The organism is Parafannyhessea sp. LCP19S3_B1, from assembly GCF_052121955.1.
Classification (GTDB): Bacteria; Actinomycetota; Coriobacteriia; order Coriobacteriales; family Atopobiaceae; genus Parafannyhessea.
Genome location: NZ_JBQKDH010000004.1, coordinates 1 through 57,671, shown reverse-complemented (window position 1 = coordinate 57,671; position 57,671 = coordinate 1). Strand labels below are relative to the sequence as shown.

At 61.0% G+C, this 57,671-nt stretch carries 41 protein-coding genes (1 of these 41 running past the window's edge); 6 read left to right on the top strand and 35 right to left on the bottom strand.

Translation table 11 applies throughout. From position 1 onward, the window contains the following. The 6 genes from ACTQWE_RS02705 to ACTQWE_RS02680 form a co-directional block, all read right to left on the bottom strand. Positions 1-592: the beginning of a MurT ligase domain-containing protein gene (locus tag ACTQWE_RS02705; RefSeq protein ID WP_441856664.1), read on the bottom strand. 695 nt of this gene lie to the left of the window's left edge; only the first 592 of its 1,287 coding nucleotides appear in the window; the start codon lies at positions 590-592; its stop codon lies off the left edge, out of view. A 65-nt stretch (positions 593-657) separates the two neighbouring features. Then, entirely contained in the window at positions 658-1,341 is a 684-nt protein-coding gene (locus tag ACTQWE_RS02700; RefSeq protein ID WP_441856665.1) for an Asp23/Gls24 family envelope stress response protein, read from the bottom strand. A 64-nt stretch (positions 1,342-1,405) separates the two neighbouring features. Then, positions 1,406-1,765, bottom strand: coding sequence for a DUF2273 domain-containing protein (locus tag ACTQWE_RS02695; RefSeq protein ID WP_090861415.1), 360 nt, complete (start codon positions 1,763-1,765; stop codon positions 1,406-1,408). Positions 1,766-1,768: 3 nt separating this feature from the next. Then, positions 1,769-2,647, bottom strand: coding sequence for an alkaline shock response membrane anchor protein AmaP (amaP, locus tag ACTQWE_RS02690; protein ID WP_441921243.1), 879 nt, complete (start codon positions 2,645-2,647; stop codon positions 1,769-1,771). A 123-nt stretch (positions 2,648-2,770) separates the two neighbouring features. Continuing rightward, positions 2,771-3,838: an acyltransferase family protein gene (locus tag ACTQWE_RS02685; protein ID WP_441856667.1), complete on the bottom strand. Its 1,068-nt coding sequence runs from the start codon at positions 3,836-3,838 to the stop codon at positions 2,771-2,773. A gap of 40 nt (positions 3,839-3,878) precedes the next feature. Further along, the gene (locus ACTQWE_RS02680; protein ID WP_441856668.1) at positions 3,879-4,742 is read right to left on the bottom strand and encodes a LicD family protein; all 864 of its coding nucleotides are present in this window, start codon (positions 4,740-4,742) and stop codon (positions 3,879-3,881) included. Between the two features lie 232 nt (positions 4,743-4,974). On the opposite strand from ACTQWE_RS02680, the gene ACTQWE_RS02675 reads away from it, so the two are divergent. After that, positions 4,975-5,916 (top strand): glycosyltransferase, encoded by a 942-nt coding sequence (locus ACTQWE_RS02675; protein WP_441856669.1) that lies wholly within the window; start codon positions 4,975-4,977, stop codon positions 5,914-5,916. Between the two features lie 86 nt (positions 5,917-6,002). On the opposite strand, the gene ACTQWE_RS02670 is transcribed toward ACTQWE_RS02675, so the two are convergent. The 6 genes from ACTQWE_RS02670 to ACTQWE_RS02645 form a co-directional block, all read right to left on the bottom strand. Beyond that, positions 6,003-7,061, bottom strand: a complete 1,059-nt coding sequence (locus ACTQWE_RS02670; RefSeq protein WP_441856670.1) for an NAD-dependent epimerase/dehydratase family protein — start codon at positions 7,059-7,061, stop codon at positions 6,003-6,005. Next, positions 7,061-7,804: an IspD/TarI family cytidylyltransferase gene (locus ACTQWE_RS02665; protein WP_441856671.1), complete on the bottom strand. Its 744-nt coding sequence runs from the start codon at positions 7,802-7,804 to the stop codon at positions 7,061-7,063. Before ACTQWE_RS02665 ends, ACTQWE_RS02670 begins: the two co-directional genes overlap by 1 nt. A 120-nt stretch (positions 7,805-7,924) precedes the next feature. Next, entirely contained in the window at positions 7,925-10,711 is a 2,787-nt protein-coding gene (locus tag ACTQWE_RS02660; RefSeq protein ID WP_441856672.1) for a GH25 family lysozyme, read from the bottom strand. A gap of 60 nt (positions 10,712-10,771) precedes the next feature. After that, positions 10,772-12,121, bottom strand: coding sequence for a hypothetical protein (locus ACTQWE_RS02655; RefSeq protein WP_441856673.1), 1,350 nt, complete (start codon positions 12,119-12,121; stop codon positions 10,772-10,774). Between the two features lie 11 nt (positions 12,122-12,132). Further along, positions 12,133-14,391 carry a C39 family peptidase gene (locus tag ACTQWE_RS02650; protein ID WP_441856674.1) on the bottom strand — a complete coding sequence of 753 codons (2,259 nt, stop codon included), beginning with the start codon at positions 14,389-14,391 and terminating at the stop codon, positions 12,133-12,135. A 75-nt stretch (positions 14,392-14,466) separates the two neighbouring features. Continuing rightward, complete coding sequence (locus tag ACTQWE_RS02645) at positions 14,467-16,491, bottom strand: L,D-transpeptidase family protein (RefSeq protein ID WP_441856675.1); 2,025 nt, start codon at positions 16,489-16,491, stop codon at positions 14,467-14,469. Positions 16,492-17,361: 870 nt separating this feature from the next. On the opposite strand from ACTQWE_RS02645, the gene ACTQWE_RS02640 reads away from it, so the two are divergent. From ACTQWE_RS02640 to ACTQWE_RS02625, 4 genes are all read left to right on the top strand, one after another. Next, positions 17,362-19,167 carry a hypothetical protein gene (locus ACTQWE_RS02640; protein ID WP_441856676.1) on the top strand — a complete coding sequence of 602 codons (1,806 nt, stop codon included), beginning with the start codon at positions 17,362-17,364 and terminating at the stop codon, positions 19,165-19,167. A 69-nt stretch (positions 19,168-19,236) separates the two neighbouring features. Beyond that, on the top strand, positions 19,237-22,251 hold the full coding sequence (locus ACTQWE_RS02635; RefSeq protein ID WP_441856677.1) for a CotH kinase family protein: 3,015 nt from the start codon (positions 19,237-19,239) through the stop codon (positions 22,249-22,251). Positions 22,252-22,356: 105 nt separating this feature from the next. Further along, positions 22,357-23,049, top strand: a complete 693-nt coding sequence (locus ACTQWE_RS02630) for a glycosyltransferase family 2 protein (RefSeq protein ID WP_441856678.1) — start codon at positions 22,357-22,359, stop codon at positions 23,047-23,049. Beyond that, positions 23,049-23,396, top strand: coding sequence for a DUF2304 domain-containing protein (locus ACTQWE_RS02625; protein WP_441856679.1), 348 nt, complete (start codon positions 23,049-23,051; stop codon positions 23,394-23,396). Before ACTQWE_RS02630 ends, ACTQWE_RS02625 begins: the two co-directional genes overlap by 1 nt. Before the next feature lie 97 nt (positions 23,397-23,493). On the opposite strand, the gene ACTQWE_RS02620 is transcribed toward ACTQWE_RS02625, so the two are convergent. From ACTQWE_RS02620 to ACTQWE_RS02510, 23 genes are all read right to left on the bottom strand, one after another. Next, positions 23,494-24,897: a hypothetical protein gene (locus ACTQWE_RS02620; RefSeq protein ID WP_441856680.1), complete on the bottom strand. Its 1,404-nt coding sequence runs from the start codon at positions 24,895-24,897 to the stop codon at positions 23,494-23,496. Positions 24,898-24,939: 42 nt separating this feature from the next. Beyond that, entirely contained in the window at positions 24,940-25,695 is a 756-nt protein-coding gene (locus ACTQWE_RS02615; protein WP_441856681.1) for a glycosyltransferase, read from the bottom strand. Between the two features lie 60 nt (positions 25,696-25,755). Further along, positions 25,756-26,676: a glycosyltransferase gene (locus ACTQWE_RS02610; protein WP_441921256.1), complete on the bottom strand. Its 921-nt coding sequence runs from the start codon at positions 26,674-26,676 to the stop codon at positions 25,756-25,758. A gap of 185 nt (positions 26,677-26,861) precedes the next feature. Further along, positions 26,862-27,884: a dTDP-glucose 4,6-dehydratase gene (gene rfbB, locus ACTQWE_RS02605; protein ID WP_441856683.1), complete on the bottom strand. Its 1,023-nt coding sequence runs from the start codon at positions 27,882-27,884 to the stop codon at positions 26,862-26,864. 30 nt (positions 27,885-27,914) lie between these two features. Continuing rightward, on the bottom strand, positions 27,915-29,390 hold the full coding sequence (locus tag ACTQWE_RS02600; RefSeq protein WP_441856684.1) for a sugar nucleotide-binding protein: 1,476 nt from the start codon (positions 29,388-29,390) through the stop codon (positions 27,915-27,917). 18 nt (positions 29,391-29,408) lie between these two features. Beyond that, a complete protein-coding gene (rfbA, locus tag ACTQWE_RS02595; RefSeq protein ID WP_441856685.1) occupies positions 29,409-30,311 on the bottom strand; it encodes a glucose-1-phosphate thymidylyltransferase RfbA in 903 nt (300 codons plus the stop codon). Positions 30,312-30,349: 38 nt separating this feature from the next. Then, entirely contained in the window at positions 30,350-31,399 is a 1,050-nt protein-coding gene (locus ACTQWE_RS02590) for a glycosyltransferase family 2 protein (RefSeq protein WP_441856686.1), read from the bottom strand. A gap of 2 nt (positions 31,400-31,401) precedes the next feature. Beyond that, complete coding sequence (locus ACTQWE_RS02585; RefSeq protein ID WP_441856687.1) at positions 31,402-32,556, bottom strand: glycosyltransferase; 1,155 nt, start codon at positions 32,554-32,556, stop codon at positions 31,402-31,404. A gap of 101 nt (positions 32,557-32,657) precedes the next feature. Then, on the bottom strand, positions 32,658-34,706 hold the full coding sequence (locus ACTQWE_RS02580; RefSeq protein ID WP_441856688.1) for a DUF6541 family protein: 2,049 nt from the start codon (positions 34,704-34,706) through the stop codon (positions 32,658-32,660). Between the two features lie 69 nt (positions 34,707-34,775). Then, a complete protein-coding gene (locus tag ACTQWE_RS02575) occupies positions 34,776-35,030 on the bottom strand; it encodes an acyl carrier protein (RefSeq protein ID WP_441856689.1) in 255 nt (84 codons plus the stop codon). Positions 35,031-35,129: 99 nt separating this feature from the next. After that, entirely contained in the window at positions 35,130-36,650 is a 1,521-nt protein-coding gene (locus tag ACTQWE_RS02570; RefSeq protein WP_441921241.1) for an amino acid adenylation domain-containing protein, read from the bottom strand. After that, entirely contained in the window at positions 36,647-38,149 is a 1,503-nt protein-coding gene (locus ACTQWE_RS02565; protein WP_441856691.1) for a hypothetical protein, read from the bottom strand. Before ACTQWE_RS02565 ends, ACTQWE_RS02570 begins: the two co-directional genes overlap by 4 nt. After that, entirely contained in the window at positions 38,136-39,725 is a 1,590-nt protein-coding gene (locus tag ACTQWE_RS02560) for an MBOAT family O-acyltransferase (protein WP_441856692.1), read from the bottom strand. Before ACTQWE_RS02560 ends, ACTQWE_RS02565 begins: the two co-directional genes overlap by 14 nt. A gap of 69 nt (positions 39,726-39,794) precedes the next feature. Continuing rightward, positions 39,795-40,913, bottom strand: coding sequence for a glycosyltransferase (locus tag ACTQWE_RS02555; RefSeq protein WP_441856693.1), 1,119 nt, complete (start codon positions 40,911-40,913; stop codon positions 39,795-39,797). Positions 40,914-41,083: 170 nt separating this feature from the next. Beyond that, positions 41,084-42,124, bottom strand: a complete 1,041-nt coding sequence (locus ACTQWE_RS02550; RefSeq protein WP_441856694.1) for a J domain-containing protein — start codon at positions 42,122-42,124, stop codon at positions 41,084-41,086. 103 nt (positions 42,125-42,227) lie between these two features. Further along, on the bottom strand, positions 42,228-43,025 hold the full coding sequence (locus ACTQWE_RS02545; RefSeq protein WP_090861396.1) for a YebC/PmpR family DNA-binding transcriptional regulator: 798 nt from the start codon (positions 43,023-43,025) through the stop codon (positions 42,228-42,230). A 191-nt stretch (positions 43,026-43,216) separates the two neighbouring features. Further along, complete coding sequence (locus ACTQWE_RS02540) at positions 43,217-45,529, bottom strand: C39 family peptidase (RefSeq protein ID WP_441856695.1); 2,313 nt, start codon at positions 45,527-45,529, stop codon at positions 43,217-43,219. 156 nt (positions 45,530-45,685) lie between these two features. Further along, positions 45,686-46,687, bottom strand: a complete 1,002-nt coding sequence (locus ACTQWE_RS02535) for an SGNH/GDSL hydrolase family protein (protein ID WP_441856696.1) — start codon at positions 46,685-46,687, stop codon at positions 45,686-45,688. Between the two features lie 94 nt (positions 46,688-46,781). Next, the gene (locus ACTQWE_RS02530; protein ID WP_441856697.1) at positions 46,782-47,456 is read right to left on the bottom strand and encodes an ECF transporter S component; all 675 of its coding nucleotides are present in this window, start codon (positions 47,454-47,456) and stop codon (positions 46,782-46,784) included. Positions 47,457-47,491: 35 nt separating this feature from the next. Further along, positions 47,492-49,060, bottom strand: a complete 1,569-nt coding sequence (locus tag ACTQWE_RS02525) for an ATP-binding cassette domain-containing protein (protein ID WP_441921239.1) — start codon at positions 49,058-49,060, stop codon at positions 47,492-47,494. Continuing rightward, positions 49,057-50,028: an energy-coupling factor transporter transmembrane component T gene (locus ACTQWE_RS02520; RefSeq protein ID WP_441921237.1), complete on the bottom strand. Its 972-nt coding sequence runs from the start codon at positions 50,026-50,028 to the stop codon at positions 49,057-49,059. Before ACTQWE_RS02520 ends, ACTQWE_RS02525 begins: the two co-directional genes overlap by 4 nt. Position 50,029: 1 nt before the next feature. After that, the gene (locus ACTQWE_RS02515; protein ID WP_441857213.1) at positions 50,030-51,271 is read right to left on the bottom strand and encodes a DUF4430 domain-containing protein; all 1,242 of its coding nucleotides are present in this window, start codon (positions 51,269-51,271) and stop codon (positions 50,030-50,032) included. Beyond that, positions 51,271-56,430 (bottom strand): DUF4430 domain-containing protein, encoded by a 5,160-nt coding sequence (locus ACTQWE_RS02510; protein WP_441857215.1) that lies wholly within the window; start codon positions 56,428-56,430, stop codon positions 51,271-51,273. Before ACTQWE_RS02510 ends, ACTQWE_RS02515 begins: the two co-directional genes overlap by 1 nt. Before the next feature lie 790 nt (positions 56,431-57,220). Between ACTQWE_RS02510 and ACTQWE_RS02505 the strand changes: the two genes are divergently transcribed. Then, the coding region (locus ACTQWE_RS02505; protein ID WP_441921235.1) for a hypothetical protein at positions 57,221-57,671 on the top strand (451 nt) is incomplete at its 3' end.

The window sequence follows — 57,671 nt, the reverse complement described above, 5'->3', positions numbered from 1 at the left end:
ACTCGTACTCAAGCTCGGCGCCGCACACCTGGCAGAAGCGCGCCTCCGGCACGCGGTCCGCCGGCAGGTGCAGGTCCTCGTCCACGCCAAACGTGAGCACCTTGGTGCCCGCCTGCGCCGCGCGCCGCGCCACGCCCATGCTCAGCGGGTCGTCGCCGCACACAAGCAGCGTCGTCTCCGGGGACGACCCCAGCGCCCGCACGATCGTGTCCTGCACGTGGTCGATCTCTCCCGCACGGTCCAGCTGGTCGCGAAACAGGTTCAGCAGCACCAGGTAGCGCGGGCGCAGGTTCGGCAGTATGTGCACCGTGGAAAGCTCGTCCGCCTCCATCACGGCCCAGTCCGCACGCTTCCCGGGGAGAAGTGCAGACGTCACACCAGCGGCCATGTTCGCGCCCGCGCGGTTGCACAGCACGGTGCTGCCGGCAGCCTCGATGGAGGACGCCAGCACGTTGTTCGTGGTGGTCTTGCCGTTCGTACCGCATACCACGATGGCGCCCTTGCGCAGCTTGTGCGAGAGCTCGCCCATCAGGCTGGGGTCGATGCCCAGGGCTATGCGTCCCGGCAGCTGCGACGCGCTGCGATGCAGCACGCTGCTCAACCCCCAGTGGACCAGTCGTCCCGCACCTACCGCAATGGCCGACCTTGCCCCCACGGCTACTCCGCCGTCCCGTCGCCGGCCTCGGTCGCGGCCTCGGCGGCCTCCGCCAGGGCCTTGTCCTCGGCGACCTTCTCGGCCTTGTTGCGATCGGCAACCTCGTCGGCCGTCAGCACGTCCTCGATGCGCAGGTTCACGCCCGCGACGGAAAGCCCCGTCATGCCCGTGACGTTCTTCACGACGGCCTTCTTCACGTCCTCGAACACCTGCGGGGCATACGCGCCGTACTCAATAAGCACGCTGATGTTCACGCGCACGGACGCGTCCGGCGTCACCTCGACGCTCACGCCCTTGCGCGAGTCGCTCACGCCAATCACATCCTGCACGCGGTTGAGCCAGCCACCCTTCATGCCAATGACGCCCGGCACGTCGTGCATCGCGATGGCCACGATCTTCTCGATCACGCCGTTGCTGAACGTGAGCGAGTCCTCGCCGTCCAGGTCCTCCTCCGCGGCGGCCTCCGCCTGCTCCTGGGCGGCGTCCTGGCTCGCCTCCACGCTCGCCACGATGGTCTCGGGCCCCTCGCCGGCATCCGGTGCCGCCGCAGAGCCGTCGTCTGAGGCCGTGGCGTCCGCGGCCACAGCGTCCGCAGTCGCGTCGTCGATCGTCTCGTAGTCGGCCACGGCGGCGTCCTCCGCGGACTTCGCCTCGCCAAACTTCCTGGAATTCCTCTTGTTGGACATTGCCCTCTCCTCTTGGACGGGTCGTTCCGTATCGGTCGCCGGCGCGCGCCGGCCATGGTCTTCGCTACTCGCCGCCGTTGCCAAAGAACTTGCGGACGGCCTTCACCACGGTCGGGTTACCGTCCAGGTACTGCCCAATGGCCACGCCCACAAGCACGCACAGCAGCACGAAGAGCGTCCGCAGGAAGCCGATGGCAAACACCAGCACCGCAACGATCAGGCCGCAGATGCCGCCAAACACGGCGTTCTCGTGGCCGGGAAAGTTGCCCGAAAGCCATGCCGCGGTCGCCTCGCGCGCATGCGAGAAGGGATTGCCCCCCTTGCCGCTGGCCCCGCCGTTGGCGGCACCGGCGTCCGCTGCCGCCCCCTTGGAACGCTCGTCCTTCTCGCCCTCTATCGTGAGCCTTGGCTTGGTGTCCGTCATGCCCTACTCCTCCCCCGTGGTCTCGCTGTCCTTGCCGGCATAGCGGGCCATGGGAACCGTTATCTCGGATCCCTCGACTTCTGGCGCGTCGTCGTTGGGTTTCGCATCATCCGCGACGGGGGCCGATGCCGTCGGTGCCTCGTCGGACGCCGTATCCGCGTCATCGCCCTCGGTCGTCGGATCCTTGGCTTTCGCGTCTTCCGCCGGCACATCCGCCGCGGCCGTCGCGACCGTCGCAGCCTCGGCATAGTCGTCATCGCTCGAATCGGCCGCCGTGGTCACGACCGGGCGGTCCTCGATGCTCGAGGGGCCGGCAGCAAGGTCTCTCGCAGAGAACGCATAGTCATCGGCATGAGTCGGGGTCGGGGCATACTCCGCGGCGTTAAGGAACTCTAGGTCGACGCTGTCCACGTTGTCGCCGCACACGGTCGTGAGCCCCGCGACCAGACGGTCGTGCAGGTCCCTGCCCGCCGCCACGGTGTCCACCGTCATCTGCGGCTGCACGCGTGCGGCCACCCGCACGTGCCCGCGCTTCTTGGCCCAGACGCTCACGCGCTTGGCCGCGTAGGCGCCGTCCTCCTCGATCACGTGCGTTGCCTGCGACGCTATGGCGTCACGCGTCACGGTGATCTGGTCGCCGCCCTCCTTCGCCACGATGACGGTCTTGCGGTTGCGCTTGAAGATGGACCTCAGCAGGCAGACCAGGCAGCCCAGGGCCGTCACCAGCACCAGCGCCTCGACGGCGATGTAGTACTCATCCACTCCCAAGAGCGCCGTGGCCTCGCTGGTCCACGGGCCAAACCATGGCAGGACCAGAGCCGTCAGGGCCAGAAGTCCGGCCAGGCCAAACACAAACAGGCAGAGCCGCTTGAAGAATCCCATAAGACACCTTCCGCACGTACGCCACCCGGCCAATCGAGTCGCTTCCTAGTAGGATACCCCAATGCGACGCGCGCAAGCCAACGGCATGGCCGCATGATGGGTGTCGCAAACCTCAAGCGTCAATCACGCGATCTTTGAAAGCAGCCTAAAAATCATCCTCTCCGCAATCTTTACGACATAGGACATCGCAAATGCCAACGCAAGTGAGGACGCAACGATGAACAGGTGGCTATGGTTGGGGAATGCGAAGTAGCAAAACCATATGCACAGCTGGTGCACCATATAGAATTCGAGCTCGATCTTAGATAGATGTAAGAACGGTGAGGCCGAGAAGAACGAGCTCAAACCGCCGCGGCAAAACACGAAAACGAGGACAACCACAACGGAGCAAAGCATTCCGAAAGTCCTGTTGACGACCAGTCCCGTAGTGAATAAGACCTGGGCAGCGTACAGAAGGATTGCGACAACCTCCACCAACGTCTGCAATGCTTTCCCGCCCATCGAGACGCAATCGCCTTCTCTCTCGTTCCAATCAAGTGCCAAGCAACCACACACATATGCGATGAAGTAGTCGAGTAGCCTGACAGGTGGGAAGGTGTGGGTGGAGATGGTGAGTGCGGCATGCCCAACCGCAATATCAATAGCTAATCTCAATAGCACGCAAAGCACAAGAAGAACTAAGGTGCCACGACTGCTACCTTGCACCTTCCCTTTAGCTCTCTCTACAACGTATGACATAAGGGGCGTGAACGCATAGCAAATAAGGAGGTCGCATAAGAACCACGACGCACCATTAAATGCAAACATCGTACGCGCATCCCATACTTGGAGCATGAAGAGCGAGAAAACCGCAACGAGCTTATATTTTGCTGCGCTCCAAGCAGAGGCACCAAGCTGGCCAAGCAAAAGAGCAAGAACAAAGGTTACGAGATACACGGGGTACATCTTCTTAAACTTCCTTACGAAGTTCTCGAAAGACTCCTCGAGCGTATACTCGTAATTGCCAAAGTGTCTGACCGCCTCAAGAACGCCCGAGCAGGCAAAAAAGAACTCGCACATACGACTGCCAAGGTCCGGAGCTGTAAAGAAGCCGAAGTGCCATATGAAAATCATGGCGAGGGCAACTATCTTGAGCCCCACAAGCGAATTCACTCTTGCGTGACGAATATCTTCCTTCTCTTGAGCCAACATGGGCATCCTCCGCATGATGAGCCAAATACGAGCTTTCCAGCTATTCAGCAACCTGGTCCATTACGTTTACGCCATCACCAAAGTCGAGAACGACCGGTAGGTGCGTATAGCGTTCATCCTCAGGAGGCAGCGACATATAGTCGCCGTAAAGATTCTTGAGGTACGCATCACAATCGTGCGGAGCCTTGAGAGTGAGCCCATCGAAGTCAATGTCACGGACTGGGAACAGAACGTCAGTCTTATACTTCACCCTCGTCGCATAGCATGCATCGACCCACTCGTCCCCCGGATGCGACGTGTCGAGCGCACGGTCAAAGTATTTGTGCATCATCTGTGGCGTCCACAGCTGAGCTACAGTCCTGTGAACAAGCCTGCAACCCTGTACGAACAGCTCGCGCAGCGGTGTTCCTTTGGGTATCTTCGGATACTCAAGATAGTGCAAATACAACATGCGCTCCCAAAGGGACGCCTCTTTACGTTTTGACTCCGAGATCTTCGGGTTCTCATCCAACACGCGATAGGGGAAGATATCAACAAAGATGCACTGGTCAAGATCAGCTTGCTGAGCGAGTTCGTCAACGAACCTCGTCCCATCCCGATAGATCTTTGGCCAAAAAGAATAGTATCCGGGGGTGTTCTTCCAATCGTGGTAGGAGTATCCCTCTGGAAGCTCGCTTGGCGCAACCTCGCAGAACTTCTTGAAATCTTCGTAGGGCATCCCAACGTCGGCGTCATCGTCCCAGGGAATGAAACCGCCGTGTCTCACGGCACCAAGAGTCGTGCCGGCATCGATGAAGTAGGTCAGATCATTCTTTCTGCAAATTCCATCGATAACGGCAAGAATCTTACGCTCTTCATCCTGGAGCCTCTCTAGAGCACCACTTGGATAAGGTCTACCGGGCATCGCATCTCCTTCGGAGTCTATGGAAACGCCTTGTCAAACATGAGATTAGAATAGACGCGCAGCACTTATATGCTTTCCACGCCATTACACTCCCAATAGAATTCGCACGAGCAGCCAAGGTTGGCTATCCCCGTAAGAAACGAAAACGATCTCAGCCCTATTTGACAGCGCATATAGATTTATCTGCGTTTATAGTTCTGTTAGCAACGATGTGAGCGAGAAGGAGATACATATGGAGACTGAGCCCGAGGTATGTGTAGTGCTTCCCGTCTATCACGAGCCGATTCCGCTTATTAAGCGCGCCGCTGATTCAATACTTGCGCAAACATATGGTAACTACAGGGTTCTGCTTGTATTAGATGACCCACAAAACGAGGAAGCCGAATCGTTCCTGTCAGAATACTGCGCCAAGCACAGGTATTTTACACTGCGGGTCAATCCTAAAAATATGGGTCTAGCAAAATCCCTCAATCATGCAATATCCACCATTGAGAGCGAGCTCATATGTCGCATGGATGCCGACGATGTGTCGCACCCCGATCGAATTGAGAGACAAGTCAGCTACCTGCTGGAACACAATCTCGACCTAGTCGGATCGTATATGAATGTGGTAAACGAAGACGGGACCTTTCTTTACAAGGTTGACCGTCTTCCGACAAGTCCGAAAGCGGTCGCGAAAGCGCTTGGTTACAACAATTGCGTAATGCATCCTTCATGGCTTGGTAAAGCCTCACTATTTATGCAAGGCTACCGCCAGATGCCCCTCTCTGAGGACTATGACTTTCTTCTACGAGCGGTCGCTTCCAGCGCAGCAATAGGCAACTGCCCCGAAATACTGCTCGATTACACTCTTTCGGCTAACAGCATCTCCAGGACGAATCTTTACCGCCAATTCCTTTTCCAAAAGGTGCTCACAAGCCGTTATAAAATCAAAAAAACAATCAGCGTGGAAGAAGCGGTGTCCATAGTTGATTCGGAGTGGAGTGCTGAAAAAGAAAATCGTTATTCAAACGCATATGCAATAGTTAATTCTTTTCTTGGCCATGAGAGTCCAGGCTCGCAATTGTCTCAGATTCTCACGCTCGGAGGCTCGCTATTAAAATCACCGGCTTATATCCGTAAGCTATATCGCCTTGTCGCCACACAAGCTATTGGTCGCAAAGACTCAAAATAGAGCTTAATCGCAACATCGTTTTGCATAAGACGAGGGGGCGACATCAATCCACATGCTGTCGTCCCCCAAAAAATTATCCTAGCCGTTTAGTCAGTTTTCCATTGCTCGATCATGTCGTTATACATTTCCATCAGGCCGACTTTTGGCGCCCAGCCGAGCTCGCGCACGGCAGAGGTGTCGAGTCTAAGCAGATCTCCCTTACGGAAACGCTTGGCAGCCTCTGCGTCAACCTTCACTTCCACCTGAGTGCGACCGTTGCCAAAGCGCGCGGCGACCTCTTCCGCCATTTCCCTGATGGTGCAAATGGTGTCGTCGTTTGCAACGTTGTAGGCACGACCGGCTTCGCCCTTAACGAGCACTGTAAGCAGGCCCGTTGCGGCATCGCGCGTGGATAGGTACATGTTTCTCTTCTGACCCGTAGTGAGCAGAGTGATATTCCTGCCCTCCACGCAGCTGCGAGCAAAATCCGCAAAAACCCTTCGGTCGTCGTAGGAAACGCCAGGGCCAAAGGTCTGTGCGAGACGCGCCACCGTGGCAGACACCGAGAATTCGGATGCGTACGCCGCAGACAGCGCCTCGTCCAGCCTCTTCGCCTCTGGATAGGAGTTCCTTACGTTCATTGCGTCGAGGAATCCGCCCTGGTCCTCAGATATAGGATCCTCGGAATCGTATTGGCCATACACCTCCATGGTGGAAAGCACCAATATACGAGCATTGCTTTGCCTACCGTATTCAAGCATGGAGCGCGCACCAGCGGTAGTGGTTTCGATAACCTCGACAGGTCGCTCGATAAACGATGCACTGTCCGTCATATTGGCGCAGTGGACGACGTAATCCGCCTTTGGAAATCCTTCGGTCGACGGGTTCGACGCATCCCAATGCAAAATGTCAACAGAGCCCTCGTCGCCAAGTATCGACTGGGCCTTGGTCACATTCCGAACGAGCGCAAGAACCCTTGTCTGCCTGCTCTTCTCCCCCACCTGATTGTTGTGGGCGATAATCGAAAGCGCGAGGGTCTTGCCGATGAGCCCAGTGGCGCCCGTGATTGCAACGGTCTTTCCCTCGAGATCCCCCCACGGCACGTCCTTTTGTGACGCCACCCAGGATGCCCCAAGCCAAAGGGGCGAGTTGGTTGCGACTGACATTACTTCCTACCTTCCCACAGCATGCGCATATCACGCTCGTCGACGAAAGACTTGAAAGCAAAGTAGTCCGTCGGAGTCGTGACCTTGATGTTTTCCGCCGGACCAAGGACCGTGAAGATGTCGTATCCGTAGTAGGACATCAGACTGACGGAATCCACGAAGTCGCGCTTCTCATCACGCGCGCGCAGATGTGCCCGGTAGAGCTCGTTTGTGAAGAAGCCCTGTGGCGCGCGCGCCAGGAAGCACCTCGACCGGTCCTCGACCTTGACGACCTTGCCGTCCTCATCCTGAACGATGACGGTTTCAACACAAGGGGCCGTAGTGGCGACGCAGTGATGCTCTATGGTCGCATCGATGCAGTCCGAGATTGTATCTGCGTTGATGAGCGGCCGAACGCCGTCGTGTACCAAGACTATGGCGCCTTCGTCCTCGGGATGGTGCGAGTGTATTTCCTCGAGCGCGTTGAGACGACTTTCAAAGCCCGTCTTTCCGCCTGGGACGATGGTAATGGGCGTCCTGTATCCCTGCCGGCGGACGATTTCCTCCAGATAGTCAATCCAATCAGGCAGACAGGCCACCGTGATGCCTGTCACCCTTGCGCACTGCTCGAAGTGATCGAGCGTATAGGCAATAATTGGCTTCCCGCCCAACTCTAGGAACTGTTTAGGGCGTGAACCTGCACCCATGCGTCGGCCGACTCCGCCGGCGAATATGAGCGCGTCCACAGTCCTCTCGTCTGCCATGTAGAATCCTCCGCAACAAAGTCGAATGATCACCGCGTCTAGCCTAACACGAATGTCTCTAATGCACTCCTCATGCACGACGCACATTGCTGGCGGTGCAACCCATGTGCCAGAACCCCACTATTGGAGAGCGACCCAAGAGTTCCGGGAACCATAGAATAGATCTAGATCGAGGTCCCCGCTGTATCCGTTAACCCTTCCGGCGGCGGAGTACTGGAAGATGAGGGGCTTTGACCAGGCACCAAACGAATAGCTGTCCGTCCACGGATTCGACTGATACCCCGTGGTATTGTTGCTTGCATACTGAGCAACCCATAACGGATAGCTAGCGGCAACGGAACTCCAATCGTACGTTCGCGTGGTGCTCTTGCTCAGGTATATGAGGGGTTTCGCTTCCATAAGCTCGGCAATCCTGTCCAAGAACCTCTTGCACCACTGCACGTCAAAGCCAGTGCCGAAGAGCTTGTTGTCCTGTTCCTCCCAGTCGAGGGCAACCACGGCCCTTCCCTTGTAGGCTTTGATGGCATCGTAGAGGTACTCGGCCTCCTTCACTGGGTCCCCGCCCTCGGCGTAGTGATAGAAGCCGAGGAGCTTCCCACTTGCAAGTATCTTGTCTGCCCAAGCGGCGTAATCGTATCCCTTCGAGGGAAGCTGGTTCTTATACCAAGTTCCCTGCGTCGCCTTGACGAATACGAAGTCCGCCGATACGCCAGCTACATCAATTCCGGCTTGGTGAGAAGCGATATCGATTCCATTCAAGAGATCCTGGTAGGCAAAGGGCTTGACCGTAGAACCCGGTGCTGACGAGCTCTTCAGCTTGACGACGACCTGAATCGCCTCTATGGAATCCGAGCTGATTTCCGTACCAGCATCGCAACCATTTCTTGTCCAGCCAAGCCATCCGATGTTGGAGACGTGCACGCGGTACCACACGTCGCAGTACTTTGCCGCAGCCCCCGTGAGCGAGAAGCGAACGGCCTTTAGTGCAGAGCCCGACGCGCCAGCATTGCCTCCATCCGATACGGCATTGGACCAGCTTGTACCATCCGTCGAGACCTGGTACTTGATGCCGCCATAGGCAGAGGGGGAGGAGAGCTGTGCACGGAGTCGGCCAATAGAGAGCGACTTGCCCGTCGTGCCAGAGACTTCAGCGTCCTTGACCGTGGCCTGCCAGTCACCTCCGACCACACTCGTCGCATAGGTGATTTCCGGCGCATAGATGGATGGGTAGGAAGCCTTCTCGCCTTCGCCAGACGGTGCAGGCGAGCCCTTCTTCACAAGCTTCATCTGGACCGCCTCGACGCGCCTTCTGAGCCCTACGGTACCAGCTGTCTCACCATTTTTGGCCCAAGCCATCCAGCCAATGTCCGAAACATGCACCCTGTAGTACACGTCGTAGCTCGAAGCGACATCTCCGGTAAGCCGGACTTCCAGTGCCTCCATCCTCAGGCCCTGGCCTTCCGTACCAGCAATGGCACCGTCGTTCTTCCAGCTCTGCCATCCTATGTTCTGGACATGCGCCCTGTATTGAATTCCCCCACTGATGCCCGCGACGCAAGCCCTCAGCGCCTCAAGCCTCAGGGACTGGCCTTGAGTCCCTGCCGTGTGTCCGTCATTGGTCTCTGCCTGCCAGCCAACGCTTTGGACATGGGCTTGGTAGCGAATGGTTGGCCTCGAATACGCAGTGTTGGCAAGCTTCGAATATGCAGTGCCATCCCCCGTGGGAATCGCCTGCCCGTGCTTAACCAGGAGAACCTGAACCGCCTCGACGCGAAGGCCCTTGCCGGTCGTTCCCGACGTCGCACCATTCTTCGACCAGGAGGTCCAGCCGACGTTCTGCACGTGGGTGCGGTAGTAGACGTCGTAGTTGGCTGACGCGGCACCCGTCAGCTCGATCTGCAACGCCTCTACGCGAAGCCCCCTGCCCGTCGTGCCGCAATATTCGCCGTCCGCATGCCAGCCCTGCCAGCCTATGTTCTGAACGTGAGCACGGTATCGTATGCCGCCGCTCACACCTGCCACCCCAAGCGAGAGCGCCTCAACCCTCAGCCCACGGCCGGTGGTACCTGCGGTCTCTCCGTCCGAGACGTATCGCTGCCAGCCTATATTCTGAACATGTGCGCGATAGCACACCGACGCCGTCGCTACGCTCGGTGCAGACGGCCTAGCGGCAGGCAGGCCCACACTCGTCGAAGAATCCTCAGAATCCGCCGCGTTCGCCCGGTTGGCCTCCGTTGCGCTTCCGGCATTTTCAGAACCAACGTAGGCCGCCTTCTCCTGCCCAGAGAGGAACGTGGCGAGCTCGTTCCCCTCTCCCCTCTTCACAAAGACGACCTCGAGGTCGTCTACCACCGCACCGTCCGTCTCGCACCCGGCGACTTCCCCGTCCGCGCACCACCCGAGCCATCCGCTGCCTGCAACGTGCACCCTATAGGCAATCGCATACTCGCTCATGTCATCCGAGACAAGCCTCAGGCGCACGCACCGCATCGGAGCTTTTCCGTCAGACACCTGCTCCTGCTCGGAGTCGCCCTTCGTCCAGTCGGACCAGTTCGAGTCTCCAGCCTTGACGCTTACTTCTATCTTGTCGCGATCTTCCCCGCCAAACTCAACGTACGAGAAGGGCGCACCATCTGACTCGGCGGCGTCGTCTCCAACCGCAGCCAGTTCCGAAGCGCTCGCTATGGTCGCAATCTTCCGCGACTCCGGTTCTTCGTTCGCCGCATCGGAAGCCGTCACGCACTTCCCCAACTTGAAGGTGATGTTCGCGGCGTCGTGCGCGGAAGCAGAAGGCGTCTCCTCGCCGTAGGCGTTAACGGCGCACAAAGCGCATGCAACCGCCAACAAGGTAGATACCAACGCCGCGATCGGAAGCGATTCAAGACGTCCTTTTGTCATGCTCCGCATGAAGCGTCCCCCTTCGCGTCAAGACGTCAATGCGGCCACACGCTCAAGCCATTGCGGACGTCAGTCGAGTTTTCCCACATGATACCGTGCCGCATCTTTGCCGTCAGTCTCCGGCACCATGACAACATCACCGTCCTCGGAAATCGCCGGTCTTGAATAGCCCTTCGCGGTCCCCAAGTACAGTGTCTTGCCGTCCGACCAGCGGTACGCGTACATCCCGGCGTTCTCACCCTGAGACCCGCTCCCCCACACAAACCACCTGTCGTTCATCGAGGCGACGACGCTTCCCGAGGGTATCGCGAGCCAGATGACCGGCTTCTCGAAGTCTCCGGACCAGAGTCCAACATACGTCTGGCCAGTCCCGCTCGCGGGCGAGAAGGACACGGCCCTATAGTTGCCAGACGCCCATACGCCCGTCACGCCCCACTGGTCAGAGCCACTCCGCACCGCGAGCCGCGTCTTCGCAGTCGTCAGCGAGTCGTTGCTTGCGCTGCACACTTTTGCATAATGGCCGTCAGCCAGCCTGGAAGTGGCAAACACGACGCCTCCAGAGACCGCGGCAGGGAAGCTTCCCTCCCCCAGCCTCTGAACGTCTCCCCCGTTCACGGGCATCGCAAGGACGTCACACTCCCATAAGGAATCGCCAGCCAGCACGTTGGACGCAAAGAATGCGTAGGCGTCGTTTGCCGTGGGGACGACCTCGCCAACGATGCTTGGAGTATCCTTGCGCCCGTTGACTCCCTCCGCGCTCGCGAGCACGCGAACCTCGCCGTCTTTCGCGCTCCAGCGACTAATCTGCCAGTCATCCATCCCAAACGCGTTCGAGTCGTTCACGCGTGCAGAGCGCCAGACAACCTGCTTGGAATTTCCCGTACCGTCTTGAGGCTCAAAGTATCCGTCCCCAGAGGCGGCGGAGGCACTACCCATTCTCTTGGCACTAGAAGGTCCAATCAACGCGGGTACGTAGGAAAGGAGGTTGTCCGGGTCGTCCGTAAACGAGCCAAACACGGCGGACCCATCTATCGGGAACGACCCAATCTCGCGGTAGTCGCCGCCGAACGTCCATTCGTCGGCAAGCGATGCCTTTGCCTCGCCCTCCTTCACCTTCACGATTGGTGCGTTCGAACTCACTCCCGTCAGGCTGAACGGAAGCCCATTTCCGGCAGGCTTCCCCGACGAGCCGCCCCCATCGGCTGCGGGGCTCACCGTCTCGACCTTGGCCTCGCCCTTGAAACCCGAGCCCTTCTTGCTCCCGTTCGTCCTTGACCATAGCACGACAGCCAACGAAACCAGAACCAGCAGAACCAGGCAGATCACGACGACAGCTTTTTTCGCGCCAGGATTCTCAGCTGACGAGGCTCCGTTCACAACACGGTCCGTCTTCGCCTCTCGCCTGAAGTGATTCGCCATGTTCTATCGCCTTACCTCGAGGTGTAGATGCCGATGTGCTGCCTGCCGTCGCGGATGTACTCCTGTACCAGGTAGGTGTTCGTGAACGTACGCAGGCTGGGATACCAGAAATGAGGTGACGCGCCTGCGTAGAGCGAGCAGGCCGGATCTGCGAAGTAGACCTGATCCGTTGCCTCGTTGTATCCATCGACCACCATGATGTGCGAGAAGGTCGTGTTTCCGTGCCCGTTGAAGTGAGGGCCGCCCCTACGCTCCTGCTCGTCCACGCACGTCGCATATCCCGTCGAATACGACTTCAAGACCGAGGACCTCACCGTGGCATAGCTTGGCGTGTGATATGTGGTGTACACATTCCTTCCAAGCCAGCCATTCATTCCCTTCTCGAACATGCGGTCGGCAAAGCTCGTATAGCCGTACGACCTCGTGCGCATGTACGAGGCGACGTTCTCTATGGATAGCTGCGTCCCAGATTTAGAACGCCATGCGCCAACGTTGCTGAGGACCATGTAGCCGGACGTCGGGCCGCAGAAGAAGCCGTTTGGTTGGCCCACGGCGTGTATGTTGTGGAAATGCACCCGCGACTTCGCCTTGGTGACATAGGGACTTCCGGTAGGTCCGGGAGCGGGAGCGCCCTTGGCAAGCACCTTGACCTCGAAGGCTTCGACTCTATATCCAATACCGGTCGAGCCTGCCACCGAGCCGTTCTTGGTCCAGCCAAGCCAGCCATAGTCCTGTACATATGCGCGATACCATATGTCGTAGTACGTTGCCATATCCCCCGTGAGCGAAAACTTGAAGGCCTCAACGCGCTTTCCCTGGCCGACGGTGCCGGCAACTCCGTTGTTGGAAACGGCTCTCATCCATCCCTTGTCCTGGACATGGGCGGAGTAGCTGATGTCTCCCGTAACGTTATCCGACTTCACCGACGCCTTGAACGCCTCGACGCGGAGGCTCCTGCCTGTCGTTCCTGACAGTTGCCCGTCGGCAGAGGGGTTCTTCTCCCACCCGATGTTCTGGACGTGGGCGGAATAGGTAACGTGCGCGCGCCCAAAGGAAGCCAGCGCCCATTTGCCGTTCGAAGTGGGCGCGACAGACCCCTTCGCACGAATCGACACTTGTATTGCCTCGACACGCTTGGAAAGCCCCGTCGTACCCGCAATCCCATCGTCCTTGGTCCAGGCAAGCCATCCGTAGTCTTGCACATGCGCCCTGTACCAAACGTCATACTTCTGGGCAATGGGTCCTGAAAGCTTGATCTTCACGGCCTCGATTCGTAGGCCCTTGCCCACCGTGCCCGCGTTCGCGCCATCGCTTTCGAACTTCTGCCAGCCAACGTTCTGGACATGGGCGCAATATTCGATGTGGCTATCGTCTCCTTCCGGACACATGACGCCATCGAGGCTAAGTGAGAATGCCTCGAGCCTCTTGCTCCTGCCCGTCACGCCAAGGGTCACCACATCGCCCCTCGCGGGAGAGGTCCAGCCCACGTCCTGCACGTGCGCGTGACCCATCACCGAGGCTTCCGGCTTCTCGACGAGCTGGACCTCCACCGCCTCGACCCTGAGAGACTTTCCCTCCGTACCGGCGACCTCGCCGTTGTAGCTCCATGCGGTCCAGCCTATGTTCTGCACGTGAACGCGATAACGCACGCTGTACTTCTTGGCAACGTCCCCGGTGAGGCGGATGCGAAGAGCCTCCACCCGGAGCGACTGTCCCGTTGTTCCAGAGATGGCCCCGTCCTTTACCCAGGGCTGCCATCTGAGGTTCTGGACATGCGCGCAGTACTCGATGGATCCCGAAAGGCCGTTTCCCAACCTGATCTGAAGAGCCTCGACCCGAAGCGCTCGCCCCGTCGTGCCCGACAGCGCAGCGTCCTTTGCCCAGTCCTGCCAACCTAGTGACTGAACGTGGGAACGATAATTCACAAGGCCAGTGAACTGTGCGTCGTCTTCCACAGCTTCGCCGTCAGAAGACGTTGGCGTACTGGCAGCGCCACTGGGTGCAGGGACCGTAGGGTCGGAGGCCTCCGCGGAGTTTTGCTCGTCCTTTTCGCCATCAGTCGTCTCGTCCGCGACGGAGCCCTCGACGACCTTGCCGTCATCCTCGGATCGGTTGCTTTCCGCGGTCTCGCTGACCTGCGCATCCGAGACTTCCTGCGAGTCATCGGAACCCGCGGCGAAAGCGGACGCGTGACCCAGACAGAGCACCAAAAGCGTTCCGCACAGGACGGAAAGCACGCGCTTCCTCATCTGACCGCCCTCCATCTTCATCTGACTACCCTCCACCATGTTTGAGGTCCTCAATGTAGTGAGGGGAGCATGCCATACGCATGCTCCCCGAGGTGGCTAGTTGTAGACGACAACCGTTGACCCAGTAGGGATGTTGTCGTGTATCCACTTCGCCTTGTTAATGTTCAGGCGGACACAGCCTTGGGAGATGTGCATTCCCAGCCGGCCATCCAGAATGGCGTTGGTCCCACGCCTGTACAGCACCGAATGGAACAGGTAGTTTCCGTAAAACTGCGTGTAGTAGTAGCACGTGTGGTCTCCGCCGCTGAACGAGTACCCCTTTGCCCCGACGCTGAAGACACCGTGGACGGTCGGAGTGCCGGGACCGCCGTCGGAGCACATGAAGTAGTCATACAGACGCCAGCCGCTTCCCGAGCGTGTGAAAACGCCGACCCTGCACGCGCCATAGTTCACCATGAGCAGCCAGTTCGTCCTGCTGCCATAGCGCTGCGCGCGATAGTACATGTTGGCATCCGCCATGAACAGCCCGGGGTCGTTGGTAAACGAGCGCCACGTGGGACCAGGCGCGGAAGACCCCTTCGGCCTCACTTGGATCTGCACCGCCTCGACGCGGGCAGAGCAGCCAGACGTCCCCGCATAGCCTCCGTTCCTGGTCCAACCCATCCAGCCGAGCTTCTCGACGTACACGCGGTACCAGATGTCGCAGGTCTGGGCCATGCTACCGGTCAGGCGCAGGCGGATTGCCTCGACACGCCTGCCCTGTCCCTCCGTGCCGGCGACGGCCCCCTCGGACCTCCAACCCTGCCAGCCGATTCCCTGCACGTGAGTGGACAGCTGGACCTCGCCAGTCTGACCCACGCCGGTGCCCGCAACCCGCTTCACGCGGAGCGCCTCGACCCTCAGGCCCCTTCCGGTCGTGCCGGCAACGGTGCCCTGATTGACCCAATGCTGCCAGCCGATGTTCTGGACGTGCGTTTGGTACGTAAGCGTCGGAGCCGACACATAGGGGCGGTTGGTGTCGCCAGGCGCCGCCGACCCCTTGGCAGTAAGGCTGAACTGTACGGCCTCGATGCGCAGGCCGAGTCCCGTGGTGCCCGCAATCACGCCATCGACGGACGAAGAGGTGCCCGCCTTCGCCCAGCCAAGCCAGCCAAGGTTCTGGACGTGCACGCGGTACCAGAGGTCGTTCGTCTGAGCGGCCTCGCCCGTGAGCCTTGCCTTGATGGCCTCCACCCGCTTCGAGCGGCCAGTCGTACCCGAGATGCTGCCATCAGAGGTCTGCACATACCCCTGCCAGCCATAGTCCTGGACGTGGGAGCTGATTTCGACGGCACCGTTAAGCCCGGATAGACGGACGTCCAGCGCCTCTACCGCAAGGCCCATGCCCGTGGTGCCGGCAGTCTTTCCGTCCTTGAACCAGCCCTGCCACCCGATGTTCTGAACATGGGCACGGTACGATATGGAAGGCTGCTCCGCCTGCCCGGATTCGGAGGCATCACCCGTGAGCCCAGGCGCGGACGCACCCTTTGCAAGAAGCGTCACCTGGACGGCCTCGACACGCTTGCCAAGCCCCGTCGTTCCCGCAACCGCACCGTCCTTGGTCCAGCCCATCCAGCCCTTGTCCTGGACGTGGACGCGGTACCACACGTCATAGCGGGAGGACACGGGCCCGCCGATCCTGATCTTCAGCGCCTCGATGCGAAGTCCCTTGCCCGTCGTACCGGCAACGGCGAAGCCGTCCTCGTTGTCGGAGCTCGCCGACCACTTCTGCCACCCGACGTTCTGCACGTGCGCGCTGACGCTGATGGAAGAGCCATCGGTCATCTTGCCAAGCGTGAGTCGCAGCGCCTCTACGCGCAGCCCCCTGCCGGTGGTTCCGGCGACGGAACAGTCAGACACTGCGGCCTGCCATCCAATATTCTGCACGTGAGCCGCATACGCCAGCTCGGGTTCCTGCACCTCGGTGGCCTTGGCCGCCACGTCATCGGACTCGGACGCGGAGGCATCTGCATCGGCTCCGCCCTGATCGGAGGATGGTTCCGACTGTGTGGACCCAGAGTCAGCGGCGCCCTTGTCGGCGTCCTCCGCGGCTTCCTCTTGTGTCGGGGCCTTCTCACCCACATCTAGCTGGGACTCGTCTTGTCCAGACTGGGAGGCGTCACTCGCGGCGGAGCTGTCCGCCGCGAGTGACGCACTTGGCTCATCCCCCGCAGTGCCTTGCAATGCCTCGGAAAGCGCGGGCGTCGGAATCAAAGCAGTGCACAGCGCCATGGATGTCAGTGCAGTTAGAACGAACCTGCTTCTTATACGCATGAGTTCCTCCAGACGGGAAGCACGCCTTTATACGTTCACGTAAAAGATTTCACAAACTACACTCAAATGCTACTATTTACAACGACTTCTGAAAAGAACCTTTGCACAATCGAAATTTCTACCCCGGCCCTGCCGGTCCCGCGGGACCATACCTTCTGACAGGCACGTTACAAGGAGAAGATCGTGAAGACGAAGGGCACAAGCTACATTCCAAGGCATTTCGCAAAGGAATCAGGTGGCGCCAGCCACATTTGCAGAGTCGACATGGGTCTATCTGCGCTTGCGATAACTGCTGGGCTCGCGTTTGCGCTATCCTCTGTCGGTTCCCCCACGACGGCACTCGCCTCCGAGGCAGGCGTCTCGTCGCCTAGCTCGAGCGCCGTGGCAAGCGACGATACGCCCAGCCAAGCGGCGCCCAGTTCGGCTGCCGCTCAAAGCCCAGCCGTAGCTACCGTCGATCCCGTACGTTCCCCCGACGCGGCTGGTTCGCAAACCCCACAGGATGTCACCCCCGATACTCAAATCTCTCCAGCAGACGCTTCGCAACCCCAAGACCCTGACCAGCAGGCTCCCTCCTCCATCCAAGGGTCGCAGTCGAGCGCCACGGACGACTCGAACGAGTCTGCGGCCACCCCGCAGAATACGGAGCGTTCGCCTTCGATCCATTGTCAGACTCACGTGCAAGACAGAGGCTGGCAGGACGAGGTTTCCAGCGACACGAGCCAAAAGGAAGCGGCGACTGCCGGCACAACCGGGCAGGGCAAGCGCATCGAGGCAATCCGAGTCTCTCTCGTTGATGCCGATGGCAACACGCTCCAGAATGCGGTCGAGTACAAGGCACATGTCGCGAACCAGGGCTGGGATGCAAGTTGGTCGCGCGATGGCCAGACGGTCGGAACCACGGGGAAGTCTCGCGCCATAGAGGCGCTCAAGGTTCGCCTTCTGGACGAGTACTCGCAGTTCTACGACCTCTTCTATCGCGTTCACATACAAGATTACGGATGGCTCGATTGGACCTCAAACGGAGGTGCAGCCGGCTCGGTCGGCCTTGGCAAGAGGGTCGAGGCCCTTCAGCTCCTCCTAAGGTCCAAGGAATCGGATGACTCTCCGGCTATCGGTGACAATGCGTACATCGAGCACTCTGGAGTCTCCGTCTCCAGCCACGTTCAGAATGTCGGTTGGCAGCGCAGCGCCACTGCCAACGGCCAGACCTCGGGCACAACGGGCAAGGGTCTTCGCATCGAGGCCGTCTCCGCCAAGCTCGGCAGCGGCTACGATGTCGACGGTGGCATCGAGTACAGAACGTACCTGCAGAACAGCGGCTGGAGCAGCTGGGTAGCAAACGGCGCGGTCTCCGGAACCACCGGCAGGGGTCTTAGGGTCGAAGCCGTCCAGTTCGCCCTGCAGGGTGAGATTGCCAATGCCTACGACCTCTACTACCGCGTTCACGTAGCCAACTACGGATGGCTGGACTGGGTCCTCGCCGGCACCGAGCCAAACTCGATCTCCGGAACGACGGGCCTCTCCAAGCGCATCGAGGCAATCCAGCTCTACATGTACAAGAAGGACTCGACGCACAAGCCCCACACCGGAATCGGCCATGTCTCTGCCGCGGGCGTCTCCTATTCGGCTCAGGAAGCCAACGGAGCGTGGAGAGATTCCGCAAACGGAGGAATCGCGGGAACAACAGGCAAAAGCATCCCACTCGTCGCGATGAAGGCCTCCCTCTACCCAAGGGACAACGACATCACGGGGAACATCACCTACGCCGTCCACCTCGCAAACATCGGATGGGTGAACGGACAGTCCAATGGTGCCGAGGCCGGGAAATCCCTTGCCGCCAACAACATACAGGGATTGAGAATCTCCCTAAGCGGTACCCTCGCGCGCTTCTTCGACGTGTACTATCGCGTGCACTCCCACAACCTCGGCTGGCTCGGCTGGACAAAGGACGGTGCCTCCGCCGGCACCTCCGGCCTTAACCTTCCCGCCGAGGCGTTCGAAATCACGCTCGTGCCCAAGGGCAACGCTGCTCCCGGCCATACGTCCCTCGCCTTCTATAGTGAGAAGAACTACTTCGGCCAGCTGACGTCAACCATGAACGCAAGTCAGTCTCGAGTCCGCGACTCTGCCTTCAGAACCCCCGCCACACCTGGCGGATACTGTGCGCTTTGGGTAACGAACGTAATAAGAAACGCAGGCTACGGTTACCATTCTGGCGATGCATGCGACCTTTATCGAAATTACTGCACCTCTTCAGACCTCAAGCAACTTAAAATCGGCATGATAATCGCCGTGAGTACCCATCCCCACACATACGCAGGCTCGATCTACGGTCACGTAGGAATCTACATCGGCAATGGCCTCATGCGGGATAGCGTGTATGGTTACGTCCGCCAAATAGCCGTTAAGGACTGGATCGCGTACTATGGGGCAACGGTCAGGCCCAAGTGGGGATGGCTCGGAAACATCAGGCTCGCGTAACACCATGTGCCCCTCGTTTTTCCATTAAGTTGATTCCACCAGATTCCAAATCAAAGGAAGGCGGAAAACATGCGGCTCTCCTCGAAGTCCATACGCGCAGCTGCGGTGAGCGCAGGACTCGCATTCTCCTGCGCATTCCTCTTCCCCATCCACGCTTATTCGCTTGAGTCCGCCACGAATCCCGTCGAGACGGCCGCAGTGACCCAAGCGGGATCCGTTCCACCGGACATTGAATCGGACGAGCTCGCCCAGCAGCCAGTGGCAGAGCAGCATTTGTCATCCTCGACTCAGGGCAGCGCAGATCAGAGCCAGCCATCAGATTCCCCAGCCGCTGACGATAGCGACGCATCGCAGGTAGAGCCTGCGCCGACAGATGAGCAGGCAGTTCCAGGGGACGTCGCACCCGCCGAGGAGGCGCAGGAAAACGGCACTCAGCCCAAGGCGACAGGCAACGGCAGCGCGTCCGGTTCGTCCAAAGAGTCCGATGATGAGCAAGAGCGACCCTGCGTCACCTATGACGCACACGTCCAGAACGTTGGTTGGCAAGCATCTCCATCCAATCCCGAAGGCTGGCACAGCGACGGCGAGACTGCCGGGACAACGGGCAAGGCGCTTCGTATGGAGGGCATTCGAATCAAGCTCGACAGCTCGCTCTCGGGGTCCATCACCTACCAAGCCCATGTTCAGAACGTTGGCTGGCAAGCTTGGGTGAGCGACGGGGCGCTTGCCGGAACGACGGGGAAATCCCTCAGGCTCGAAGCGCTTCGCATCGCGCTCCAGGGCGACGTGGCAAGCAGATACTCGGTCTACTACCGTGCTCACGTCCAGAATTACGGATGGCTCGGCTGGACTCACGACGGCGCGTCTGTCGGCAGCGCAGGACTGGGCCTCCGCCTCGAAGCCCTCGAAATAAAACTGATAGAGAAAAGCCAAGCGTCACAAGAGACTCAGCAGGTTAAGGTTGCGTTTATTCCAAAGGCGGCGTTGACAGCCTCAGGACATGTGCAGGACCTCGGGTGGCAACATGTTCAGCAAGTGGGCATCGGAACGACGATTACCTTGGGCACGACCGGGAAGTCTAAAAGGCTTGAGGCGTTCAGCATTGCCATTTCGCCAGACCTGGCGGAAGGCTCTGGGCTGGTCTCGAACGCGCACGTATCTAACATCGGGTGGCAGGCAGACAAGAGCGATCCTCACACCTGGAAGGCCGCGAACTCCCAGGCCAATCGTTCGTCGAACGGAACTACCGGCAAGTCCCTTTCGCTCGAAGCGGTTCAGCTCCGCCTGTCCAGCCAGCTGTCACCCTACTATGAAATCTACTATCGCGCACATGTCGAGGACCTAGGATGGCTCGACTGGACCAAGGATGGCTTCGCGGCGGGCACGACCAGCCTCGGAATGCGTCTTGAGGCGCTGCAGATTAGGCTGCAGGTAAAGGGCTCAAAGGCACCTGGGGCAACCAGCAACTCGTACACCTCGAAAGACCTTTGGACAGATGTTCGCGTGACCACCAGCACGCCCTCGGGAAAGGAGGTCGGCATTGGAGTCTCGGCCGTCAGGGGAAATGGCTACGTTTTCCTCCCTTCGTTTTCGGATGACGGGACCGCAAAGGTGAGTCGCGCCGTGGGCACGGGCAAATTCCTTGTGTCTGGGAAAGAAGACGGGGCGTTCCACAGCGTCGACAACGGAATGTCGATATCCCTCGCAGACATCAATCCCGATGTCTGCGAGGATGGCTCGCGCACAATCTTCTACCAAGGCTTCTCTTACGTTGCGCCCCAGATGCTTCACCTGCTCAAGTCCTCTGGCGTTGACGCCATGTTCCTCACGAGCGACGACCCAACAAGTATGGGTCGTTCATACGTAGAGAACTCCGCCGACCATTCTGCCAAGGCTACCGGGTCGATGATTCTTGCGAACGCCAAGGGGTCCGTCGTGTACGACGGCGCCCTTACGCAGATCAAGGGAAGGGGAAACACCACTTGGTCAGCAAGCAAGAAGCCGTACCAGATTAAGCTTTCCGACAAGTGTGACCTGCTTGAGACCGGTGATTCTGACAATCGTTCCAAGACTTGGGTCCTTCTCGCAAGTGCCTATGACCCGACGAAGCTCTTCAACGCCATTGCCTTTGCGCTCGGAAAGAACATCGGAATAATCTCCCCCGACTGCAAGATGGTAGACCTCTACTACGACGGTGACTATCGCGGGTCATATCTGCTTGCAGAGAAAGTGCAGGTAGGGAGCGGTCGCGTTGACATTCATGACTTGGAGAAAGACGTCGAGAAGGCCAACGCCCAGGTCGACCTCAGCTCCCTCGAACGCGCAACCGATGTCAATGCGTTCGGAAACACGTACCAGTACGTCAAGAATATGGCGAACCCGTCTGACATCTCCGGCGGATATCTTGTCGAACTCGACAACAACTGGTATTCGTCGGAGGCATCTTGGTTCAAGACAAGCGTAGCGACCTTTGTCGTCAAGAGTCCCGAATTCAGTTCGAAAGATTCGATGAGGCAGATCAGCGAGGCTTTCCAGGAGGCGATCGATAACGCTTCCAATGCCGACGAATCTTACCACTTCGACCTCGACTCCCTTGCCAGGGTCTTACTACTCAACACCTTCGTGAGAAACACGGACTTTGCAAGAAGTTCGACATATTACTATGTTGACAGGGATTCCAAGACCATTTTCTCTGGCCCGATTTGGGATTTCGACCAGTGCTTTGGAAAAATCGGCAATTCTGCCGCAGCCAGCTCACCGGCCGGAAATGCGTACAACAATCACAACAGCGTTGGTTGGATGACGGCAGCCACGGAGCGTACGAACGCAATCAAAGAGGCGTGGCCCGAGGTTCGAATGCACATCGAGAAGTTTATCGCCGGCGATGTCGCGGATGACATTGATTCGAGCTTCGCACAGCTCTCTAAGCTGTCCTCAGATAGTATAGGAATGGACGTCGTTCTCTGGCAAAAGAAAACCAACTTCACTGCAATCGAGAAAGCCCAAGCGGAGCAGCTTGCGCGCCTAAGGGACTGGATGGACAAAAGAGTCGCTTGGATGGACACATACGTCAAATCCCTTTAATGCTCATAGGAATGACTTCAAGGTGCATCTTGCTCATTCCGAACCAAATGCATCACTCGTCAGATAAGATAGTGCTCGATCGTCACTATCTCTAGGGAGTGCCTGTTGAAAATACTTGCCGTAATTCCTGCGTACAATGAGGAAGAGTGTCTCGAAAACACGGTGAACGAGCTGACGACAGTCTGCCCTGACATCGACTATCTTGTCGTAAATGACGGCTCGAGGGATAGAACGGGCGAAATCTGCGACCACTTTGGTTTCAATCACGTCGACCTTCCCGTCAATTGCGGTCTGGCATCGGGTTTCAAGTGCGGCTGCAAATATGCCCTCCGAAACGGTTACGACGCCGTGGTTCAGTTCGACTCCGATGGCCAGCATATGCCCGAATACATTCACCCCATGGCCGATGCGATGAAGAAAGAGAAGGCGGACATTGTCATTGCATCCCGCGGTCTTGCCGGCGGAGGCGCTGTCGGCGCACGCGGCATTGGCGCAAAGCTTATATCTGCACTTATTAAAGCCGGTACAAAGCAGGCGATAACTGATCCCACCTCTGGCATGAGAATGTACGACCGGGCCATGGTCGAAACCTATGCCAAGAGCTTTGATCTAGCACCAGAGCCCGATTCGATTGCGTTACTTATGCGCGACGGTGCGAAAGTGATAGAGATTCCAGCTGAGATGAGAGAACGACAGGGCGGAACAAGCTACCTTCGTTTCTTCAGTTCCATCTCATATATGGCACGTACGTGCATCTCCCTGCTCCTGTTCCTCTGGTTCCGTAAAGGAGGATGCTAATGAACCCTGTACTTCGTCTCGTCCTGATCATTGGAGCAATCATTGCCCTTGCCATCGTCGTGCGCTCAGTGAAAAGGAGCCGTCTGACAATTGCGGATTCGGTATATTGGGTTATCTGCGCGGTACTCCTTGTAGTGTTCGCCGCATTTCCCGGAATAGCGTTCTTCTTCTCGAACCTCCTGGGCTTTCTCTCCCCTTCGAACTTCGTCTTCTGCTTCATCATTATGCTTATGCTCATCAAACTCTTTTCTCTATCCGAACAAGTCTCCAGACTGCAGAACAAGCTCGAGGGCATGTCTCAGGAGGTCGCGCTGAACGAAAAGGTCCATTCGGATCATATCGATTGATAGCATTCACGTCTACGTTATTGAGCATTGGCCGTCCCCAGAAAGGCTTCCGGGGACGGCCAATGTTGTGTAGAGTAGCGAAGTGGCGATCGACAGCCTAGATGCGCCGTATCAACCCGGCAATCTCCCGCACGCGCTCGCGATAAGTAAAAAGATACAAGGCGTAAACGGCACAGTATCCCAAAAATGCCACTACCGGAGGAAGAATTTCGGTCATTACGATGAAAGACAGAGTTAGAACAATTTCGAATATCGTTATGGAGGTCTCATTAACTCTGAGTCTCTCGGCGACGATGTGCTCCGAATAGATGCTTCGGCCCACAATGGCGACTACTGTTGCCATAATCGCAACGTATACAGATTGAAAGAAAAACGTCCCAAGCACCACACCCAAAGCACTTATCGCGACGGTAGCTATGTTTATATACAGGAGTCTCGACTCTTCCCTCGTCACCTTGAACACTGTCGTGCAAGTGATATCCATCTTGCTGTCAAAAACACAAATCGGAAGAATGAAAACAAGATAGGCCATGCTATTTGCGTATTGGGGCAGCCATAACAACAACAGCCATGTCATTGGAAAATAAAGAGCGTAAACGATGGGAAATAGGAGGCTCAATGTGTCCCTGGCATGCGCATAGAACTTCTTAATCTCGCTTTCATTGCTTTGCTTCAGCGAGGGAAAAAGAACCATGCTTGCCTGGGCCACAAACGCTGTGTAGAGCGTGAGAAGGGAGAACGCAAATGACAGCTCACCAAATGTCTGAATCCCCCATTTTGCATCTATTGCAAAGCGGCAGACGCCGACAATAAGTCCAGAAGCGATGTTTGCAATCATCAGTTTCGAGCCGACACGTACGCTTTTAACGCTCTCCAGCAGTGAGTCCTTCAAACCCAAGAAGCCGGCACGGCGAAATTCGCGAACATGGTAAAGGCAGTATGCTACCTGCACCACGCTGGAAAAAATGTATGCAATAACGTATGGCTCAAACGACCTAACGCGAGTAAGCAGCAGCAATGCCAAAGGCACGAGGAAGATTCCACGCTCGACGATAGTCGAATAGGATGAGAGCTTGGTCTCGTTCATTGCCTGCAATACATACATGACGTATGAGGCCGCATTCTGAATGACCATAAAGATGGCCGAACAAACAAGAACAAACACCCTGGCAGTGCCGAAGCCCCACGCAATTGCAACGATGGATACTATTACCGCAACAACTGTTTGAAAGGCAACAGAAACGATGAACTGCGAGTGAACTAGGCGCTTGTCTATTTTCGTCCTTGATTTACCGCCGTTTATCAGATATACGCCATCGTTCAAACCAAGGTGAAAGAAGCCGACATACCCAGTGTAGAAAATAAAGAGTTGCCAATAGCCATACTGTGTAACTCCGAGTAGCTTAGGCACTAGGAGCGACTGCAGTACGCCCATTGCAAGCGAGATGCCTTGAGCTAGAAAAGCAATGGACATATTCTTGATTACGAAGCGAGCGTTCATTGTCTCCCTATTCGCACTTTGATTTATTTTTTCATAATCCTGCTAAGGCTCTCTTAGACCCAGTTTAACTGCTATGCCCCTCGCCCACTCAATGCACTTACGATAAGCGATTGCTCGCTCTAGCCCCTTTCGCGGCCAATACCCCACTGAAGTTGATATATACGAAACCTGATCGGAGTACGCAGCCATCAACTTCCTTAATGCACGATAGTACGTATCATTAACGGTGCCTCTTGAAGAAAGGTGATTCACGTCAGCTAGGAAGGTATAGACGTCATGGTCGTGCAACCGCGCGTATAGGCACTGCTCAACGGCGTAGAAGTGCCAGCCGTCGCAAATCTCTTCGTCGAAATGGTGACTTTCCCACGTAGACTTCGGCATGATGATTGTGCATTCGTCTACCGTCTCAACACCTACATAATCGCCGTCGAACATCGAGCCTGTAGAATATGGCTCTTCTTCCTCCCCATGCGTGATCATTGTGAATGTCTTGCCTTGCTTCGCGCCAGCGACTCCACCAACGTCTCCCTCGTCGAGAATGCCACAGCGCTTAACGAGATCTGACAAGCTGTCTGTAGTTTTGAATCGAATGTCTTGATGGCAGAAAAGGAGAAGGTCTCCGGTGCACTGCGACGCACCATAATTCAAGGCTGCCGCCGCGGAGGAAAACCTTCCGTCGGAATTGTCGATGAGGATACGCTCCGTAGCTTGAGACTGCTCGTCTAACGAGTCTGTTAGGTATCTCAGTTTCTCTTCGCTTGTATAGCAGCACACTATGGAAACGGTGGAGTAATTCACGACGCCTTCATTCATCTAGTCAATTGAAACTTTGTAAAGGGAAGCCGGTCACGAGCGAATCTAGTAGAAGCCGAGAAGCACTCCGACCCTCATCCGCAAAAGCGCTTCTGGCGAAGGTATCCAGTAGCTACGGCTACCCGAATACCTAATACGAGCATCCAGCGAATCACGATAGTGTAGAAACTCTTCAAGAACACGACGACCTTCTGGTTTTAGATAGTCACTGTAGCCATCATAGAAGAGCCGAGCCGTCTCCGACTGTACGCGTTCGTAGGGTTTAAGCGCAAGCAACGCAAGCTTGATGGTTTCACCTATCGATTCCGGATTGAGGGTAGTCTTGCCCACGACATTATTGCCAGTAATCCTGCGCTTCATGTAAGCGTGATCGGTATCAGCAATGACCGTCCCGCAAAACCTGCCCGCCATATGCAACCATACGTCATGCATACGGGGAAAATGGGTGGGGCGATACGATTGGACAATACGTGCCAGAGCATGATTAAACACCATCACGCAGCCGTTGATATAGTTCCTCAGCAGCACAGTTGCCGGATGTCTTTCGCACTCTGTGAATCGGTAGAGCTCTCTTGATTCGCTGCTACCCTCGACATTGATCAGGTCGCAATAGTAGAGCGCAGGCTCCTCACCGACGATCATTTTTTCGATCATGTCCACTGCCGCAGAGAGTTTGTTCGGCATCCATAGGTCATCTTGATCGGAAAAGGCGTAATAATCATAGTTTTCTGCGTCATCTTCATACAGCATTTGCATGAAGTTATCGTTCACGCCCAGATTCGTCTCATTCCGAGTCACAACGACGTTTGGGAACCTATTTGCATATTTCTTGCAAATCGAAAACGTCCCATCGGGTGATTGGTCATCACAAATACGGAGTGTCACGTCCACTCCCTCTTGCCCGAGAATGGAGTCTATCTGCTCGCCAACCCACCGTTCTCCCTTATAGGTGGCCATCATGACCAATACGCGTGGCCTTACGCCCAAATCAAGTCTCCATCTCTTCAGGCAAGCAAGGAAGCACTCTCCAGCTGCATGCTAATAAAAACTGGAGCCAAGTATAGGCTACCTGGCTCCAGCGTCGCCAACATTACCAGCCACGCGCTAATCACCCACGCATACGTCAGCGAAAAATCACGTGAGGGTAAGAGTTACTGTCCCTGCTTGGCGTATTTAGCCTCGGTCGCCTCCTTGGCGGGACGCCACCAGTCCTCGTGCTCGCGATACCAAGCGATGGTCTGGTCGAGACCCTCGGAGAAGTCCGTGTGGATTGGCCTCCAACCGAGTTCTTGCTCGAGCTTCGTGGGATCGATGGCGTAGCGGCGGTCGTGGCCAGGACGGTCGCGAACCCAGTCGAACGCATCCTCCGGCTGTCCCATGCGCTCGAGGATGGCCTTCAGAACGTGAATGTTGTCCTTCTCGCCGTTTGCGCCGATGAGATAGGTCTCGCCGATGCGACCCTTCGTGAGGATGTCCCAGACCGCACGAGAGTGGTCCTCGGTGTGGATCCAGTCGCGGACGTTCTTTCCGTCGCCATAGAGCTTTGGCCTGATGCCACAGAGGATGTTGGTGATCTGCCGGGGTATGAACTTCTCGACGTGCTGATAGGGACCATAGTTGTTGGAGCAGTTGGATATGGTCGCGCGAACCCCGAACGTGCGGTGCCAGGCGCGCACGAGGAGGTCGCTCGAGGCCTTGGAGGAGCTGTAGGGGCTGGACGGCTTGTAGGGGTCATCCGGCTCGAACCGGCGCGGCTCGTCCAAGGCGAGGTCACCGTAGACCTCGTCGGTCGAGATGTGGTGGTAGCGGACGTCGTACTTGCGCGCCGCCTGGAGGAGACGGTAGGTGCCGACGACGTTGGTCTGGATGAAGGGCTCGGGGTTCTGGATGCTGTTGTCGTTGTGGGATTCCGCGGCATAGTGCACGATGGCGTCGTGACCGGGAACCAGCTCGTCGAGGAGCTTCTCGTCGCATACGTCACCCACGACCAGTTCGACGCGGTCCTTGGGAAGGCCCGCAATGTTTGCGGGGTTGCCGGCATACGTGAGCTTGTCGAGCACCGTCACATGGGTCTCGGGGTGGTTGCGCGCCACCCAACGGACGAAGTTGCTGCCGATGAAGCCGCAGCCGCCGGTAACGATGATGTTGCGAGGCTCAAATGTTTCTTCAGACATCAAGGGGCTCCTTGTGATTGATCCTAGTCGCTACTTCTTGAGGGTGCCGACGTACTCCTCCAGCTGGACTTCCCAGTCCTTCGGTGTGAACTCTGCCGCAGCGATCTTGTCGAGCGAAAGAGTCGAGAAACGCGGACGAGGGGCAATGGGACCTGAAGCATTGGCGTAGTACTTCTCCGTGGAAACGGGACGAACGGCATTGGCGTTCCCGTTCCTTAGCTCGAACACCCTTGCGGCAATCTGGAACCAGGTCTTTGTGCTTCCCGAGCCCGTAAGGTCGTACGTTCCATACGGCGCCGGCTCCACGGGCATGGACCCGTCACGATAGCCGAGGAGGTGGAAGATGCCCTTTGCCATCTGATCCGTGAATGTGAGCCTACCGGACTGGTCGTCCACTACGGTGACCGCATCGAGCGAATCCGACGGGTCAGCAACGCGGTCGGAGAGCGCAGCCATGGTCTTCACGAAGTTGTGTCCGTCGCCAATGACCCAGGAGGAACGGGCAATATAGTGCCGGGGGCAAGCTTCGACCGCAAGATCTCCGGCCGCCTTGGACTGACCGTACACCGAAAGGGGCGCGAGGCCCTCGTCCTCGTCATGCACCTCCCGCGTGCCGTCGAACACGTAGTCGGAGCTCACGTGAACCATGGTAATGCCGTGCTCGGCGCAGGTCCGTGCCATGAGTGCGGGACCAGTGGCGTTTGCGGCCCAGCAGACCTTCCTGCCCTCGGGGGTCTCGGCCTTGTCTACTGCCGTATAGGCACCACAGTTGATGACCGTTCCGTAGAGGTCCCAGTCGTACTTTGAGTAGTCCTCTCCCCTTGAGAGGTCAAAGGTATCGATGTCACAGAAGTCGAACGTGTCAATGACGCCCGTCTCCTCCGCAAGGGCCCGCACGGCCCGACCAAGCTGACCGTTGCAGCCGGTGACCAGCGTGCGCGGTGCCTTCATGGGAACGACGTCTTCGAGCATGGGGTGGTTCTTATCTGCCTCCGAGAGCTCTGCCTCCGCAAGGGGAATCGGCCATTTGATGTCGAGCGTAGGATCGGCAAGGTTTACGAAGGTATACGTCTTCTTGAGCTCTGCAGACCAGTGCCTGTTGACGAGATACGTGTATGCCGTGCCATCCTCTAGGGCTTGGAAGGAATTGCCGACTCCACGGGGTACGAAAATCGCGCGGGATGGGTCGAGCGTGGTCGTAAACACCTGGCCGAAGGTCTCACTCCCCTCGCGAAGGTCGACCCATGCCCCGAATACAGAGCCGGTAGCAACAGAGATGAACTTGTCCCAGGGCTCCGCGTGTATGCCGCGCGTGACGCCGCGCTTCGCGTTGAAGCTCACGTTGTTCTGGACGTAACGGATGTCAGGGATACCCAACGCGCACATCTTCGCACGTTGGAAGTTCTCCTTAAACCAGCCGCGGTTGTCACCGTGCACCGCAAGCTCGACGACCTTGAGCCCAGCAATGCCGGTCTCGATAACGGATAGGTTCTTCTCGAATTCCATATGCCTCACAGTCTCCTACTAGTCATCGTAGCGTCGGCCGGGAACGATCTTCCCCTCGGCAACGATGCGCAGGTGCTTGCCGTAGTCGCTCTTACCGTAGCGGTCCGCGCAATCGAGCAGGCGGTCGCGAGAGATCCAGCCGTTCTCGAAGGCAATTTCCTCGGGAACGGATACGGGGAGGTCCTGCGCCTTTTCCACCGTACGAACAAACTGGGATGCCTCGAACAGCGATTCCATCGTTCCCGTGTCGAGCCATGCATACCCACGGCCGAGTGTTATGACGTCGAGCGAGCCATCCTCTAGATACATGCGATTGAGGTCGGTAATCTCGTACTCGCCGCGTGCGGAGGGCCGAACATCGGCCGCAAGCCTCGTGACGCGCGAGTCATAGAAGTAGAGACCCGTCACCGCATAGTTGCTCTTTGGATGGGCAGGCTTCTCCTCGATCGAAATGGCGTTGTAGTCCTTGTCGAACTCGACGACTCCGAAACGCTCCGGATCGTCGACGCGATAGCCAAAGACCGTTGCGCGGCCTGATTCCGCAGCCGCTACCGCACGACGGAGGTGACGAGAGAAGCCGTTGCCGTAAAAGATGTTGTCTCCCAGGACGAGAGCACAGGCCTCCCCTGCAACGAAATCGGCACCGATCACGAAGGCTTGCGCAAGGCCGTTGGGCTCTGGCTGCTCCGCATACGAGAGCGACACGCCGAAATCGGAGCCGTCCCCAAGGAGACGCTCGAAGTTAGGCAGGTCCTTTGGGGTGCTGATAATCAGAATGTCCCTGATGCCCGCAAGCATGAGCGTCGAGAGCGGATAGTAGATCATCGGCTTGTCGTAAACGGGCAAAAGCTGTTTGCTCGTTACCGTGGTAAGCGGATAAAGGCGGGTGCCGCTTCCACCTGCAAGGATGATACCCTTCATGTACTGCCTCCGCAAATATTGAATCTGATATGCTCCGTCTACTTAAGATACCAATCAGTTAACGCCCAGCGATATACGAAACGTTTGAGGAAGCGCCTTTCATAGAACCCAATCGCACTACATTTCCGGCGATAAAGATTTGCGTCACCAGGCTGAAGTAGATTCTTCAGATATGCACGATCAACCTTATCCTCAACTCGGCTCGCATCTCCAAGGGGAATATACGAACGAAGTACGGCGCCAAGCTTGTCGGTCACCTCAAGGAACTTGTCTTGGGGAACTCTGATGAGTTCGTATAGGCAGAAGTCCAATGCCCAGCGCATCATCTGCTCCGCGTACCTGTCAAGAATTCCAAGCTCTTTCCAGTCAGAGAAAATGTGCTCCACGATATTTACATGCTCAAGCATCTTTGCGCATACATCAGCATTCATTCGGTCCATAAGAGAGCCAGGACGTGCTGCAAGATACTCGTATAGTTTCATAGAGCTGAATCGAGTCTTCGAAGACCTCGGATAGACTGCAAAGCAGAAAATCTGATCCTCCCCAAAGCGAACGTCCTCATCGAAGAGTATGCGATTCTTTCTCAGGAAGTCCGCGTTGCATGCCATCCTCCATGCGAAGGGGCGCGAGCTCTCTTTAAAGAGTATGTCGAGGTCGAAGCCATCATACGTAATATTTCGAGGACTCAATACGTCATACAACCAACTGGTCACCGCTTCACCCGGAACGCAAGTTGCGCCGAATGTCAAGACGTCAACGTCCGACTCGTCCATCATCCTCACGATGTCTTCGCAGGCATTCGGGTATAGACGATCATCGGAATCTACAAAACAGACGTATTTTGCGGACGCCTCGGCGATGCCAGCGTTTCGCGCGGAGGACAGACCTCCATTTGGTTTGTTCAGTACCTTTATCCTGCTATCTCGGTCCGCCCACTTATGCAGATGTTCCGGTGACCCATCTGTAGAGCCGTCGTTTACACAGAGAATCTCAATGTCGCTTAACGACTGACAAGCCAGCGACTCGAGACACCTGTCTATATAGTCCTCGACGTTGTATACGGGGACGATGACGGAAAGCCGGGCCATATCTATAGCTCTCCCTTTGCCTTGCTCTTCACCAACTCGACAACAGAGCTGACGCCACCAGCATTCCAATAATTCTTGAGCGTCTGAACTTTATCCGGACTATTGAGAGATGCCCTTCTGGCGGCAAAGAGCTTTGGGTTGTATGCAACCTCAAGGACTTCCCTTACCTGTTCCTTAGAAAAGTACTGGAAGGGGGCAAGATCGGGGTCTTTGAGATACTTACCGTTAAGAACGCCTTCCGGGATGTAACCAGCCTCAATCTCCTCGCGCATCTCACGTGTAAATCTATCGAGAAACTCACCCTTCAGGTTATCCGATAACCTGTCGTAGTTCCACATGTAGTTGAGGAACTTAACGTGAGCCCTTATAGGATTGAGACTGGGAGCAAGATCAGGCCTGTCTTCCTGGAGGAACCTCTGTATTTCGGCATGTTCATCACACGTGCAGAAAACCTTGCCTTTTGAGTTGACAGAGGAAGATTCGTTATCCTGCCTGTAATGAAGGAATGCCTTCCCGGAATACATAGCTCGCTCCGAGCACGCGAGCGCCTTGAATGTGAAACTCGAATCCTGGTACGAGGCTCCAGGGGTGGGTAGGAAGCTTATATCGTTTTTCTCAAGAAAGTCACGCCGATAGATGGCCGACCAAATCGATGGCTTTGCCCAGAAAATCTCTGGGCAAACGCGAGGTGCGTGCACCCCAAGGGAAATCATCTCAGGCTTTATTGCCGAAAAATAAACATCGTTACGATATGAGTATTCTGCCTGAGGTTCGGTCCAATACAACCAGAAGTTGCACTTGAAGAAGTCGAGATCATCCGCTTCCGCAGAATCGACCATATACTCTAGGGCGCCAGGGTCAAGGAAGTCATCTGACTCCAAAATCGAAATGTACTTCCCTCGCGCTGAGCGAAGCCCCTGGTTCATGGAGTCACCATAGCCGCTGTTGGCCTTATCGATGACGCGAAAGCGCTCATCAGAGTCGAGATACCTTTGGACAATGTCCCGAGACCCGTCCTTCGAGCCATCATTTATGCAGATGACCTCAAAATTCTTGAAGCTCTGGGCAACAAGAGAGGACAGACACTGGTCGAGATAACGCTCGACGTTATAGATAGGCACGAGGACAGAGACCACAACGTTGCTGCTCGAAACCAATTTCAACCCTTTCCATGAGACGTCATGCATATTGTACCTATGCAGACCTGTCGATTAGCAAATGCGAGCTGCCCTTCGCAAAGGCAATAGAGGCGACATGCCTACTGCGAAATCTTATACAGGTGCGAAGTGCCGTCATTGCTGGTGAGAATCTCGGTAAATGCAGGACTCCAGGAGCCGGTGCGCCTAATTCCCTTGAAAAGGTTCGGATCAGGATTGGTCCACATAATGTAGGTTCCACGCTCTGACGGCTTGTCTAGGACCAAGACATACTTCGCATTCAGCTTCTTTACGGCATCTCGCACGTCAGCCCTGCTAGCGTACTCGTCAAGATGCTCTCGAATAAGCTTGCTCTCGGCGCTCTCCCCACTGCCACCAAATCCCGTAAAGCCCCGGTAGTAGGTCCTCATGCCCGTGAGGCCATACGCAATGTGGCTTCCGTCCCAAGGATTGTTGATGACCAGATCATCACCTGTTATCTTGCTTGCGCGAGAAAGGAAATCCCGTTCGGAATCACTGAGGGGGGAAGATGAAGAGTAGCGATCGTGAACTGACTGGCGATATCCGCCAAACGCAGTTGGCAGCACCGGGAATCCCGGAAACGGAACTGGTGGCATGAACACAAGCGCCGCTAGGACGAAAACGGAAACCGCCTCACGTGCAAAGAAGCCCTTCTCGGGAGTACCCTGGTTCTTCTCGATGCCTTCCAGAACGACGGATATCGCTCTCGTGGCGCCCACGGTCACAAGGGGCACGGCCGCCATGGAGGCCGTCGCGGCAAGACGAACGGGATCCGTATACCAGAACCCAGCAACGAAGTGCTTGAAAGTATCGTCAGTAGTCGCACCGACAAAACAAATGATGCAGGCAAGCACATACGAAGCCACAATCCAACTGTGGTCATCGTCTCGAACCACGCGAGCAATCCCGACAACTGCAAGAATCGCTGGAACGAAGTTCGCAACCGAATTCGCGTCAAAGCCACCAAGATACGACTGGGTAAAAATGTTGACAATCTCCTGCCACACCCCGGCAAAAGATGGCCAGTTCATATTTATTACGCCAGGAGTCAAGACCGAAAGCGCTCGATAGGCAGCAAACCAAAGCACGAGGCAAAGCATCGAGAAAAAAGCCGCCAAAATACGTCCGGAAATCGGACGAGACGCACCGATACGGATTCCGCTGCAAACCCATAGACGATGGAATACATAGGGGACAAGAAGGATAGCAGCGCTGAACAAGCTGTTAGGATGAAGCGAAAGCAATCCGAATACCGCTAGCAGAAACAGTAAAAGCTGGCATAGACGCGCCGACACGCTCTTGATGCGCGCAGAAATTAAGAATGCAAAAATGACAAGGAACGCCGGCACGCAAGCCATCGCACCCAGGTTGGGATACAGAGGGCCAAACGTGAGAAGGTTCCATGGGCACCCCACGAGAAATAGTGACGAAAATGCACCGACACGCAACACTCTGCGATCATTCGGAAAAAGCATTGAGAGTGCAGCTACCGCGCCCAACGGATACACGAAAGCACAGAACGTGATATTCGTCGCATTAATGCACATTGCGAGATCGAATCCGGTTACCTCATGCACCAGCGCGTAGATGAAATAAGTGCCCGAGGGATAGAAGCCACCGCCAACGCCTAGTGGGGAAATCCCAATGTCCCTCGCTGTCATGTACGCGCTCGTGCCGAACGATGAGAATCGACCAGAGTCAATCATCGCTCGCGTCACATTGATGTGATGACCCAGGTCCCAATTCTGGAACAGTGCGCCCCCACTGGGTATGCAGCGATAGAAGAGATAGTATCCCAGAAGCGATCCGACAAGCACATATAGGGCAAGGGTCTTCCATTCGATATCTGGAAGACGAAGCTGCTTGTCACACCACAGACCGCCACGACATCCCCGTAGTCCAATTATTAGAACCATGTCCACGACGAGAAAAGTAGCGAGAACGGAAGCAGCATTTGAAAAGATTCCAATGCGAGCAAATACCTCCCCGAGAACGGCGATGACACTGATCGTAAGCAACGGGGAAAGCATCAACGCCCACGCGCGGGAGAATCCTACGCTACGGAGCAGCAGAAATCCGGGAACCAAGAGCAGCGCTGCTGCGACAGCGCATGTCATAAAGAAAACCATTTGGACCGTTCAATTCGACATCGAGATGTATAGGAAGCCTTCGGTAGGCAAAGTTGGCAGAGCGAAGGGCTACTCGTCCTGCTCCGCGATAAGGCGATTCACCATGTCGGTGAGGCCCTGAGCGCTGTTGAAGTTCTCCGGGACGATCTCCTTTGCGGGAATCTTGATGTCGAACTCGTCGTCGAAGGCCGAGACGATCTGAAGCACATCGAAGGAGTCGAGGTGGCGCTCGTCCCAGAGCGCAGTGCAGTTATCGTAGTCGACGTCCTCCTCGATATCCTTGAGGATGTCGATGACCTCGGACTTGGTAACGCTATCAGACATGGTGTCTCCGTTCTTCTCGAATGGATGAGCGAGCTAATTTGACGGAATGTCGATGGCAATGCGGGCATGCCGTATACGAGCATTCTAGGGCAGATGCGCTCAGCGCTTGATGCCGACCGCCTCTTCGAGCGCCCGCCGGTCGATTTTACCGTTCTTGGTGAGAGGCAACTGCTCCGTCTGATGGACCTTGTTGGGGACCATATATTGTGGTAGGGCGACCTTGAGGGCGCCGAAGAGCTCCTCTTTAGGCACGTCGCCCATGTACACGAGGTGAATGCGCTTGCGGCGATGGTCGTAGAGGCAGCAGGCACGCTGCACGCCCTCGACCGCCTGCGCCGCGGCCTCGATGTCGCCAAGCTCGATACGCTGCCCTAGATGCTTGATCTGGTGGTCCTTCCGCGAGGCGTAGACGAGGTTTCCCGCGTCGTCGTACGTGGCAAGGTCCCCCGTGCGGTAGATTCGCTCGAGCCAGCGATCGTTCAACGGGTTCTGCACGAACGCCTCGGCCGTTCGATCGGGGTCGCCGAGGTAGCCAAGGCCGAGGGCGGTGCCGCTGACACAGACCTCGCCCTCCACGCCCGCCTCGCTGACCAAGGTATCGTCCGGGCCAAGGAGGAAGACCTTCTCGTTGGGAAACGGCTGGCCCATGGGGATGACCTCGCCCTTTTTGTACACGCGGTCCACCACGAAGTACGTACAGTTGCAGGTGATCTCCGTTGGTCCATAGAGGTTGACGTACTGGGCGCCGGGCAGGTGGTGCTGCCACTCGCGCAGTTGCTTTGGCGGCATGACCTCGCCGGAGAACATGACGCGCCGGATGGACTTGGGCACGCGGTAGTCGAGCCCTCCCATGATGGAGATGAAGCAGAGGGCGCTGACCGCCCAGATGAGCGTGGTGGCGCCGGTGTCGCAGAGGTAGTCCATGAGCTGCGTGGGGTTGACGAAGTAGTCACGCGGGACGAGGCGGACCGTCGCGCCCTGGAGGAGCCCCGAGTAGATGTCCTTGACGGAAACGTCGAAGTCGAACGGCGCCTGGTTGGCAAGGACGTCGTCCTCCCCTATACCGAAGGTGCGGTCGAGCGTGGGGATGAAGTCGATGACGGAGCGGTGGCCGACTACGACGCCCTTGGGCGTGCCCGTGCTGCCGCTGGTGAAGTTGACGTACAGGGGGTCGACGTCCGTCGCCTGGGCGCGGATGGCGAGAAGGGCGTCCTCGTCCGTGGCGGTCAAGGCGACGTCCTCGAGCGGTGCGACCTGGTATCCCAGGCCATCGAACAGCTGGTGCGCACGCTCGAGGTTGCCGCGGTCCGTGAGGATGCAGGCGGGCTGGAGGCTCTGGCATATGGACGCCAGGCGCGTTGGCGTCTGGCGGACGTCCAGCACGGAGTAGAACCCTCCCGCGTACACCGCTCCGAGCATGCCCGCGAGCGCGAGCGGGCTCTTCTCGAGGTAGAGGGCGACGGCGGTGCGTGGCCGCATGCGCCCGGCAAGCCAGGTGCCTACGGAGGCGCTCGCGGCACGGAGCTCCGCAAAGGTCATGGCGCCTGCGGGATCTGCCACGGCAGGCTTGTTGGGAAGGCGCAGGGCAGATGCCTCTAGCCATTCGAGAACGTTCGTCATTCGTTGGACTCCCCACTCTTGAGGACGACCGTCGCCGTTCTCTCGAACGGCTTGGCCGAGCCTTTCTGCCTTGCGAGCACGCGCACCTTGTATACCTGGTAGCCGGGGAGGCTGATTTCCGCCTTGCGGCTTGTGGAATAGGCCGTCTGGGACAGTACCGCGCCCGAACCGTCCAGGAGCTGGAAGCGGTACTCGACATTGGTGCCCGGAGCGGCGACCGGCGTCGCCTTGGCGCGCACGCGGCCGTCCATGAGCACCGACGCCCTGAGCGTCACGACCGAGAGACCCTCGTAGCTGCAAAGCATGCCATCCAGCTGGTCGTAGCGGAAGAACGACGAGCCGAGGCCACCGTCCTTCTTGCCCTGCCGGCGCGCGGGGCCCCGCTCGACGAGGGCAACGTCCCTGCCGAGCACGCGCGAGAAACGCGTGGCGCCGGCAAAGTTGAGGTGGCCGAAGTCCATCCACTCGTCGTCGCGGGCACGGTAGTGGTCGGGCCGCGCCATGGAGTAGTCGAGCCAGCGGCCGCCGGCGCGCCTGACGCGGCGCGCGAGTGCGGCGCGCTCCTTGCAAAGCATGCCGCCGTAGCCGAGCGCGAAGTACGAGGGCTGGGGCACGACGACTACGTCGAACTCCACGTCGTGTTGTTGGCAGAGCTCGAGCATCCGCAGAACGTCGTCCTCGTTGACCTTGAGGTGGTGCATGGTCTTGACGGGCGGGTTCCAGTACGATCCCACGTTGGTTGGGTCGAGCACCATCGCAGCGTTGCCGTAGCCCTGCCCCCGGTAGTTCCACCCGGGGAGCGTGCCCTCTGCGGCGGAAAGCGGGTCCCTGCCCGAGGCGCGCCTGTCGAGGTTGGCACGTATGCCCGGACGCGAGAACCCGATGGTACCCATGGTCCAGGGGAACATGACGCCGAGCGACTTGTGGTTTGCGAGGAAGCCGGGGTCGGTCGCAAGCGAGGCCGCGTCCTCCACCTTGCGGCCGAGGGGCTCGCCCTGCATCTTGGCGAGCGTGCTCACTACGGCGGCGTTTGGCCAGGGGTCCTCGATCATGGTGTCGACGCCGATGCCATAGACCACGCGGCGGATGCCGTGGTCCTCGATCGCGGCCTTGATGGCCTGGTACGAGCCGCGCGGGTCCTGCGCGGGCATGGCAAGCGACCACGAGCTGCTGCCAAGCGAGGCGTCGAGCGCCGCGGGGTCGATCGCGTGCGCCGCGTAGGAGGAGCCGACGACCACCGTGTCGATACGCCGGTCGCGCGCCTGGTAGTACGAGCTCCAGATGGCCTCGGACTCTGCGCCGTACGTGAGCATCATGTAGCTGAGCGCGACGTCCACGCCCAGAAGGACGGCTACCACGCCGAGAAGTACCGCCCACCCGGGCAGGCGACGGCGCCTTCCGTGCGCCGGGGACTCGGCCGCGGGCGAGACGCGTGCGTCCTTCTCGCCCGTGGGGCGATCGGCGGCAGACGTCGGGGCATCCTTCCTAGAAGTTCGCATAGAGGAATCCACCTCCGTTCGTGACGGTCATGGGGAGCGCGAGGGTGACGATGGCAAGGCACGCGCCGTAGACGAGAAGCCGCAGCGGCAGGCGGGCCGCAAGGAGGTCGTCGCGGACGTCGTGGCCCATCTCGTAGCGGAGGCTCACGACGAACACGATGACGCACGCCAGGATGGTCAGCTTGGGAAAGCCCAGCGTCGAAACGCGCTGGATGCCGCGCGCTGCAAGCGCGGTGGAAAGGGGTGTGGAGTTGAAGCTGAACAGCGTGTTGCGCAGGCAGATGCCAAGGGCCGTCACGTTGGCGACGCAGTCGAAGTAGCGCCCCACCTGCACCACGAGGAACGTGCGAACGACGGCGAAGACGTGGAAGCCCCTGGAGCCGCGGTCTATGCGCAGCCTGTCCGCGCACCACGAGAACGCGGGGGCAAGGAGGTCCGCCAGCGCGACGATGACGCCGTTGTACAGGCCCCAGAGCACATAGTGCCACTCCGCCCCGTGCCAGAGCCCCACGCAGAGGAACACGACGATGTTGGCTATGCACGCGGGAAGGGTGCGGCCGGCATGGCGTCCCAGGTGCTTTGTGGCCCACTTCCCGAAGCGCTGCAGCGGGGAGAGCAGCGCGAACGGGTAGAACAGGTAGTCGCGCATCCACGCGCCGAGCGACATGTGCCACCTGCGCCAGAAGTCGGAAAGCGAGACGCTGAAGTACGGCTGCCTGAAGTTCTGGGCCATCTGGATGCCGAAGAGCTCCGAAATGCCCTCGACTATGTCGATTCCGCCGCTGAAGTCCGCGTACATGTAGACGGAGTAGACGACGATTCCCAGCACGATGACGTTGCCGGGCGTGTGCACGTTCACACCGCTAAAGATGGAGTCGTAGGTGGGAAACAGCAGGTTCGCGATGGCGACCTTCTTGAAGACGCCGTAGCCGAGCCTCAACGCGGCGCGGCGGCAGTCTACGTCCTGGATGCGACGGCTGCGAAGCAGCGCCTGACCGGTCTGCTCGTACTTGTTGATGGGGCCTTGGATGAGCTGGGGGAACCAACTCACGAAGAGCAGGTACCTCGCGAAGTTCTCCTGCGGGGAAAAGCGGCCGTTGTACGCGTCTATCAGGTAGCCAAGCGACTGGAACGTGAAGAACGATATCCCCAGCGGAAGCAGGATGCCCAGGGATCGAGGGCTCCTGGCAAACCCGAAGTTGAACAGGATGACGTTGTAGTACTTGGCGTAGCCCAGCACCAGAAGGCAGAGCACGAGCGCCGCGACGAGGGCCACACGCTTGCGCCTGAGGAAGCGTGCCTTTACGAGCTTCTTTTCCGCGCGGTCCGCGCACGCCTTGCGCGCCACCTTGCAACGCGCGTCGCACGCGCCAAGGTAGCGCGCGGCCACCCACGTCACGAGGGATGCGAACAGGACGAAGCCCAGTGCCTGCACGCCCCCGGCGATGCAGTAGAACGCGAGGCTCGCCACGAGCAGGACGATCCACTGCCCCTTGCCGAGCATGGCCCCGACCGCGTAGTACGCAGCAAGGGCCAGCACGACGAAGATCACAAAGGCGAGCGAGAAGAGCTCCATGTCAGGGATCGAACTCCTAGGCGAAGAGGCAACTCCAGGCCTGCCGGGACGCCTCGAGGGACAGATACGTTAGCGCTTGATCTTGTCCGTCACCGTGATGAGGCCGTGACGGGCGACCATGGAGACGACCTTGCCAAGGCCGAAGGCATCCACGGTGGACTTGGTGCTGCCCAGCAGGTACGCGCCGCGGGCGAGCCCGGCGTGCGCCGGCATGGGCCTGCCCATGAGCTCGCAGTAGCGCCGGAGCCTGTTGAGCGGAAGCTCGCACATGCGCTCCACTATGGCGGGGTCCATCATGCCGAAGATGCGCTTCTCGCCCTCCACGACCAGCGGGTTGTCCTTGCCGTCGTCGTACTCGGCGCCGTACGCGTACGTGAAGCCGCGGTCGTAGTGCGCCGCGAGCACCTTGGGGTCAGTGATACCCAGGCGCCTGATCACGTCGAGCATGGTGACCCAGCGGTCGAACGGCCTGGTAACGAGGTCGGGCGTCTTGTGGTTGCGCGTGCTGTCCGGAAGGTCGATGCGATAGTTGTAGTAGCACTCGTTCAGGTAGACGACGGACGACGCCTGGCACATGGTCTCGATCAGGAAGGGGTTGTCCGCCCAGCCCGCACCGGGGTACTCGATGAAGCGGATGCCCTTCTCGTTGATGAAGTCCGTGCGATAGATGGCGGACCAGATGGAGGGGTGCGTCGCGATGAGCATCGGGCGGTCCGATATCGTAAACGGCTTCTCGCACGTGACCATCCTCGAGGCGAGCTGGCAGGGGCGCGTGCTGGTGCGCGCGGGGTCGTCCCAGCGCGCGACCTCGGTCCACGGGCACTTCACGATGTCTATCTGGTCCTCGAACGTGGCGGCGAAGTCCAGCATGTCCTGGTACATCGTCAGGTCGAGGTAGTCGTCCGGCTCGACGATGGAGACCCACCTGCCCGTGGCCATCTGGAGGCCGCGGTTGCAGCCTGCGCCATACCCGCCGTTCTCCTTGTGCACGGCCCTCACGCGAGGGTCGCGGGCGGCGTACTCGTCGATCACGGCGGGCGACCCGTCCGTGCAGCCGTCGTCGATCAGGATGATCTCGAGCTCGCGGTGGGTCTGGTTGCAGATGCTGTCCAGACACTGCCTCAGGAACTTGCCCGCGTTGTAGATCGGGACGATGACGGAGACCTTCGAGCTGGCGTCCTCTAGCATTCGATCCTCCATGTCCGTGCGGCTGACGGCGCCGCGGCGGCGATAGTCAAACTACGTATTTCGGTAACCGATGATATTACAGCAGAAAAACCGCCCGGAAACTCGATGATATCCCCAGAACGGCGCAGATGGGGTAGGTAGGGCGGGACGGCGCCCGCACGCGCCGCAGGCTACGCCCTGCCGTGCCGCGCCCCGCCCGCACGCGCGCCGGCGGGGCTCCCCCACTGGCCGCAGCGCTTCAGCATGTCCATGCGCGCCTGCACGTACCACTTCTCCGCGGCGTCGCCCGCATGGCGCGCGACGCTGTCCGCAAGGCCCATGCCAAACGTCGAGAGCAGGGCGTCGAGCGCCATGAGCGCGCCCAGGGCGAGAAGGACGTAGTGCGGCCAGCCGGAGCCCTGCGCCAGGCCAAGGGACGCCACCCACGCCGCAAGCGGCAGGATGAGCGGGCCGTACCACTGCTTCTGGATGAGGCTCGTGAGCTCCGAGGTGTACGTGCCGCTCTTGCGGACCTCCACGTGCACGCCCGTCGCAAGCGACACCGCCCCGTTTATGGCCTCGCGCACGACGCCGGACACGTGCCCGGTCAGCGCCTCGTACGCCAGGAAGTACGTGGGATACACCGTCGCGCACAGGAGCGGTACCCAGTCCGCAAGCGTCTGGAGGCGCGCCGCGTCGAATCCCGCCGCACGGCCCCCCGCCCACGGGAACACGTTCCACCACACAAGGGCGAGCGCGGCCACGCAGACCACCCGCAGGAACACGGGGCCAAGTAGGAAGCGACGCAGGCGATGCGTCCCCGGCGCCGCGTCGACCGCGTCGTTTGCGGCCTTCTCGGCCACCGCGCTCCTGGGGTTGCCGTGCTCGTCCCAAAACAGCGAGTCGTCCACAGCCGTCTGGCGCGCGTGCTGGCCCATGGGGTCAAAGTGCACGCCCACGCCGTAGCGGCCGGGGTCGCCGCCCACGAGGTCGCGCTGGACCGTCGCGGCGGCATCGTCCTCGAAGAGGGTCTTCAGCAGGCCGTACGCCTTGTTCACCTGCGTCATCTTGCGCTGGGCCACCTCGGGGCTGATGCCGTTCGTCGCGGCGTTGTCCGGGTGGTAGCGCTGGGCGAGCTTCATGAAGCGCTTCCTCAGGTCGGACTTCGTGTAGCGCTCCGGCAGGTCGAGGATCTTCTCGGCCTGCGCCTGCGTCATGTCCTGCTTCCTCAAGCTGCCTCCCTGGTCGGGGCGCGTCCGACGACGCGGACTTCCCCCTTCACAAAACGCGGCGACCCGGGGGCCGCCGCGCGCGCAACACTGTTGGCTTTTGGTACTAGTCCTCGTCGAGCTGAGCCGCGACCTCGTCGGAGACCTCCATGGTGGTGTAGACGTTCTGCACGTCGTCCAGCTCCTCCAGGCGGTCGATCAGGCGCTGCACCTTCTTGGCGTCAGCAAGCTCGAGCTTGGTCGGGGTGTTCGGCACCATCGTGAGCTCGGAGCCCTTGCACTCGATGCCCTGGGCCTCGAGCGCCTTCTGGACGTCCTGCATCTTGTCGTACGCGGTGTAGACGATCCACTGGTCGCCCGCGTCCTCGTAGTCCTCGCCGCCGGCCTCGGCAACGGCCATCATGAACTCGTCCTCGTCGACGGCGTTCTCCTTGTCGGCGACCTTCTTCTCGTCAGAGACGATGACCTTCTCCACGGCGATGGAGCCCTTGCGGGTGAACTGGAACGAGACGGAGCCCGCGGTGCCCAGGTTGCCGCCCGCGTGCGTGAACGCGGAGCGCACGTCGGCCGCGGTGCGGTTGAGGTTGTCCGTCAGGCACTCGACGTAGAAGGCGGTGCCGGCGGGACCGTAGCCCTCGTACGTGACCTCCTTGTAGACCGCGGCGTCGGCGCCGGAGCCAAAGGCCTTGTCGATCGCGGCCTTGATCTTGGCGTTCGGCATGGAGACCATGCGGGCGCGGGCGACGGCCGCTGCGAGGGAGGCGTTGTTGTCCGGGTTGGGGTCGCCACCGGTACGAGCAGCAACGGTGATGTTACGCGAGTGCTTGGAGAAGAGCGCGGAACGCTTCGCGTCGATCGCGGCCTTCTTGTGCTTAGTGGTAGCCCACTTAGAGTGTCCGGACATACACAACTCCTTCTGGTATTGGCAAAAACACAAAGATGATACTCGATAGCGCCCACGCGGGCAAGGGACGCGCCGCCTGCCGGCCGCCACGTTCGCAAAGGCTGCAAAAAGCGCAAAAAGCACGAAAGGCGCGGGGCGAGAAGGACGCGGCAAACCGGTGCCCTTCCCTACCACGCCCGCCATTTAAGACGCTACCAGACGGACACGGCACCTCTCAGAACGCGCCAGGTCTGCATGAATTTGTCCCACGAGACCCAGAGCTTGCCGTCCATGTACGGGTCAGCCACGTAGAACTGGTTCGTGTGGGGGTTGAAGCCCAAAAGGGTCATCACGTGGTTTGCAGACTTGCAATCTCCCCACCAGTAGTGCACGCGATGACTGGGCTTGAACGCGACCGAGGTCCACACGACCACGGGGTGCCCCTGGACGAGCTCTCCGATGAGCGCCTCATCAGAGCAGCCGGTAAGGTTCTTCGTGTGGGCATACCGACTTCCCCAGCTCGCAACCGCGGGCATCATCATGCAGTCGATTGCCGGCGAGTTGTACCACACGGAGCCAACGAAGCCGTGATTTGGGTTCCCGTCTGACGCATAGGGCATCCACGACAGGAAGGTGTGGTACGAGACGTTCGTGAGATATCCCTTAGACCAGAGCGCCATGAGGAGCGACGCCGCCTCGCAGCCCTCGATCGCCCCTTCGGAGACCTGGTTGATGTAGCGGGTGCCCATGGCAATCGTGCCCAGGTTCGACACGGAGCCGTCCTCGCCGTACACGCGCCATGTTCCGCCATCCCGCCTGACGGACGTCTTCACAACTGCTGGACGCGCCGTCCTTCCAGGCGCGTCGACCCCCTTGAGGACGAGCTTGACCCGCAGCGCCTCAATCGCGCGTGAGTAACCGGCGCTGCCGGAAGTCTGCCCGTCGCGTGCCCAATCGAGCCAGCCATAACCGCTGACATGTGACTGGTAGTACACGTCGAAGTACTTCGCGAGCTCGCCAGAGAGCCTCATCTGCACGGCCTCGAGCCTCAGCCCCTCGCCAACCGTACCAGCCTGGCCTCCATCGTCCTGCCAGTCGAGCCACCTCTTGTTCTGCACGAACGCACGATATCGCACGTCGCCCGGAAGTTCAGAGGAGTTTCCCGACCGCCTTGCGAGAAACGCCTGAAGCGGCCTGCCCTGCCCCGTGCTGCCCGCAGGGGAACCGTCCTGCACAACGTTTCCCCAATTGTCGTCGAATTGGGATACGTTGTATTCGATCTGCTGGGTGCCGAGCTGTGCCAGGGAGAACGTCTGTCCCTGGGTAGTCGGGGACGATGCGCCTTTAGGGGTAAGGACGACCTGCACGCCTTCCATGCGTGCCGAGAGCCCCGTTGTTCCGGAAACCTCACCGTTTTTTGCCCAGCCCATCCAGCCAAGCGTCTGAACATGAACGCGATACCACACGTCGTAGTTCTTCTGGAGGTCGCCCGTCAACTCCATTCTCAGGGCCTCTATCCTGCGGCCTTTGCCAACGGTTCCGGCGGTAACCCCAGAGTCTGACCATGCATGCCATCCCTCGTCCTGGACGTGCGCCTGCACCCGGACTTCGCCGTCTACCCAAGCGTTGCCCACTCGTGCCCGAAGCGCCTCGAGCCTCAGCCCCTTGCCCGTCGTGCCGGCAGTCTGACCATTTGTCGTGGTGGGCTTCATCCAGCCAAGGTTCTGCACGTGCCCCGCGACCGAGACGTACGTTCCGTCCAGGAACGCCTGTCCATCCGGGGATGGATGTTCTTCTCCCCTGCGTACGAGCATGACCTCGACCGCCTCGAGTCGAAGCGACCGCCCTGTGCTGCCCACGGGCCCCTTGTTTGTCCATGCCATCCAGCCGACGTTTTGGACGTGCGCACGGTACCACAGCTCAAAGTCGCGTGCGAGGTCCGTGCCGTCGCAAAGCTCGACCTGAAGGGCTTCGATCCTGAGCGACCTACCCACGGTACCAGCGACCTGGCCACCTTTCACCCATTGTTGCCAACCCACGCTCTGCACGTGTGCGCGGTAGCGGATGTCGGAGTCCTTGTAGGTCGCGCCCTCCGGCGCCTTTACCGAGAGCCGTACCGCCTCGAGCCGCTTGCCCTGGCCAACCGTGCCCACCACGTCTCCCTGCGAGGTCTCGGGAAGCCAGCCTCTGTCCTGGACGTGTGCCGTCGCCTCGATGGCCGGGGCCTGTACCTCATGAGAATCCTGCTGCGTGGAAGACCCGGCACTCGCACCGGCCTCGACGTTGCCCCCAGAGTCCGATGCGCTCTCAACGTCCTGCTCGGTCGCAAGATCCCCGGTAGAGGTTGCGAGCTCAGAGGGTCCGTTCTTCTCCCCTGGCCCAGAAGAGGACGTCGCATCCGACGCCTGGGCCTCCGCGGACTGCGGGAGCGTCGTTGTTTGCTGGGTGGCGCCACTTGGAGTCTCCGAGGACTGCTCGACCGAAGGAGACGCATCGACCTCGAGCTCCGCTGCAAGCGCCGCCATGGGCATAGCGCCTAAGGTCGCGGAAAGTATGAACGCCGTTGCAGCACCCCTGAAAAAGGAAGAAGGCCTCATTTGTGAATCCAATCGTCAAGACACACGACGCAGCACGTAGAACAGCGGGACAAGACGCCGCCAAGAAGTGGCAATGCGTTTGGGCTACACCAGGCCGAGCTGCGTCTTGAACGCCTGCCACAGCTTGTGGGAGCCGGCCGTCGTGGGGTGGAGCTCGTCGGCGTTGAAGTCCTCTGAATCGAGCTGGAGCGTGTCGAGGAAGCTCACGTGCACGTAGCCCTTCATCTTGCAGAGCGACGTGAGGACCTGGTCCGCGCGTTGCATGTCGAAGTTGTTCGTGGCGTCCGTGCGGCGGTTCTGCGGAGGGGACACCACGATAAGCAGCTTGCACTTGGCTGCCGCAGCCTTGAGGCCGATCTCCGCGTCCGCGCAGAACTCGTCTGACGTGCGACGCGCCGCGTCGTTGGTGCCGAGCATGACCACGATCACGTCCGCGCCGTCGCCGAGCCACGCGGCGGGGTCCTCCGCCAGGTACTGCATCTTGAAGCCGGAGACGCCCGCGTTCACGAAGTTGGTGACGCCGCGCTGCGCCGCGTACGCCCTGAAGTCGTTTGCCCAGGTTGAGACGGTGGTGGCGCTCTCTTGGTAGCTGCCCTGGGGGCCAGAGTACACGACGGTTCCCGTATCCGAGGGAGCGTCGTAGCCGTCGCAGCCCAGGCCCGCCGTGATGCTGTCGCCCAGGACGCGAATGGACTTGACCTCGCCCTTGGCGAACATGTCCGCGAGCTTGGTGCTCACCACGGGCGAGGGTGCCGCCGCGGACGATGAGGGGTCCGACGCGTCCGACGTGCTCGCGTCCGCGGCGGAGGTGCCGGAGTCCTGCGACTTCCTGCCAGAGGAATCCTTGGCAGTCGAGACGGTCGCAGCCGACTTTGCGGGAGCGGGGTTGGGCTTCTTTGGGTAGTGCAGGATGCCGAGCTCGCCCAGCGCCACGATGACGACGCACGCGGCGGCCGCCACGAGCAGCGTGACAAGCGTGCGCGCCACGGGCCGCTGCCCGTAGGCCGCCCCGCCGTACGACCCCCTCGCCCGCAACGTCGATTGCGCCTTGGATGCCGCGCGTTTCTCGCCCATGTGCTTGGCCACGTCTGCCACCCTCTTCCCGTATGAGCCTGCAGAAGATTCTAGCAGTACCACGGCGCTACGCTGTGCATGCGATGCAAGGTGCGCCCGCGCGCCGCTAACGCAGGCCGTACTTTGCGACAACGCGCCTGATGGCGCGGCGCCACGGCAGCCAGATGGCCGCAAGGAAGCCGACCGTGGCGACGGAGTGCGTCACGTCCAGGGGAAGGGCGAGCGCAAACGCCGCAAGCACGGTCTGCCACGTGATGGGCCGCACGTATCCCAGCACGTACCAACCGTTGAGCAGCAGGCCGTACAGCAGGCCGGACGCGGCGCCGTACGCGTACAGCGCCCAGCCGCGGCGGAGCGCGCCCGCGTCTGCCAGAACACCCGCCAGGTAGCCCACGAGCCCCCACGCGTACATCTGCATGGGCGTCCACGCGCCCTGTCCAAAGAAGAAGTTGGACACGAGCGCCGCGATGGCACCAACCAAGAACCCGCTGCGCCGTCCCAGGGTCGCCCCCGCCACGATTGCGATGGCCGAGACCGGCTTGACGTCCGGCAGCGGCGCGAACACGATGCGCCCGGCCGCCGCGACGGCGCCCAGGGTCGCCGTGGGCAGGATCTGCCTGAGCGCCGGGCGCGACGCCTCGAAGCTTGTGAAGAAAAGCGCGAGGCAGAGCAGCGTGACGAGAAGAACGAGGCCTCCGGTGGCAGAAAGCTGCAGGTAGGCGCAAAGTCCGGCCACGGCCGGAACCGCGATGAGCGCCACGGGCTCCAGCGCGCGCAGCACGCGCGCACGCCGACCCCGGCGTGGTTGCCGCCCGCTCATGCGCGCCACACCCAAGACTCGCGAAAGAACTGCCACGCCGGCTGCGTAAGCGCCACCTGCCCGTCAAACAGAAGCGAGCAGCTGTCTGCCACGGCACGCGCGAACGCCACGTCGTGCGTGGACAGAAGCACCGTCGCGCCGCCCGCGGCCGCCTGCCTCACGTGCGCGGCCACAAGCGAGCGCGCCGCGTGGTCCAGCCCCTTGGTGGGCTCGTCCAGAAGCAGCAGCCGCGGCCGCGTGAGCAGGAGCTTCGCGAGCGCCAGCAGCTGCTGCTGGCCGCCGGAAAGGTCGTACGGGTGCCGCGCGAGGGCGCCTTCCAGGCCAAACGATGCTGCGACGCTCAGCATCCGCCCGCGGTCGTAGCCGGCCGTGGGCGCCCACTCCATTAGCTCCTCCTCCACGCTCGGGCGCGACAGCAGCGCCTTTGGCTGTTGCGGCAGAAGCGCCTGCGAGCCGGAAAGCGCGTTTGCGACGCGCCCACGCTGAGGTGTCAGCATGCCCGCGACCGCCATGAGCAGCGTTGACTTGCCAGAACCGTTGCCGCCGACGACGGCGCGCACCTCGCCTGCGGACATCTGCAGGTCCGCACCGCGCAGCACCCACGCGCCGTCACGCCCGTAGCGCACCCACGCGTCACGCGCGCTCACGACGGGGGCAGACGGCACCGCGGCGAACGCGCGCGGCGCGGGGCCGGGGACGGCGGTAGACGCCGCGCCCGCGGACCCGTCCGCGGCAATGAGCGCCGGCTCTTCTCGCAGGGAGTCCAGCGGCACCTGCCGCGGACGGCCGCCCTCCATGCAAAAGGCCATGCTCGCGAAGTCCACCATGGCGCGCGGCGCGTGGGTCGCCACCACCACGGTGCAGCCCAGCTCGCGGTTTACGCGGCGCAGAAGCGAAAGGAAGCTCTTCTCGGCCACGGGGTCGAGCATGGAGGTGGGCTCGTCCAGCAGCAGCACGGACGGGCGCATCGCGAGCGCTGACGCCAGCGCCAGCAGCTGCCGCTGCCCGCCGGAAAGGTCCGCGCAGCGCCGGTAGAACCACGGCTCCATCCCAAAGAAGTAGCAGGTCTCGGCCACGCGGCGGCGCATCTGGTCCTGCGGGACGCCCAGGTTCTCAAGGCCGAAGGCCAGCTCGTGCCACACGCTGTCGCACACGATTTGGCTGTCCGGGCTCTGGAACACGTAGCCCACGCTCTCCGCGGACTCGCGCGGGGACATCGCGGCCGCGTCGCGCCCAAGCACGCGCACGGCGCCCGAAAGCGCGCCCTGCGGCCGGATCTCTGGCTTGAACAGCTTGAGCAGCGTGGTCTTGCCGGATCCCGTACCGCCCACCAGCAGCGCAAACGCGCCGGCCGGCACGCGCGCGCTCGCGTGCGACACCACGTCTGACCCCGCGGGCTCCCCCGCGGGCACGGCATACGAGAAGGACACGTCCTCAAGCTCGAGCGCCGGCTGCGGGGCGCGGTCGGGCGCCGGCCGCGCCGCCGCGGGCCCGGCGGCCTGGCCCTCCGCACGTGCCACGGCCCTTTGCCGCGGTCCTTCTCCCCCGAACGTCTTGACCCTCATCGCAGGCTCCCCTCGCGAACGCGCCCGACCGCGGTCACAACCGTCGGCCCAAACGACAGCGCCATATACGGCACATAGCCCCACCACGGCACGAGCGCCGGCATGTTGGGATAGAAGCTCCACTGAGACTGAGCCACCCACGCAAGCAGCGCGCAGGCAAGTGCAAGAGACCCCACGGCAGTGGCCAGCACGACGTCACGCGCGCGCAGCAGTTGCAACCGGTAGCGCGAGCGCAGGCCGCCCACCTCCCAGCCGCGGGCGCGCATGGCATCGGCCCGCTCCACGGAATCCTCCATCGCCCATGCCATAAGCACGGTCGAGGCATTCACGTAGCCCATGCGGCTCGCGCCGCGCGCGGGCGCAGCGGCAGGCCCCCCGGCCACGGGCGTCCGGGCGCAGGTGCATGCCGCCCGCGTGGAGCTCACGACGCCGTAGCGGCGTCGTAGCTGCGGTACCAGCTGGATTGCCATGGACACCATGGTGCTCACCACGGGGAGGCGGCTTCCGGAAAGCTCGAGCAGGCGGTCCTCCGTCAGCACGCACGCCGCGTCCGACACCCACTGCAGCATGGATACAAGCGAGCCTCCCATGCATAGGCCATAGGCAAGCGCCTCTAGGCGCACCGTCACGGGACCAAGCGTGGCCACCACCGTGGCGCCGGAGTGCGAGAAGAGCGGGTTCGCCAGGCAGACAAGCGCAACCATGGGCAGCTGCCAGCGCAGGCGCCGCGCCGTGGACAGCGCGCCCTGCAGGCACGCGCCAAACAGCAGCGCCCCCGCGACGGAGATGGCCACGAACACGGGCTGCGTCACGAGCGTTCCGATGCCGATGACGGCCGCGAAATACACGGCCGCCACCACGGGATGGCTCTGCCCAAACGCCACGTCCGCGCGGGACTCGTCCGCGGGACGCGCCCCGGCGCCGCGCGCGGCGGCACCCCGCTCGCACCTGTCTTGCGCCCGCCCCACGCTACTGCCCCGACGTGACGTAGCTCCACACGACGGAGTCGCCGTCGTGCACGGCATACAGGTCGCTCATCATGCCGGGCATCGAGCCGTTCACGGAATACGTCCACCCGTGCGACGCGTCCTGCCCCAGGCCGTTGATCGCGGTCACCCACGTGCCGCCGCCGGCGTACGCGCCGCTCTCCACGGAGGCGCCCGTGGCCAGAAGCGCGTCGTACGCCGTGGCGCCCGAGCGCAGGCTCACCCTATAACCGGCCCCGTTTATCGATACGGAAACCGTCATGGCAGCCGTGCCCTTGCCGCCGGAGCCAGAGCCGGAGCCGGATGTGGCCGCAGATCCGGACGCCGCGCCCTTCTCGCCCGAGGCGCCACCCGCCGCCCGGCCAGATCTGGTCGAGGCCTTTGCATTTTCGCCGCTTGAAGAGCCGTTTGCTGATCCGTCCGCACTCGAGCCGTCATGTGCGCCCGTCGTTGCCGCCGTACCAACCGCAAGCGTGCTACCGCTTGGCAACGTGGGCGCCTTTCCGCCCTCGGCCGAGAAGGACTGCTTTCCTAGCTGCGCATACAACTTGTGGTCTATGGCATATCCGCTTGCAGCAGAAAGGATGTGCGCAACGTCAGCACCCTTTACCTTGGCTGCGGATGCGGAAGGCAGGGCCACGCTCATGCGCACGACCCCCGACGCATCCTCCTCTATCCACGTGACGGTCGCATCCGCCTTGCGGTTTGCCACCCACCGCGCAAGCGCGAGCGTGCGCCGCGCCGCGTCTTGCACGAGGCTTTCTGCCTTCTGGTCCTGGGCGTGCTCCACCCATACGCCGTGCTCCGTCACGACCACGCGCACGTCACCCGTGACGGCAAGGTCCTCCTTGCCAAGGCGGAGCTGCTTGAGCTCGGACTTCACGGCGGCCTCATCGATGGCAGCCGTCTTTGTGCCGGCGCCGGAGAACTTCTTCGCACTCGCCGCGCTTGCGGATGCCTTGCGCTGTGCGGAGGCACCCGTGCTGGCCGTCGAGCCCGTCGCAAACGCGAGGGGGTCCCTCCCCTGCACGTACTCGCTCATCGACCACGCGCAGAACGCGATAAGCGCTGCGGCCAGCACCGCGGCGGCTACGCGGGCGGCGCGCATGCCGCCACGGCCAGCACCGCCACCGTTTGGCGCGGCACCGCCGCCAGCTGCCTGCGCACCGGCGCCAGAGGCGGTGCTCGCGGACTTGAAGTCGAGGTTTTCCTGCTTGTCTGCCATTACTTCGTCCCCCGTTCGTCACGCTTGCCCCTGCGCAGCAGCGCCATGATCAGGACCACGGCGCCCAGCGCCATGCCAATGACCGGCCAGATGGGCAGGGTGCGTCCGCACGATGCGGCCGCAGCCGCCTTGCTTGCAGTTGCCTTTGCCGAGGCATCTGCCGCTGCGTCGCCCATGGACGCCGTCCCCTCGGAGGCGCCTTCGGACGCGCCGTCTTGCACCTGTATGCCAAGCACGTCGGACGCGACGCCGTCCAGAAGCGCCAGCGGTCCGGACGTCGCGGCGGTACCGGACTCCTTCGCGCCCGCAGGGGACGCCGCGCCACGCACGACCTTCGTCGAGCCAGGCTTTGCCGAGCCCGACTTCGTGGCGGCGTTGCCGTTGCCACCCCTGCCGCCCGCAGCGGCGTTGCCGGTACCCGCGGCGTGCGCGGACCCAGTGCCCTTGTCCTTCTCGCCCCGCGAGCCTTCGTTCTTGCCAGAATTCTCGCTGTCTTTACCGGAGTCCTTGCCAGAATCCGTCGTGGCGGCCTGCCCCGGAATCTCCTGGCTGGGAAGCACGTCCGCCGCGCTAGCGCCGGCGAGCTTGAACAGGTAGCCGGAGTCGTTCACGAAGTACAGGCTGCCGTCGGCAGCCGCCACGACGCTCGCCATGTTATACTGCCGCTGCGCCTGGTCGGGCACGTACAGCAGGGTCACGTGGCTCTGCCCCACCTTGTACATGAAGACGCCGCCCGGCCGTCCGTTGCTCGTGAAGTACACGTACGTGCCGTCCGGTCTCGTCACCACAAGCGGCGCGCTCTTCACGTCGCCGGGGATGGCGTTGTCCTTCGCGGCGGACGTGGTGGTGGCGTGGCACTCCACCTTGAGCGTCTGTGCGTCGATCACGCTGATGCTGCCCGTGCCGGCGACGCGACGGTCCGCGCCGCCCACGTAGATCTTGCCGTTGGAGAGCGTGGGCGTGGACGTGCTCGCGTTGTCGAACTTCGCGGTGCCCGTCTGGCTGAGCGAGCCGTCCGCCGCGATGGCGATGCGGTGCAGCACGCCGTCCGTCGTGACCGCGTACGCGACGGTGCCGCCCTCGGCCGCGACGATTCCCGCGCGGGAGGGCGCGCCAAGCGAGAAGGTCGCAGCTACCTTGCCCGTGGATGCGTCGTGCAGCGTCAGGTTTCCGCCGTCGTCTGCCACCAGTATGCCCGCGACCGTCTGCGCGGCGCCTGCCCAGTAGTAGCCGGAGCCGGTCTTCTGTTGCTGCCAGCGGACGGAGCCGTCCTTGAGGTTGAGGGCCAGAAGCGTGCCGCCAAGTGACGATCCGTCGAAGCCGGCAGCAGAGGTTCCCAGGTAGACATAGCCGTCACGCACCAGCGGGGTCGATATTGGCTGCTGCGCCGCACCGCCTAGCGCTGGCAGCGCGTCCGTCAGCCACACGGTCTTGAGCTTGTCTGCCGTGAGCGCCTGCACGCGGCCGCTGCGCAGCGGCACCACCACGACACCGTTTGCGTACGCGATGCGGCACGTGGACTCGACGCGGTCCGCGAGGTCCGCCTGCTGCACGATCTTGCCGGTCTTGGCGTCGCGCACCTGCAGCTTGTTGCGAACGGCAATGTACACCTGGCCGTTCACGAGGATGGGGTCGCTCATGAACGTCTGGCCGGCCGTGCCCAGGTCGCAGGCCCATGCAAGCGAGGAGCCGCTCGTGGGGGTGTCGGCCGTGGACGTGCCCGTGCCGTCCGCCCCCTTGTACGCGCCCCACTCCGCCGCGAAGTCGGGACGCGGCGCGTCCGGCGTGACGGTCACGTCCTGCGTGGGAGGCTCTTCTCCGTAGCTGCCAAAGAACCACTCGATCCTGTCACCTGGCTGCACCACGTACTGGGCGGCGTAGTCGCTGGCGAGCTTGCCGTTTACGTAGAACTGCCACCAGCTCCAGTTGCCGGCCGCGTCCTGCGCGTATCCCAGGGACGCCTTCCCGTTGGGAAGCACGCCCGTGGCCGCGCTGATGGTCCCGACCATGTCGTCGCAGGTCATGCCGTTGCGCTCAAGCACCGCCTTCGTGAGCTGCGCGGCCGTGGTGCCCGCAGGCACGCTCGCCTCGCTCTGGCCCACCCAGCTCGTGCTCTCGCCGAAGGCGTTGGGGCCAACCACCTTGACGGAGGCCGTGACGTTTGCGGCGTCGCTTGCGGGAAGCTGGTCGCCGTATGCGGAGTAGTACCACACCACGCTGTCGCCGTCGGAAACCTTTACGGCGTCTGCCATGGCGTCAGACGGCTTGCCGTTCACGAACAGCTGCCAGTAGCGCCCGGTGCCGGCATCGTAGCCAAGCGCCGCGCCCGTGGTGGGCGACGTGACGGTCTGCAGGTACGTGCCATAGTCGGTATCCTGCGCAACGTTGGTGATGCCGCGCGCGGCAAGCGTCTTGCGCGTGAGGTCCCACGCGGTGGAGCCAGAGTCCAGCTTCTGCGTGGACGTGGCCCACGTCTCCGTCTTGCCAAACGCGTCCACGCCGATCACGGTTGCGGTTGCCTGCACGTACGGCGCGTCCTTCCCCGTGGTGCCGCTCACCGTGAGGCTTGCGGTTGCCTGCGTGCCGGCGAGCTCCGAAAGCTTCGCCTTCAGCTCCGCAGAGACTCCCGCGTCGTCCTTGTAGCGCGCATAGTACGCCCCGTACTTCTCGCTCGCGAGGTTTGCGGTTATCTGCACGCGCGTGTTGTACGTGGGGCGCGTCACGCGCAGCGTCTGGTTGCTGACGACGGTAGGCTCGCTCGAGGCGAACGTGCGACCCTGGTCGCTGGGCCCCATGGAGTCGTACCCCGGAAGCTCCGCCGCGACGATGCCGTGCACGGCATCCGCGTCCGTGACGCTTTCCGCCCAGCCCAGCGTGCCCGAGGCGTCCTGGTAGGCCTCCATGAACGGCCTGAGGTTCCGCGTGACGGCACCCGCGTCCTGCCCATCGAGCAGGCGCGCGCCAAACTGGTCGCGCACGCGGTGCAAAAGCGCGAGCTCCGCGTCGACGTCGCCGGATGCCAGCGGCTTCACGGCAAGCGAGAGGGACTTCGTCACGTACTTGGTCGGGTCGTCCTTGAGTGCGATCTTGCACGTGAGTTCCACGGTGGCGTCGCTTGCGCCCTCGACGGGACGCAGCACGTTCGCACGGTATCCGTTTATCTGCAGCGTCTGGTTGGAAGACGAGTAGCTGACCGTGACGTCGAAATCGAGCCGCCTGGTGCCCAGCGTCCTGGTGGTGGGCAGCTGGATGTCGCCCGTGACGGCGGCGGGGTCGAGGTCGCCGTCCGCCGAGGATACGTAGCCCAGGTTCTTGTAGGTGAAGTTGTCGTCCAGCTTCTGCTGCGCCTCCGCGAGCTGGCGCTGCACGAGGCCGGGGTCGCCCTTGACGGTGACCTCGAAGCTGCGCGTGACGCTTGCGCGCGGCGCGTCCGAGCCAGAGAAGCTCACCGTCGCCATGAGCGTGACGCGCTGGTCCGTGGACGTGACGTTGGGGGTCGCAGTTGTCTGCTCGTCCCAGGAGTAGCCGGAAAGCGCGAGCGCGGATTCGTCCGACGTCTTCCAGCTCACGCTCACGCCGGTGCCCAGCTTGTTTGGCAGAGCGAACTCCTGCGTGACGGAGTCTGCGGCATCGCCGTCCGCGTACGCGGGCGCAAGGGAGTCCGCCGCGGCGTCGAGCTCTGCGGACATGGCCTCCGCATCCCAATCGAGCTGCACGAACTTCGCGGGCGTGTACCATGCGGTCGCCGTGCCATACGTGAGCCTGAACGTGGGCCTCACCTGGCGCAGCACCGACGTCGCCGTCGACACCGTCTTCTTTGCGGGACTGAGCGAGAAGAACGTGACCTTCCCGTTGTCTGCCGCGTCGCAGGAGATGCCGCCACGCTGGCTGGGGTCGGGCGTGGCCGTGGTCTCGACGGACTGGGTGGCGACCCGTACGTCCGCGTACTTCTCGCCCAGCGTGGCGAGGCGGGCGCGAACCATGTCGTTCACGTTGGTGTCCGTGCCGTAGACGGGCGACGGGACGTACCCGCTGAAGCCGTCGGACGCAAGCGCCTGCACGGCCTGGGCCAGCAGCTCCTCGTCCTGCTGCGTGCCGCGCGCGACGACGGGGCCGACGGCGGAGGACGTGACGTTGTTGCGCGACGTGGCGCTCACGCGCAGGAACCTGCCGACGAGCGCGTCCGTGAGGGTGAGCGTCGGCTCCGTTGCGCCGGCGATGTCCGCGAACGCCCCGTCACTTGCATCTGCCTGCTGCCACTGCCACGCGATGGGTGCGGACGAGTCCGCCGGCTGCGTGCCGCCCCAGTCGCTCGCGACGTACGCGGAGGCGGAGAGCGTCTGCCCCTCCTTTGCGGTGCCGGTGACCTTGGCGCCGTCGAGCGTGGCGCGGCCGTCCGCCACCTTGCCGGTGGAGCTGTCACTCCAGAGCTCGCCACGCGTGCCGTCCGTGCGCGTGAAGGTCAGCTTGCACGCGAGGAACGCGTCTGCGTCCGCATCCGTCACGACGTAGCTGCGCGACGTGGCACCCGCGATGGGCGCATAGGAATCAAAATTGGTGCCGTACGACACGGTGGTGCCGCGGTACCACTGATACGAGTAGTCCGCGTATGCGGAGGCGGCGACGGGGGTCTCGTCCTCGTCGCCCCAGTCGTCCTCCTCCGTGGTGTAGGCGTTTGCCGTGAGCGTGGCCCCCGGGGCGACGACGGTGTCGTAGCGGACCTGCGACCCGCTGGCGCTCGTGATGCGCGCGACGTCCGGCACCACCGCGGCGACCGTCGCGGTCGGCGCGGCCACGTGAGCGCCTGACGTGGGCGCGGCGCCGGCTGCGGGGACAGGCGCGGACGCGGTCGTGGAAGTCGGCTTGGACGCGGACGGCGTCGCCGCAGAGGACGCAGACGAACCAGTCGCCGTCGCGTGCGACTGTGCGCTCGCGGGCGGTGCCGGTGCCTCCTCCGAGGTGGAAGCCTTGGTCGATTCGACCGGCGCGTCGGTTGCGCCCGTCGTGGCCTCGGCTGGCTGCCCGGCCACTGCCTGCGCGTCCGCGGTGCCCGCCGCCTCTGCGAGCGCCGCCGTGGGCACCTGGCTCAGGACGAGCACGAAGCCGAGCGCCGCAGTTGCCGCACGCGCGGCAATGCCCTTTTTGCTGGGAAAACGCATCCTGCCCTCTCCTTCCCATGGGAAACTGTGAGGGCACGCAGGATTGGAAGCCAGGAAGGCATCCCATCTGGCAGGTCACGTCCTTCTCGCCCGTGCGCCAATGGACGCAACGGACGCGCACGACTGGATCGCGCCGACGGGCTGCCACTGTGTGAGCATAGTTCGCGCTGATCCGGGGTTGAACCGGAATCCTTTTGCCTAGGCCTATGAGCTTTGGACCATGCCCTCAGGTTCTGTTAAGTGAGGTCGATTCTAGCAGCTGGGAGCGCACGGCGAGCTCGGGGGCGCGTATGGACACATCTTTGCAAGAATCTGGGGGCCGCCACTCGTTGGCCGGCCTCAGAGGCAAGCGGGACGGAGCCTCGAGCAGAACTCGAGCGTGCTGCGCAGGCAAAGAGGGCAGGTGGGGCTCACGGCACCCAGCGCCGGTACACACCTGCGCCGAGTTTGCACGGTTGCACGAAACTCGGGCCCCACGAGTACGGGCGGCGCTGCGTGCCGGTACACACCTGGGCCGAGTTTGCACGCCCGCACGAAACTCGGGGCAGGCGGGTACCGGGAGGCGCCCCCGCGGTACACGCCTGCCCCCAGTTCGCGGGCGGCCTGCAAACTCGCCCCTCATGTGTACGGGAGACGCGCCCAGGCGGTACACATGAGGCAGAAACGCGCGGGACCCCGCAAACTCGCGGCCGACGTGTGCCATAAGAATTCCAACCATGGCAGGAACTCGCCGATGGGAAATGCGGCAGAAAGTTGGACCGCGCGGGGCGCGGTCGGGACGGAGGCCGCCATGGACGGGACGCCGAGGTACACCGACGAGGAGAGGGCGCACTACCTGAGGACGATGTGGGCGGAGGGGCTCGTGCCCGCGACCGCCGCCAGGCTCTGGGGGAACCACCCGAACAGGCACACGCTGACGAGGTGGCAGCGCGAGGCGAGGGAGGGCGCGCTCGAGGTCGAGCCGGTGCGCGTCCCGCACTCCTGCGCGGGCAGGCACCTCCCGCACAAGCGCTACCCGGCGGACACCAGGGAGGAGGCGCTCAGGCTGCTGCGGCTCGGCAGGCGCAGCGGGGAGGTCGCGCGCTCGCTGGGGCTCCCGAACGGCTCGCTCGTGGGCCGCTGGGCGCGGAAGGAGCGCGAGCGCGCTAGCATGGCCGCGGACGCCGGGGACGGGGGCGGGAGGAAGATGCCAGCGGGGAAGAGGACGCGAGCGCGGAAGGGCGGGGCGCCCGCGGGGGCGG

Coding starts and splice junctions, on each gene's coding strand:
- ACTQWE_RS02510 (WP_441857215.1), bottom strand. CDS start 56,430: ATGCGTTTTCCCAGCAAAAAGGGCATTGCCGCGCGTGCGGCAACTGCG.
- ACTQWE_RS02555 (WP_441856693.1), bottom strand. CDS start 40,913: ATGCTAGAGGACGCCAGCTCGAAGGTCTCCGTCATCGTCCCGATCTAC.
- ACTQWE_RS02540 (WP_441856695.1), bottom strand. CDS start 45,529: ATGGCGGCGCTTGCAGCGGAGCTCGAGGTCGATGCGTCTCCTTCGGTC.
- ACTQWE_RS02575 (WP_441856689.1), bottom strand. CDS start 35,030: ATGTCTGATAGCGTTACCAAGTCCGAGGTCATCGACATCCTCAAGGAT.
- ACTQWE_RS02660 (WP_441856672.1), bottom strand. CDS start 10,711: ATGCGGAGCATGACAAAAGGACGTCTTGAATCGCTTCCGATCGCGGCG.
- ACTQWE_RS02620 (WP_441856680.1), bottom strand. CDS start 24,897: ATGAACGCTCGCTTCGTAATCAAGAATATGTCCATTGCTTTTCTAGCT.
- ACTQWE_RS02635 (WP_441856677.1), top strand. CDS start 19,237: ATGCGGCTCTCCTCGAAGTCCATACGCGCAGCTGCGGTGAGCGCAGGA.
- ACTQWE_RS02545 (WP_090861396.1), bottom strand. CDS start 43,025: ATGTCCGGACACTCTAAGTGGGCTACCACTAAGCACAAGAAGGCCGCG.
- ACTQWE_RS02515 (WP_441857213.1), bottom strand. CDS start 51,271: ATGGCAGACAAGCAGGAAAACCTCGACTTCAAGTCCGCGAGCACCGCC.
- ACTQWE_RS02525 (WP_441921239.1), bottom strand. CDS start 49,060: ATGAGGGTCAAGACGTTCGGGGGAGAAGGACCGCGGCAAAGGGCCGTG.
- ACTQWE_RS02675 (WP_441856669.1), top strand. CDS start 4,975: ATGGAGACTGAGCCCGAGGTATGTGTAGTGCTTCCCGTCTATCACGAG.
- ACTQWE_RS02650 (WP_441856674.1), bottom strand. CDS start 14,391: ATGAAGATGGAGGGCGGTCAGATGAGGAAGCGCGTGCTTTCCGTCCTG.
- ACTQWE_RS02685 (WP_441856667.1), bottom strand. CDS start 3,838: ATGTTGGCTCAAGAGAAGGAAGATATTCGTCACGCAAGAGTGAATTCG.
- ACTQWE_RS02560 (WP_441856692.1), bottom strand. CDS start 39,725: ATGGAGCTCTTCTCGCTCGCCTTTGTGATCTTCGTCGTGCTGGCCCTT.
- ACTQWE_RS02565 (WP_441856691.1), bottom strand. CDS start 38,149: ATGCGAACTTCTAGGAAGGATGCCCCGACGTCTGCCGCCGATCGCCCC.
- ACTQWE_RS02695 (WP_090861415.1), bottom strand. CDS start 1,765: ATGACGGACACCAAGCCAAGGCTCACGATAGAGGGCGAGAAGGACGAG.
- ACTQWE_RS02680 (WP_441856668.1), bottom strand. CDS start 4,742: ATGCCCGGTAGACCTTATCCAAGTGGTGCTCTAGAGAGGCTCCAGGAT.
- ACTQWE_RS02580 (WP_441856688.1), bottom strand. CDS start 34,706: ATGGTTTTCTTTATGACATGCGCTGTCGCAGCAGCGCTGCTCTTGGTT.
- ACTQWE_RS02590 (WP_441856686.1), bottom strand. CDS start 31,399: ATGGCCCGGCTTTCCGTCATCGTCCCCGTATACAACGTCGAGGACTAT.
- ACTQWE_RS02700 (WP_441856665.1), bottom strand. CDS start 1,341: ATGTCCAACAAGAGGAATTCCAGGAAGTTTGGCGAGGCGAAGTCCGCG.
- rfbB (WP_441856683.1), bottom strand. CDS start 27,884: ATGTCTGAAGAAACATTTGAGCCTCGCAACATCATCGTTACCGGCGGC.
- rfbA (WP_441856685.1), bottom strand. CDS start 30,311: ATGAAGGGTATCATCCTTGCAGGTGGAAGCGGCACCCGCCTTTATCCG.
- ACTQWE_RS02600 (WP_441856684.1), bottom strand. CDS start 29,390: ATGGAATTCGAGAAGAACCTATCCGTTATCGAGACCGGCATTGCTGGG.
- ACTQWE_RS02655 (WP_441856673.1), bottom strand. CDS start 12,121: ATGGCGAATCACTTCAGGCGAGAGGCGAAGACGGACCGTGTTGTGAAC.
- ACTQWE_RS02670 (WP_441856670.1), bottom strand. CDS start 7,061: ATGTCAGTCGCAACCAACTCGCCCCTTTGGCTTGGGGCATCCTGGGTG.
- ACTQWE_RS02570 (WP_441921241.1), bottom strand. CDS start 36,650: ATGACGAACGTTCTCGAATGGCTAGAGGCATCTGCCCTGCGCCTTCCC.
- ACTQWE_RS02625 (WP_441856679.1), top strand. CDS start 23,049: ATGAACCCTGTACTTCGTCTCGTCCTGATCATTGGAGCAATCATTGCC.
- ACTQWE_RS02665 (WP_441856671.1), bottom strand. CDS start 7,804: ATGGCAGACGAGAGGACTGTGGACGCGCTCATATTCGCCGGCGGAGTC.
- amaP (WP_441921243.1), bottom strand. CDS start 2,647: ATGGGATTCTTCAAGCGGCTCTGCCTGTTTGTGTTTGGCCTGGCCGGA.